This is a genomic window from Microbacterium sp. K27, from assembly GCF_004794435.1.
Taxonomy (GTDB): Bacteria; Actinomycetota; Actinomycetes; order Actinomycetales; family Microbacteriaceae; genus Microbacterium; species Microbacterium maritypicum_A.
The window spans coordinates 56878-112933 of record NZ_SSDK01000031.1 but is presented as its reverse complement, the minus strand read 5'-3'; the positions used below and the strand labels follow the sequence as shown (position 1 = coordinate 112933).

At 69.4% G+C, this 56056-nt stretch carries 56 protein-coding genes (1 of these 56 cut by a window edge); 35 read left to right on the top strand and 21 right to left on the bottom strand.

All coding sequences use genetic code 11. The features are described from left to right. Positions 1-3: 3 nt before the first annotated feature. Genes DW307_RS04110 through DW307_RS04095 form a run of 4 tightly spaced genes read right to left on the bottom strand, consistent with a single transcriptional unit; the run spans position 4 to position 2632 of the window. On the bottom strand, positions 4-360 hold the full coding sequence (locus DW307_RS04110) for a cupin domain-containing protein (protein ID WP_029267801.1): 357 nt from the start codon (positions 358-360) through the stop codon (positions 4-6). Positions 361-403: 43 nt separating this feature from the next. Further along, positions 404-1216 (bottom strand): GntR family transcriptional regulator, encoded by an 813-nt coding sequence (locus DW307_RS04105; RefSeq protein ID WP_029267799.1) that lies wholly within the window; start codon positions 1214-1216, stop codon positions 404-406. Further along, positions 1216-1620, bottom strand: coding sequence for a D-ribose pyranase (gene rbsD, locus DW307_RS04100; RefSeq protein WP_029267797.1), 405 nt, complete (start codon positions 1618-1620; stop codon positions 1216-1218). Before rbsD ends, DW307_RS04105 begins: the two co-directional genes overlap by 1 nt. Positions 1621-1657: 37 nt before the next feature. Next, positions 1658-2632 carry a ribokinase gene (locus DW307_RS04095; RefSeq protein ID WP_029267795.1) on the bottom strand — a complete coding sequence of 325 codons (975 nt, stop codon included), beginning with the start codon at positions 2630-2632 and terminating at the stop codon, positions 1658-1660. 118 nt (positions 2633-2750) lie between these two features. Between DW307_RS04095 and DW307_RS04090 the strand changes: the two genes are divergently transcribed. Next, complete coding sequence (locus tag DW307_RS04090) at positions 2751-3413, top strand: transaldolase family protein (protein ID WP_136024053.1); 663 nt, start codon at positions 2751-2753, stop codon at positions 3411-3413. A gap of 29 nt (positions 3414-3442) precedes the next feature. Here DW307_RS04090 and DW307_RS04085 read toward each other — a convergent pair whose 3' ends face one another. Then, the gene (locus DW307_RS04085; RefSeq protein WP_021198316.1) at positions 3443-4120 is read right to left on the bottom strand and encodes a FadR/GntR family transcriptional regulator; all 678 of its coding nucleotides are present in this window, start codon (positions 4118-4120) and stop codon (positions 3443-3445) included. Between the two features lie 46 nt (positions 4121-4166). Here DW307_RS04085 and DW307_RS04080 point away from each other — a divergent pair, with 46 nt between their 5' ends. Then, positions 4167-5141, top strand: a complete 975-nt coding sequence (locus DW307_RS04080) for an amidohydrolase family protein (RefSeq protein WP_136024052.1) — start codon at positions 4167-4169, stop codon at positions 5139-5141. Between the two features lie 167 nt (positions 5142-5308). Here DW307_RS04080 and DW307_RS04075 read toward each other — a convergent pair whose 3' ends face one another. Continuing rightward, positions 5309-6073, bottom strand: coding sequence for an SDR family NAD(P)-dependent oxidoreductase (locus DW307_RS04075; RefSeq protein ID WP_136024050.1), 765 nt, complete (start codon positions 6071-6073; stop codon positions 5309-5311). Further along, complete coding sequence (locus DW307_RS04070) at positions 6055-6915, bottom strand: fumarylacetoacetate hydrolase family protein (protein WP_136024048.1); 861 nt, start codon at positions 6913-6915, stop codon at positions 6055-6057. Before DW307_RS04070 ends, DW307_RS04075 begins: the two co-directional genes overlap by 19 nt. 124 nt (positions 6916-7039) lie before the next feature. Here DW307_RS04070 and DW307_RS04065 point away from each other — a divergent pair, with 124 nt between their 5' ends. From DW307_RS04065 to DW307_RS04055, 3 genes are read left to right on the top strand one after another with little or no spacing between them, the layout of a single operon-like run. After that, positions 7040-8335, top strand: a complete 1296-nt coding sequence (locus tag DW307_RS04065) for an L-fuconate dehydratase (RefSeq protein ID WP_029258499.1) — start codon at positions 7040-7042, stop codon at positions 8333-8335. Further along, entirely contained in the window at positions 8322-9308 is a 987-nt protein-coding gene (locus DW307_RS04060) for an aldo/keto reductase (protein WP_136024046.1), read from the top strand. The genes DW307_RS04065 and DW307_RS04060 overlap by 14 nt, the downstream gene beginning before the upstream one ends. A gap of 47 nt (positions 9309-9355) precedes the next feature. Then, positions 9356-9775: an RbsD/FucU family protein gene (locus tag DW307_RS04055; protein WP_021198322.1), complete on the top strand. Its 420-nt coding sequence runs from the start codon at positions 9356-9358 to the stop codon at positions 9773-9775. Between the two features lie 112 nt (positions 9776-9887). Here DW307_RS04055 and DW307_RS04050 read toward each other — a convergent pair whose 3' ends face one another. Further along, entirely contained in the window at positions 9888-10889 is a 1002-nt protein-coding gene (locus tag DW307_RS04050; RefSeq protein WP_136024044.1) for a LacI family DNA-binding transcriptional regulator, read from the bottom strand. A 211-nt stretch (positions 10890-11100) separates the two neighbouring features. On the opposite strand from DW307_RS04050, the gene DW307_RS04045 reads away from it, so the two are divergent. From DW307_RS04045 to DW307_RS04025, 5 genes are all read left to right on the top strand, one after another. After that, a complete protein-coding gene (locus DW307_RS04045; RefSeq protein ID WP_136024042.1) occupies positions 11101-11970 on the top strand; it encodes a sugar phosphate isomerase/epimerase family protein in 870 nt (289 codons plus the stop codon). Between the two features lie 189 nt (positions 11971-12159). Continuing rightward, the gene (locus DW307_RS04040; protein WP_021198325.1) at positions 12160-13662 is read left to right on the top strand and encodes a sugar ABC transporter ATP-binding protein; all 1503 of its coding nucleotides are present in this window, start codon (positions 12160-12162) and stop codon (positions 13660-13662) included. Further along, on the top strand, positions 13662-14696 hold the full coding sequence (locus DW307_RS04035) for an ABC transporter permease (RefSeq protein WP_029258495.1): 1035 nt from the start codon (positions 13662-13664) through the stop codon (positions 14694-14696). The genes DW307_RS04040 and DW307_RS04035 overlap by 1 nt, the downstream gene beginning before the upstream one ends. A 155-nt stretch (positions 14697-14851) precedes the next feature. Continuing rightward, positions 14852-15853 (top strand): ABC transporter substrate-binding protein, encoded by a 1002-nt coding sequence (locus DW307_RS04030; protein WP_021198327.1) that lies wholly within the window; start codon positions 14852-14854, stop codon positions 15851-15853. A 142-nt stretch (positions 15854-15995) separates the two neighbouring features. Further along, complete coding sequence (locus DW307_RS04025) at positions 15996-16577, top strand: VOC family protein (RefSeq protein ID WP_029267782.1); 582 nt, start codon at positions 15996-15998, stop codon at positions 16575-16577. A gap of 15 nt (positions 16578-16592) precedes the next feature. Here the strand turns inward: DW307_RS04025 and DW307_RS04020 are convergent, their stop codons facing one another. The 7 genes from DW307_RS04020 to DW307_RS03990 form a co-directional block, all read right to left on the bottom strand. Further along, a complete protein-coding gene (locus DW307_RS04020) occupies positions 16593-16889 on the bottom strand; it encodes a putative quinol monooxygenase (RefSeq protein WP_240750478.1) in 297 nt (98 codons plus the stop codon). 82 nt (positions 16890-16971) lie between these two features. Further along, positions 16972-17943, bottom strand: a complete 972-nt coding sequence (locus tag DW307_RS04015; protein WP_136024038.1) for a phosphotriesterase family protein — start codon at positions 17941-17943, stop codon at positions 16972-16974. Next, positions 17943-18902 (bottom strand): shikimate dehydrogenase family protein, encoded by a 960-nt coding sequence (locus DW307_RS04010; protein ID WP_136024036.1) that lies wholly within the window; start codon positions 18900-18902, stop codon positions 17943-17945. Before DW307_RS04010 ends, DW307_RS04015 begins: the two co-directional genes overlap by 1 nt. Further along, positions 18899-19906 carry a phosphoglycerate dehydrogenase gene (locus tag DW307_RS04005; protein WP_136024034.1) on the bottom strand — a complete coding sequence of 336 codons (1008 nt, stop codon included), beginning with the start codon at positions 19904-19906 and terminating at the stop codon, positions 18899-18901. The genes DW307_RS04010 and DW307_RS04005 overlap by 4 nt, the downstream gene beginning before the upstream one ends. Continuing rightward, positions 19882-21372 carry a xylulokinase gene (gene xylB / locus DW307_RS04000; RefSeq protein ID WP_136024032.1) on the bottom strand — a complete coding sequence of 497 codons (1491 nt, stop codon included), beginning with the start codon at positions 21370-21372 and terminating at the stop codon, positions 19882-19884. The genes DW307_RS04005 and xylB overlap by 25 nt, the downstream gene beginning before the upstream one ends. 9 nt (positions 21373-21381) lie before the next feature. Continuing rightward, a complete protein-coding gene (locus DW307_RS03995; RefSeq protein ID WP_021200322.1) occupies positions 21382-21957 on the bottom strand; it encodes a glucose-6-phosphate isomerase family protein in 576 nt (191 codons plus the stop codon). Between the two features lie 355 nt (positions 21958-22312). Then, the gene (locus DW307_RS03990) at positions 22313-22849 is read right to left on the bottom strand and encodes a CGNR zinc finger domain-containing protein (protein ID WP_021200323.1); all 537 of its coding nucleotides are present in this window, start codon (positions 22847-22849) and stop codon (positions 22313-22315) included. 39 nt (positions 22850-22888) lie between these two features. Here DW307_RS03990 and DW307_RS03985 point away from each other — a divergent pair, with 39 nt between their 5' ends. The 6 genes from DW307_RS03985 (at position 22889) to DW307_RS03960 (ending at position 29888) form a co-directional block, all read left to right on the top strand. Further along, a complete protein-coding gene (locus tag DW307_RS03985) occupies positions 22889-23926 on the top strand; it encodes an EamA family transporter (protein ID WP_136024030.1) in 1038 nt (345 codons plus the stop codon). A gap of 34 nt (positions 23927-23960) precedes the next feature. Next, positions 23961-24668, top strand: coding sequence for a GntR family transcriptional regulator (locus DW307_RS03980; RefSeq protein ID WP_240750476.1), 708 nt, complete (start codon positions 23961-23963; stop codon positions 24666-24668). Next, a complete protein-coding gene (locus DW307_RS03975) occupies positions 24665-26191 on the top strand; it encodes an MmgE/PrpD family protein (protein ID WP_136024029.1) in 1527 nt (508 codons plus the stop codon). The genes DW307_RS03980 and DW307_RS03975 overlap by 4 nt, the downstream gene beginning before the upstream one ends. Then, a complete protein-coding gene (gene prpB / locus DW307_RS03970; RefSeq protein ID WP_136024027.1) occupies positions 26191-27093 on the top strand; it encodes a methylisocitrate lyase in 903 nt (300 codons plus the stop codon). Before DW307_RS03975 ends, prpB begins: the two co-directional genes overlap by 1 nt. Before the next feature lie 2 nt (positions 27094-27095). After that, entirely contained in the window at positions 27096-28229 is a 1134-nt protein-coding gene (locus tag DW307_RS03965) for a bifunctional 2-methylcitrate synthase/citrate synthase (protein ID WP_029267762.1), read from the top strand. A 225-nt stretch (positions 28230-28454) separates the two neighbouring features. Next, on the top strand, positions 28455-29888 hold the full coding sequence (locus DW307_RS03960; RefSeq protein WP_136024025.1) for an MFS transporter: 1434 nt from the start codon (positions 28455-28457) through the stop codon (positions 29886-29888). 40 nt (positions 29889-29928) lie between these two features. Here DW307_RS03960 and DW307_RS03955 read toward each other — a convergent pair whose 3' ends face one another. Then, positions 29929-30594: a type 1 glutamine amidotransferase domain-containing protein gene (locus tag DW307_RS03955; RefSeq protein WP_136024023.1), complete on the bottom strand. Its 666-nt coding sequence runs from the start codon at positions 30592-30594 to the stop codon at positions 29929-29931. A 95-nt stretch (positions 30595-30689) separates the two neighbouring features. Here DW307_RS03955 and DW307_RS03950 point away from each other — a divergent pair, with 95 nt between their 5' ends. Beyond that, positions 30690-31583 carry a LysR family transcriptional regulator gene (locus DW307_RS03950; RefSeq protein WP_029267758.1) on the top strand — a complete coding sequence of 298 codons (894 nt, stop codon included), beginning with the start codon at positions 30690-30692 and terminating at the stop codon, positions 31581-31583. A gap of 24 nt (positions 31584-31607) precedes the next feature. Here the strand turns inward: DW307_RS03950 and DW307_RS03945 are convergent, their stop codons facing one another. Next, entirely contained in the window at positions 31608-32192 is a 585-nt protein-coding gene (locus tag DW307_RS03945) for an antibiotic biosynthesis monooxygenase (RefSeq protein WP_031207567.1), read from the bottom strand. A 417-nt stretch (positions 32193-32609) separates the two neighbouring features. On the opposite strand from DW307_RS03945, the gene DW307_RS03940 reads away from it, so the two are divergent. The 4 genes from DW307_RS03940 to DW307_RS03925 are packed head-to-tail and all read left to right on the top strand — an operon-like array spanning position 32610 to position 37053. After that, positions 32610-34112 carry a CoA-acylating methylmalonate-semialdehyde dehydrogenase gene (locus DW307_RS03940; RefSeq protein ID WP_029259510.1) on the top strand — a complete coding sequence of 501 codons (1503 nt, stop codon included), beginning with the start codon at positions 32610-32612 and terminating at the stop codon, positions 34110-34112. Positions 34113-34140: 28 nt separating this feature from the next. Beyond that, positions 34141-35346, top strand: a complete 1206-nt coding sequence (locus DW307_RS03935; protein ID WP_029259511.1) for an acyl-CoA dehydrogenase family protein — start codon at positions 34141-34143, stop codon at positions 35344-35346. After that, a complete protein-coding gene (gene mmsB, locus DW307_RS03930; RefSeq protein ID WP_029259512.1) occupies positions 35343-36248 on the top strand; it encodes a 3-hydroxyisobutyrate dehydrogenase in 906 nt (301 codons plus the stop codon). Before DW307_RS03935 ends, mmsB begins: the two co-directional genes overlap by 4 nt. Before the next feature lie 28 nt (positions 36249-36276). Beyond that, positions 36277-37053, top strand: a complete 777-nt coding sequence (locus tag DW307_RS03925; RefSeq protein ID WP_029267752.1) for an enoyl-CoA hydratase-related protein — start codon at positions 36277-36279, stop codon at positions 37051-37053. An 84-nt stretch (positions 37054-37137) separates the two neighbouring features. On the opposite strand, the gene DW307_RS03920 is transcribed toward DW307_RS03925, so the two are convergent. Genes DW307_RS03920 through DW307_RS03910 form a run of 3 tightly spaced genes read right to left on the bottom strand, consistent with a single transcriptional unit; the run spans position 37138 to position 38586 of the window. Continuing rightward, on the bottom strand, positions 37138-37581 hold the full coding sequence (locus DW307_RS03920; RefSeq protein WP_021200337.1) for a YdeI/OmpD-associated family protein: 444 nt from the start codon (positions 37579-37581) through the stop codon (positions 37138-37140). After that, positions 37578-38048, bottom strand: coding sequence for an SRPBCC family protein (locus tag DW307_RS03915; protein ID WP_029259515.1), 471 nt, complete (start codon positions 38046-38048; stop codon positions 37578-37580). Before DW307_RS03915 ends, DW307_RS03920 begins: the two co-directional genes overlap by 4 nt. A gap of 1 nt (position 38049) precedes the next feature. After that, positions 38050-38586, bottom strand: a complete 537-nt coding sequence (locus DW307_RS03910; protein ID WP_136024021.1) for a MarR family winged helix-turn-helix transcriptional regulator — start codon at positions 38584-38586, stop codon at positions 38050-38052. A gap of 140 nt (positions 38587-38726) precedes the next feature. Between DW307_RS03910 and DW307_RS03905 the strand changes: the two genes are divergently transcribed. The 4 genes from DW307_RS03905 to DW307_RS03890 are packed head-to-tail and all read left to right on the top strand — an operon-like array spanning position 38727 to position 43370. Beyond that, positions 38727-39503 (top strand): electron transfer flavoprotein subunit beta/FixA family protein, encoded by a 777-nt coding sequence (locus DW307_RS03905; RefSeq protein WP_021200340.1) that lies wholly within the window; start codon positions 38727-38729, stop codon positions 39501-39503. Position 39504: 1 nt separating this feature from the next. Next, entirely contained in the window at positions 39505-40476 is a 972-nt protein-coding gene (locus tag DW307_RS03900; RefSeq protein WP_029259517.1) for an electron transfer flavoprotein subunit alpha/FixB family protein, read from the top strand. Between the two features lie 2 nt (positions 40477-40478). Continuing rightward, a complete protein-coding gene (locus tag DW307_RS03895) occupies positions 40479-42185 on the top strand; it encodes a cytochrome b/b6 domain-containing protein (RefSeq protein ID WP_205810355.1) in 1707 nt (568 codons plus the stop codon). A 33-nt stretch (positions 42186-42218) separates the two neighbouring features. After that, positions 42219-43370, top strand: coding sequence for an acetyl-CoA C-acetyltransferase (locus DW307_RS03890; protein ID WP_136024019.1), 1152 nt, complete (start codon positions 42219-42221; stop codon positions 43368-43370). Between the two features lie 82 nt (positions 43371-43452). On the opposite strand, the gene DW307_RS03885 is transcribed toward DW307_RS03890, so the two are convergent. Further along, positions 43453-43962 carry a GNAT family N-acetyltransferase gene (locus DW307_RS03885; RefSeq protein ID WP_029267742.1) on the bottom strand — a complete coding sequence of 170 codons (510 nt, stop codon included), beginning with the start codon at positions 43960-43962 and terminating at the stop codon, positions 43453-43455. Between the two features lie 131 nt (positions 43963-44093). Between DW307_RS03885 and DW307_RS03880 the strand changes: the two genes are divergently transcribed. From DW307_RS03880 to rocD, 10 genes are all read left to right on the top strand, one after another. Continuing rightward, positions 44094-44654 carry an acyl-CoA thioesterase gene (locus DW307_RS03880; protein WP_136024015.1) on the top strand — a complete coding sequence of 187 codons (561 nt, stop codon included), beginning with the start codon at positions 44094-44096 and terminating at the stop codon, positions 44652-44654. Between the two features lie 130 nt (positions 44655-44784). Continuing rightward, positions 44785-45165 carry a hypothetical protein gene (locus DW307_RS03875; RefSeq protein ID WP_136024013.1) on the top strand — a complete coding sequence of 127 codons (381 nt, stop codon included), beginning with the start codon at positions 44785-44787 and terminating at the stop codon, positions 45163-45165. 198 nt (positions 45166-45363) lie between these two features. After that, entirely contained in the window at positions 45364-46917 is a 1554-nt protein-coding gene (locus tag DW307_RS03870) for a Re/Si-specific NAD(P)(+) transhydrogenase subunit alpha (protein WP_136024011.1), read from the top strand. Beyond that, a complete protein-coding gene (gene pntB, locus DW307_RS03865) occupies positions 46914-48311 on the top strand; it encodes a Re/Si-specific NAD(P)(+) transhydrogenase subunit beta (protein ID WP_021200348.1) in 1398 nt (465 codons plus the stop codon). Before DW307_RS03870 ends, pntB begins: the two co-directional genes overlap by 4 nt. Before the next feature lie 103 nt (positions 48312-48414). After that, on the top strand, positions 48415-52065 hold the full coding sequence (locus tag DW307_RS03860) for a proline dehydrogenase family protein (protein ID WP_136024010.1): 3651 nt from the start codon (positions 48415-48417) through the stop codon (positions 52063-52065). 81 nt (positions 52066-52146) lie between these two features. Further along, positions 52147-52581: a hypothetical protein gene (locus tag DW307_RS03855; RefSeq protein WP_029259524.1), complete on the top strand. Its 435-nt coding sequence runs from the start codon at positions 52147-52149 to the stop codon at positions 52579-52581. Next, positions 52581-52811, top strand: coding sequence for a helix-turn-helix transcriptional regulator (locus DW307_RS03850; RefSeq protein WP_136024008.1), 231 nt, complete (start codon positions 52581-52583; stop codon positions 52809-52811). Before DW307_RS03855 ends, DW307_RS03850 begins: the two co-directional genes overlap by 1 nt. Further along, on the top strand, positions 52808-53821 hold the full coding sequence (locus DW307_RS03845; protein WP_136024006.1) for an NAD(P)-dependent alcohol dehydrogenase: 1014 nt from the start codon (positions 52808-52810) through the stop codon (positions 53819-53821). Before DW307_RS03850 ends, DW307_RS03845 begins: the two co-directional genes overlap by 4 nt. Positions 53822-53992: 171 nt before the next feature. After that, a complete protein-coding gene (ddaH, locus tag DW307_RS03840; RefSeq protein WP_021200304.1) occupies positions 53993-54871 on the top strand; it encodes a dimethylargininase in 879 nt (292 codons plus the stop codon). Continuing rightward, positions 54868-56056, top strand: the 5' portion of a protein-coding gene (gene rocD, locus DW307_RS03835; RefSeq protein WP_021200303.1) for an ornithine--oxo-acid transaminase. The gene runs 53 nt beyond the window's last position; the window shows 1189 of its 1242 coding nt (coding positions 1-1189); it begins with the start codon at positions 54868-54870; its stop codon lies beyond the right edge, outside the window. Before ddaH ends, rocD begins: the two co-directional genes overlap by 4 nt.

Sequence of the window (56056 nt, the reverse complement as noted above, 5' to 3'; positions counted from 1 at the left end):
CGATCACGCGGCGGCGGGACGCTCGGGGCCGAGGTGGGTGGAGGTCGGCTCGCCTGCCGCATCGCCCTTGAGCTCGATGAGGATGGTGTGCGTCGGCGTCGTTCCGGTGTTCTCGCCGGAATGACGCTGCGCGGGCAACCACACGGCCTGTCCCGCGGCGAGGACGGTGTCGAAGGAGCGGTCGCCCAGGCTGAGGCGGCGGGAGAAGCCGCTGAGGGTGACCAGAACGCTGTTCGGATGATCGTGCGGCGTCGTCTTGTCGCCGGGCTCATCGGTGTAGTCGAGCACGCGGACGTGCTCGTTCTCCCAGAGCGTGCGGTAGTGGTCGGGGTCGGTGAGGGTGGGATCGTCGGTGATCATGCGGTGACGGTACACCCGGCGCGGTACCGCCGACAGGGTCTCCTCAGCCGACCGTTCCGGCCGGGGAGGCCCCGCCGTCGCCGTCGACGTGCAGGAGCGATGCCTGAGACTGCTCCTGCTGCAACTGGAACTCGAAACGCGAACGGTCGCCGCGGTGATACGCGATGAAGTACTCGATGGGCGTGCCGTCGGCGCTGCGGCTGACGCTGCGTAGACGCAGCAGTGCCGAACCGGCGCTCACGCCCAGGTGCTGAGCCTGCTCGTGCGTGGCCACGGTCGCCTCCGCCGAGCGCACACCGTGCGTCGCGACGATGTCGTTGTCGGCGAGCAGTCGATAGAGCGATCCCTCGGAGAGGTCGGCGCCGAGGGTGACGGATCCGACGGCCTCCGGCATCCAGGTCGTCGAGAGCGACCACGGTTCGCCGTCGACGTGGCGCAGACGCTCGAGCACGACGACCGGGGATCCGACCGGCACCTCCAGGGCGAGTGCGACCTCCTCGTCAGCCGTCGTCTGCTCGTGCCGCAGTACGTCGCTGTGCACATGTCCGCCGCGGCGCTCGACGTCGTCGTACAGACCGACGAGCGTGTGCACCAGGCTCTCGCTGGTGCGGGGGCGGGAGACGAACGTGCCCTTGCCCTTCACCCGTTCGACGAGCCCCTCGTGCTCCAGCTGGGCGAGCGCCTGGCGCACGACGGTGCGCGAGATGCCGTAGCGCTCGCACAGGCGGTGCTCGCCGGGCAGCGGGTCGCCCGGCTGCAGGCCGTCGCGGGCGATGCCGTCGATGATCAGCTGGCGCAGCTGGTCGTACATGGGCGCGGCGGAGTGCCGGTCGATCGCGTCGTCGACGATGGCCATCAGTACGCCACCCCCGCGTGCAGGATCACGTTCGCGTAGGGGGTGAACTCGCCGGACCGCACGAACGCCCGTGCGCCGTGACTGAGCTTCTTGAACTCCACATGCGGCACGAGGTCGATCTCGAACCCCATGCCGGCGAACCGCTCGCGCAGTGCGGCCAGCACCTCCGGGCTCTTCTCGGCGACCTCGGCCGAGACCGTCGCCCCCTCGACCACCAGCTCGGCGAGCACGGTGTCGAGCACGTCGAGGAAGGCCGGAGCCCCCGGGCGATACGCCAGGTCGATGCGCTCGGATCCCAGGGGGATGGGCAGGCCTGCGTCGGTGACGACGATCAGATCGGTGTGCCCGGTCTCGCTGATCACGCGGGACAGCGCGGGATTGATCGTGGTGGCCGTCTTGCGCATGTGTCTCCTCGGTTCTCCGGATGCTCGGTTCGCAGGTTCAGCTCGCGACGGGTGCGGGGGCGTGCGCTGAGCTGCGCTCCGCCAGGAACGCGTCGACATCGGCGCGGTGGGGGAGGCTCGGTGATGCCCCCTGCTTCGTGACGGTCAGTGCGCCCGCGGCGGTCGCCAGGCGCACCGCATCCGCCAGGGTGCTGCCATTCGCCAGGGCCGCGCCGAGATAGCCGGCGTAGGCGTCGCCCGCCGCGGTCGTGTCGACCGCCTCCACCGGGAACGGCGGGATCACGGATGCGCCCTCGGCCGTCACGACGCACGAGCCCTGGCCCGCGAGGGTGATCACGGCGGCGCCGACCCCCTGGGCGAGGAACCAGCGTCCGGCCTGCTCGGCCGACGCGGCATCCGTCACCTCGATACCGCTGATCAGCGTCGCCTCGGTCTCGTTGGGGGTGACGATGTCGATGCTCCGCCAGATCTCGGCGTCGAGCTCGGCGGCCGGGGCGGGATCGAGGATCACGGTCATGCCGTGCTCGCGACCGCGCGCGGTGATGTGGGCGGTGAGCGCGGAGGGCGTCTCGAGCTGGGTGAGCAGCACCGAGGTCGTGGGGGCGAGGGCTGCGAGCGCCTCGTCGATCTGCGCGGCGCTGAGGGCGGCATTGGCGAGCGGAACCATGACGATGTCGTTCTGCGCCGACGAGTCGACGCGGATGTGCGCCACGCCTGTCGGGCCGGGGACCGTGCGCAGGTGCGCGAGGTCGACGCCGGCCGCGGTCAGCCCGTCGACGACCAGGTCGTGGAACAGGTCGTCTCCGACGCAGCCGACGAAGCTCGTGCGCGCACCGGAGCGCCCGGCGGCGACAGCCTGGTTCGCGCCCTTGCCGCCCAGCATGAGCGTGAACTCGTCCCCGAGAATCGTCTCGCCCCTGGCGGGCAGACGCCCGGAGAAGGTGGTCACATCGGCCGTGACGCTGCCGACGATGACGACGCCGGTACGGTCCTCGGGGTGTGCGGGGGTCATCTCGCTCCTGATCTTCCTCGACGGCAGGCGTAGCCGACGCTTTGACAGACCGCGGTGGCTGTCATTACATTAGCCGAAACCGCACCTGTAACGACAGGTTGTCCGCGAGGAGTCCCTGATGAACCCGATCGCGCCACGCCTGTACGTCGACAGCGCCGACGTCGACCGTGTCTCCCGACTGCTCGCCGCCGGCGTGGTGCACGGTGTCACCACCAACCCGACCATCCTCGAACGGGGAGGCCGCACCGCCGCCGAGATCCCCGAGCTCTACGCCCGGTGGGAGTCGGAGGGGGCGCGCGAGATCTTCTTCCAGACCTGGGGCGGCGACGCCGCGTCCTTCCTCCGCAATGCCGAGGGCATCCGCGCACTGGGCGACCGCGTGGCCGTGAAGGTCCCGGCCACGGCGGCGGGCTTCGCCGCCGCATCCGCTCTCGTGCGCGACGGCGCCACCGTGCTGGTCACCGCCGTGTACTCGGTCGCGCAGGCCCTCGCGTGCGCCTCGATCGGTGCGCAGTACATCGCTCCATACCTCGGACGGATGCGCGACGCGGGCCTCGACGGCGACGCGACGATCGCCCGCATGCAGGAGGTGTGCGCGGGGAGCGACTCGAACGTGCTCGCCGCATCGCTGCGCTCGCCGGACGACATCACCGGTCTGCGCCTTGCAGGAGTGCCGTACTTCACCGCTGCGCCGGACGTGCTCGATCGGGTGCTCTTCCATGAGGTGAGCGACAGCTCGGCCGCCGAGTTCGACGCCGCGATGGTGCGCCTGGGCGCGTGAGCGCGGTCTGCTGAAGTCCGCAGGCGGGGTCAGCTCGCCGCGGCCTGGCGCAGCCAGCGCTCCACGCCCGCGATATGCGCGGTGGCGAGCGAGGTCGCGAGGGCGGAGTCGTGCTGGGCGATCGCGTCAGCGATGGCCCGGTGCTCGGACAGGGTGCGCTCGACCGCGCCGCCCTCGGTGAGGCCGCGCCACACGCGGGCGCGCACGGTCTGGCTGCTCAGATGCTCGATCAGACTCGCGAGGTACGCGTTGCCGGACATCGCGACGATCTCGCGATGGAACCGGATGTCGTGGTCGACCAGAGACTCGATGGTCACGGCCGCGTCGACCGAATCGACCTCGTCCTGCAGCTCGGCGATCTGCTCCTCCGTGCCGAGGGTGGCCGCCAGCCCTGTCGCCTGCGACTCCAGCATGCGGCGCACCGCGAAGATCTCGAGCATCGAGTCGTCGTCGTGCATGTCGACGACGAACGCGATCGCCTCCAGCAGCAGATGCGGTTCGAGGCTCGTCACGTAGGTGCCGTCGCCGCGTCGCACGTCGAGGACCCGGATGACCTCCAGCGCCTTGACCGCCTCGCGCATCGAGCTCCGGGAGAGGCCGAGCCGCTCGGACAGCTCCTTCTCGGGGGGAAGGCGATCGCCGGGGGCGAGCTCGCCCGCCACGATCATCGCCTTGATCTTCTCGATCGCCTCGTCGGTGACTGCCATGGCGTCATCCTAGCGATTGATCGGATGTCTCCGGCAGGATGGAGCCATGCGCGTTCTCGATTCACACCTGCACCTCTGGGATCCGGGGGTGCTGACCTACACCTGGCTCGAGGGGCCGCTGGCGTACCGGTTCGCCGACCGGGAGCTGGAGCTCGCCCGCCTGTCCGCCGCGCACCCGGAGAAGTCGGTGTTCGTGCAGGCGGAGACCATCGAAGACGACTTCCTCGACGAGGTGCAGTGGGTCGCGGGGCTGGCGCCTGCGCTCGGCATCGTCGGGATCGTCGCCGGCATCCGTCTCGACCGGGGAACCGACACGGTCGCGCACCTGGAGGGGCTCATGGCCGAGCCCCTCGTCGTCGGAGTGCGGCATAACCTGCAGGGCGAGCCGGACGGACTGGCCGTCTCGGCCGCGTTCGTGACCGGCGCGCGTGAGGTCGCCGCGCGCGATCTGACCTTCGACGCGTGCGTGCGCGCCGATCAGCTCCCGGAGATCGCCCGTTTCGCCGGTGCGATCCCGGAGCTGCGGATCGTGCTCGACCATCTCGGCAAGCCCGCCGTCGGCACGGCGGCCTCGCCGCTCCCGCCGTCGGCGGAGTGGGCTCGCGACCTCGCCGAACTCGCCCGTCATCCGCACACCTTCTGCAAGCTCTCCGGCCTGCCGGGAGAGGCAGGCGGAGACTGGAACGCCGAGCAGCTGGAGCCGTTCCTCGACGTGGCGGCGGATGCCTTCGGGATCGAGCGCCTGATGTGGGGGAGTGACTGGCCGGTCTCGGCCATCGGCCCCGCCGAGCCCGGCGACCCGCACGCGCCGGAGGACGGCTCCGCGACGTACCAGCCCACCGCGCGGTCGCGCTGGGCCGACACCGTCGTGGCGTGGGCGGAGTCGCGGGGCCACGACCTCGACGCCCTCCTGTGGGGGAACGCCGAGCAGTTCTATCGCACCGCTCAGCCGCGGCAGATCCCGTCTGATGCTGCTCCGCGCTCCGGCCTCCGGGGCTGGATCCGCGGTCACCGCGGCTAGCCCGGCTTTCCTGCGGCTCCGGTCTCGGTTGCTGCCGTGGGGTCGGTCTCGGTGGTTCCGGTCGCAGTTGCCGTCGTCCGGCGTCGTTCTCTGCGCTTCCGGTCGCAATTGTTGCCGCCCTCGCGCGATGGAGGCGGCGTCAACTGCGACCGGAACGCAGGCGGATGCTACTCCGCGCGCAGGCGCAGCTGGGCCATACCGCCGTCGACCTCGATGAAGGTGCCGGTGGTCGATCCCGCTGCGGGGCTCACGAGGTAGGCGACCGCAGCGGCGACCTCGTCGGGGCTGACCAGGCGTCCGTGCGGCTGGCGTGCTTCGAGGGCGGCGCGCTCGGCGGCGGGGTCGGCTGCCGAATCGAGCAGTCGGCCCACCCACGGGGTGTCGGCCGTGCCGGGGTTGACCGCGTTCACACGGATGCCCTCGCGCAGGTGGTCGGCTGCCATCGCGCGGGTGAGGGCTGCGACGGCTCCCTTCGACGCGCTGTAGAGCGCCCGTTGCGGCAACCCTGTCGTCGAGGCGATGGATGCCGTGTTGCAGACCGCGGCGGACGGAGACTTCCGCAGCCAGGGGAGGGCTGCCGAGGTGACGCGGGCGATGCCTGTGACGTTGACCGAGAGCACGCGCGCCCACTCGTCGTCGTCGTTCGCGGTGATGTCGCCCTGGGCGCCGATGCCGGCGTTGTTGACGACGATGTCGATGCGTCCGAACTTCTCGCCCACGGCGGCCACCGCCGCGTCGACGCTCGCGCGGTCGGAGACGTCGGCCGTGAAGGCGGCGAAGGCGGGGTCGGCTGCGGCGGTGTCCCGGTCGAGGACCGCGATGCGCGCTCCGTCGGCGTGCAGACGCTGGGCGATCGCCGCGCCGATCCCTGATGCTCCACCGGTGACGATCGCCACCAGTCCGTTCAATGCGCTCACTTCCGGGCCTCCCATGCCACGAACTCCTGCCGTTGACGGCCGAGGCCGTCGATCTCGATCTCGACCACGTCGCCCGCGGCGAGATAGGGGTACTTGCCCGACAGGGCGACGCCCTGCGGCGTGCCGGTGAGGATGAGGTCACCGGGCTCCAGCGTCACGTACTGCGAGAGGTGGTGCACGATGTGCTCGACGGTGAAGATCATGTCGCTCGTGTTCGAGTCCTGCCGCGGCTCGCCGTTCACGAAGCTGCGAAGACCGAGCGCGTGGTGATCCACCTCGTCGGGGGTGACGAGCCAGGGCCCGGTGGGGTTGAAGCCGGCCGCGATCTTGCCTTTCGACCACTGCCCGCCCGAGACGGCCATCTGGAAGTCGCGCTCGGAGACGTCGTTCGCGGCGACGAAGCCGGCCACGTGCGCCATCGACTCGTCGGGGGAGTCGAGGTAGGCGGTGCGGGTGCCGATCACGATGCCGAGCTCGACCTCCCAGTCGGTCTTCTCGCTGCCGCGCGGGATCGTGACCGCATCGTTCGGGCCCACGACCGTGTTCGGCGTCTTGAGGAAGAGGATCGGGATGGTGGGCGGCTCCGACCCCGACTCGGCGGCGTGAGCGGCGTAGTTCATGCCGATGCAGATCACGGCACTCGGGCGGGCGATCGGGGCGCCGACGCGCAGCGATGCGGCGTCCGCGAGTTCGGGGAGGTCTCCGGCATCGCGGGCGGCAACGACGCGGGCGACGAAGTCGCCCTCGAGGAAATCGCCGTTCACATCGGATGTTACGGGGCGGAGGTCGAGGTATCGGTCGCCCTCCACGAGGACGGGGATCTCATTCCCTTGGGTGCCGAGCCGCGCGAACTTCATGTTTCTCCTGATCGGTCGGGAGGCCGCGATGAGGCGGCCGGTCTCGTTGACAGTATAGACATCCGATGTTTACACTCCAAGAGATCCGCGCGGAAGAAATCAGCCGCGCATCGAGAGGAATCCCGTGAGCCGTATCGTCGCCCTCGACACCACCGACATCCGCTTCCCCACGTCCCTGAGCCTGGACGGGTCGGACGCGATGAACCCCGACCCCGACTACTCGGCCGCGTACGTCATCGTGCGCACCGACGCCGACGACGACATCGAGGGCCACGCGTTCGTCTTCACGATCGGCCGCGGCAACGACGTGCAGGTCGCGGCCATCGACGCGCTGGCAGGTCACCTGGTGGGTCGCGAGATCGAGCCCCTCCTCGACGACATGGGCGGCACGTTCCGCGACATCATCGGCGATTCGCAGCTGCGCTGGCTCGGGCCGGAGAAGGGCGTCATGCACATGGCCATCGGTGCGGTCATCAACGCGCTGTGGGACATCAAGGCCAAGCGCGCCGGCCTTCCGCTCTGGCAGCTGCTCGCCCGTATGACGCCGGAGGAGCTCGTCGACCTCGTCGACTTCCGGTACCTCACCAACGCCCTCACCCGCGACGACGCCCTCGAGATCCTGCGCGCCGCCGAGCCCGGTCGGGCCGAGAGGGAACAGCAACTGCTCGCCTCCGGATACCCCGGCTACACCACGAGCCCCGGATGGCTCGGCTACTCCGACGAGAAGCTCGAGCGCCTCGCCCGCGAAGCGATGGCCGACGGCTTCACCCAGATCAAGCTCAAGGTCGGCGCCGACCTCGACGACGACATCCGCCGCTTCCGCAAGGCACGTGAGGTGTGCGGGCCCGACTTCCCGATCGCGATCGACGCGAACCAGCGCTGGGAGGTGTCGGAGGCTATCGAGTGGGTCAACGCGCTCGCCGAGTTCCACCCCGCCTGGATCGAGGAGCCCACCAGCCCCGACGACGTGCTCGGCCACGCCGAGATCGCCCGCGGCGTCGCACCGATCCGCGTCGCGACGGGCGAGCACGCCCAGAACCGCGTCATCTTCAAGCAGCTGCTGCAGGCCGAGGCGATCTCCGTCATGCAGATCGACGCCGTGCGCGTCGCCGGCGTGAACGAGAACATCGCCAACCTGCTGCTCGCCGCGAAGTTCGACGTGCCGGTCTGCCCGCACGCCGGCGGTGTGGGCCTGTGCGAGGCTGTGCAGCACCTGTCCATGTTCGACTTCGTCGCCGTCACCGGCACGCGCGAGGGCCGCATGATCGAGTTCGTCGACCACCTGCACGAGCACTTCGTCGTGCCCACCGACATCCAGGGCGGTTCGTACATGGCACCCACCGCGCCGGGAACGGGCATGGAGATGAAGGCCGACAGCATCGCGACCTACACCTGGAAGGGTGCACATGTCGGTGCCTGATCGCGCGGGAGTGCCTGACCGCCTGACCGTCCCGACGCTCGGCTACGGTGCCGCGAACGTGGGCAACCTGTTTCGGCCGCTGACCGATGACGAGGCCTGGGCCGTGCTGGATGCCGCGTGGGAGAGCGGCATCCGCTTCTACGACACGGCGCCGCATTACGGGCTCGGACTCTCCGAGCGTCGGCTCGGGGCCTTCCTGCAGACCAAGCCGCGTGACGAGTACGTGCTCTCGACCAAGGCCGGGCGCCTGCTGCGGCCGAACCCCGACCACGTCGGCGGCGGTCTCGACACCGCGAACGACTTCCACGTTCCCGATGACCTGCAGCGCGTGTGGGACTTCTCGGAAGCGGGTATCCGCACGAGCGTCGACGAGTCGCGCGAGCGCCTCGGCATCGAGCGCATCGACCTTCTCTACCTGCATGACCCTGAGCGGCACGACCTCGACCTCGCGCTCGCCGAGGCTCTGCCCGCGATGGAGGGGTTGCGCGCCGATGGCGAGGTGACCGCGATCGGCATCGGGTCGATGGTGTCGGATGCGCTCGCGGCGGCCGTGCGCTCGGCCGACCTCGACCTCGTCATGGTGGCCGGTCGCTACACGCTCCTCGAACAGCCGGCTGCGGTCGATGTGCTGCCCGCATGCCGCGAGACCGGGACCGGGATCGTGGCGGCATCCGTCTTCAACTCGGGTCTGCTCGCGTCGAGCGAGCCGCGTCGCGACGGACGCTACGAGTACGGGCAGCTGCCGGACGAGCTGTGGGACCGGCTCGTGCGCATCGCCGCCGTGTGCGCCGACCACGACGTGCCGCTGCCCGCGGCGGCGATCCAGTTCCCGCTGCAGTCCGACGTCGTGCGATCGGTCGTGGTGGGCGGCAGCCGCCCGGCGCAGCTGCGGCAGAATGCGGAGTACGCAGCGATTGAGATCCCGACGGCCCTGTGGGAGAACCTGGCGGCGGAAGGGTTCATCCCCGCCTGATCGACCTGTCCCCGGAATCACCCGACGTCTCACCGAGAGGAGCACTCGTGCTCGAAGGAATCCATCCCCTGCTCACCGGAGAGCTGCTGCTGCACCTCGATCGCATGGGACACTCCGATGCCGTGGTCGTCGCCGACGCGCATTTCCCGGCATGGGGTCTGGGCGCACGGGTGATCGACCTCCCCGGCACGACGACGCCCGAGGTCGTGGCGGCCATCCGCACGGTGCTCCCTCTGGATGATGCGCCCGGGATCGACCTGATGACCTCGGCTGACGGCGAGGTGCTCGACGTGCAGAACGAGCTGATGGCCGCGGCGGGGACGGCCGTGGATACGACGGCTTTCGTCGAGCGGTTCGCCTACTACGAGGTCGCGAAGGCCGCGTACCTGCTCGTGCGCACGGGCGAGACCCGCAAGTACGGCAACGCGCTGCTGCGCAAGGGTGTCGTCGGGCACGCGTCGGCGTGACGCCGTTCACAACCCGGGAACGGCGTCGGCGGAGGCGGCCGGATCGGCCGTTTCGACTCTGAGCTGCTCTCTTCTCCGGAGTTGTGAACACCGGGAGTTGTGAACGCCGAGTTCAGCGACCGACGGTCGATTCCCGCACGATGAGCTCGGCAGGGAACGGCGTCGTCGCAGGCGGGGGAGCCGAGGGATCGGCGAGCTGCTGCAGCAGGGCGGCCCCGGCGGCGCGGCCGATCTCGTAGCCGGGCTGCCGCACGCTCGTGAGCGGTACGACGCTCTGATGGGCCTGCGCCACGTCGTCGAAGCCGACCAGCGCGATCTCCTCGGGCACGCGGATGCCGTGGCGCAGCAGCGTGGTGAGCACACCGAGCGCCACCATGTCGTTCGCCGCGAACACGGCGTCGGGTCGTTCGGAGGCGGGCATCGCGATGATCTGCGCGCCGGCCTGCAGGCCGTCCTCTGTCGCCAGGTGCGGTACCTCGCTCGTGGATACCGTCACGTCGGTGCCGGCCACCGCTTCGCGTAGCCCGGCCAGGCGGTCGTTCGACTGACTCACGGCCGGATTGCCGAGGAACAGGATGTGCTCTCGCCCGAGTCCGACGAGATGCTCGCCGGCGAGCCACCCCCCGGCGCGGTCGTCGAACAGCACGGAGGCGACCTTCGACGAGTCGGGGATCGGGCCCACGACGACCGAACGGATGCCGCGATCGGCGAGCCCCTCCAGGCGCGGCACCACGTCGCCGAGCGGATAGATGACGATGCCCTGCACCCGGTGCGCCTCGAACATGTCGAGGTTGCGCCGCTCCTGCGCGTCGTCGCGATTGCTGTTGCTGAAGAACAGCGACCAGCCGCCCTCTCGCGCCACGTCCTCGACCCCACGCGAGAGGTCGTGGAAGTAGGGCAGCCAGGCGTCGAGAAGGATGAGCGCGAGAGCCTTGCTCGATCCTGCACGCAGCTGCCGGGCGGATTCGTTCGGCACGAAGCCGAGTTGTTCCACCGCCGCGCGCACCCGCTCCCGCGTCGCGGCTCCGAGCACGTGCGGATGGTTGAGGTAGTTGGAGACGGTGGAGGAGGAGACTCCGGCGAGGGCGGCGACGTCTTTGACGCTCGCGGGCATGGGGCTCCTTCGTCATCTTTGTCTTCATCGTCGCCGCGTCGGTCGGGGCTCCTGACCACGTCGGCGGCCTCAGGATATCGGAGGAGTTGCAACGTGCCAAGAAAGTTCTTGACAGGGCTCGCCCGCCCGACGTAGCGTGACTCGCACACCGGGGTTGGCACGTGCCAACCGCGGACGGCGACGGTGCCGCACACCCGCTGGGAGAGGTCTCATGAACATCGGCTGCCACGGGCTCGTCTGGACGGGGAACTTCGATGCCGAGGGCATCCGTCTGGCGGTGCGCAAGACCAAGGAGGCGGGTTTCGACCTCATCGAGTTCCCGCTGATGGACCCGTTCTCGTTCGACGTCTCCGTCGCGAAGGACGCGTTGGAGGAGTACGACCTCGCCGTCAGCGCCTCGCTCGGACTCTCCGAGGCGACCGACGTCACCAGCTCCGACCCCGTGATCGTCGCGGCCGGCGAAGCCCTGCTCCTGAAAGCCGTCGACGTGCTCGCGGATCTGGGGGGTCAGCATTTCTGCGGGGTGATCTACAGCGCCATGAAGAAGTACATGGAGCCGGTGACGGCCGAAGGGCTCGCGAGCAGCAAGGCCGCGATCGCGCGGGTCGCCGACCATGCCGCCGAGCGTGGGGTCTCCGTCGCGCTCGAGGTCGTGAACCGCTACGAGACCAACGTGCTGAACACGGCGAGGCAGGCTCTGGAGTATGTCGCCGAGGTCGATCGGCCGAACCTCGGGATCCACATCGACACGTACCACATGAACATCGAGGAGTCGGATATGTTCGCGCCGGTCCTCGATGCCGCCCCCGCCCTGCGCTACGTGCACATCGGCGAGAGCCACCGTGGCTATCTCGGGACCGGGACGGTCGACTTCGACACGTTCTTCAAGGCGCTCGGCCGCATCGGCTACGACGGTCCGATCGTCTTCGAGTCGTTCTCGTCGGCGGTCGTCGCCCCCGACCTCAGCCGCATGCTCGGCATCTGGCGCAACCTCTGGAACGACAACGTCGAACTCGGCGCCCACGCGAACGCGTACATCCGCGACAAGCTCGTGGCGGTCGAGTCGATCCGCCTCCACTGAGTCGGAATCCCGCCGGGGGAGCATCGGAAGATCAAGATGTCATTACAGGTCTTCCCCATCCGGCCGTCATTAGATACATTTAGATACAACTTGCGCTGCCCGTAGCGTAGGACGCAGAATTGATCCGATGTTTGCGACGGAATGATCCGTCGACGTCGAAGCAGAACCTTCAAGGAAGCAGGTGAGCGCATGAGTGGACCCATCCTCCGGGTCGAGGGGATCAGCAAAGGATTCCCCGGCGTGCAGGCGCTGAAAGACGTGCACCTCGAGGTGCACGCCGGCGAGGTGCTCGTGCTCGTGGGCGAGAACGGCGCGGGAAAGTCGACCCTGATGAAGATCCTCTCCGGGATCTACACCAAGGACGAGGGCACGATCACGTTCGAGGGTCAGGAGGTCGAGCTCACGAGCCCCCTCCAGGCGCAGGAGCTCGGCATCACGATCATCCATCAGGAACTCAATCTGATGCCCGATCTGACCGTGGCGCAGAACATCTACGTGGGGCGAGAGCCCACCACGGGGCCGTTCCTGTCGGAGCGCAAGCTGAACGCGCAGACCGCCGACCTGCTGCAGCGCCTCGACATCCACCTGAACCCCCGTCAGCTCGTCGGCGAGCTCACGGTGGCCGAGCAGCAGATGGTCGAGATCGCCAAGGCGCTGTCCTTCAACGCCAAGGTCCTCATCATGGACGAGCCCACCTCGGCCCTCACCGACACCGAGGTCGAGACGCTCTTCGTGCTGATCGAGCAGCTCAAGGCGCGCGGCACCGGGATCGTCTACATCTCGCACCGCATGGACGAGCTGCGCCGTCTGGCCGACCGCGTGACCGTCCTGCGTGACGGCACATACATCGGATCACTCGACAAGTCCGAGATCACCATCCCGACGATCATCGAGATGATGGTCGGGCGTGTGATCGACGAGGGGACCCGCCCCCAGGCCCGCGAGCACGCGAACGACCCCGTGGTCCTCGAAGTGCAGGGTCTGTCGACCAAGAGCCTCTTGAAAGACGTCTCGTTCCAGTTGCACAAGGGCGAGATCCTCGGCTTCGCCGGGCTCATGGGCGCCGGTCGCACCGAGACCGCCCGTGCGGTCATCGGTGCCGACCACCGCGACAGCGGCACGATCGCCATCGACGGTCGCGCGGTGCGCATCGCCCAGCCGGCGGATGCCGTGCACCACGGTGTCGGATACCTCTCGGAGGACCGCAAGCTCCTCGGACTCATGCTCGAGCAGGACGTGACGTTCAACACCGTGCTCGCCTCGCTCGGCTCCTACGCCAATGCGATCGGCTGGATGGGCGACAGCAAGGCGAAGAACCGTACCAAGGAGTACGTGCAGCAGCTGCGCGTGAAGACGCCATCGGTCAACCAGGTCGTCAAGCTCCTCTCCGGAGGGAACCAGCAGAAGGTCGTCATCGCCCGGTGGCTGATGCGCGACTGCGACATCCTCATCTTCGACGAGCCGACCCGAGGGATCGACGTCGGCGCGAAGGAGGAGATCTACCGCCTCATGCAGCAGCTCGCTGACGCAGGCAAATCCATCATCGTCATCTCATCCGAGCTCCCGGAGATCCTCCGTGTGGCGAACCGCATCGCGGTCTTCGCCAACGGTCGCATCACCGGGACGCTCCGCAACGAGGAAGCAAGCCAGGAGAAGATCATGCAACTCGCAGCCCACGGGGAGGAAGACTGATGAGCGCTCCGCAGCAGCCCGGATCGTCGACGACGACGATCATCCAGACCGCCGTGAACGAGAACACGGACAAGAGGGACGTCGGGGCGTTCCTGAAGCGTCAGTTCCAGCAGTCGCTGGCGTTCGGCACGCTCATCGTGCTGATCATCTTCTTCTCGATCGCCAGCCCCAACTTCTTCACCTTCAGCAACATCGCGACCGTGCTGCTGTCGACGGCCGTCATCGGCATCCTCGCCCTCGGCACCACCTTCGTCATCATCACCGGCGGCATCGACCTGTCGATCGGCACCGGGATGGCGCTCTGCGCCGTGATGACGGGTGTGTTCGTGACGAACATGGGGCTCCCGGTGTGGGTCGGCGTCATCGGCGGCATCCTGACCGGTGTGCTGATGGGACTCGTCAACGGCGTGAACATCACGTTCCTCCGGCTTCCTCCGTTCATCGCCACCCTCGCGATGATGATGATCGCCGGCGGCCTCGCCCTCGTGATCTCGGGGGTCGCACCGATCTACTTCTCCACCTCGGCCCCCGACTTCAAGAAGATCGCCCTCGGCGTGATCATCCCCGGCATCCCGAACGCCGTGCTCGTCACCGCCGTGCTCGCGATCATCGCATACCTCGTGCTGTCGAAGACGCTGCTCGGCCGCTACACGTTCGCGATCGGATCGAACGAAGAGGCCACGCGCCTCTCGGGCGTCAACACGCGTCGCTGGACGATCCTGATCTACATGTTCGCCGGGGCGTTCACCGGCGTCGCGGGCATCGTCATCGCCTCCCGCCTCGACTCGGCCCAGCCGCAGATCGGCACCGGATACGAACTGCAGGCGATCGCCGCGGTCATCATCGGCGGCACCTCGCTGCTGGGCGGACGCGGATCGATCCTCGGCACCGTGATCGGCGCGCTCATCATGAGCGTGCTCGTGAACGGCCTGCGCATCATGTCGATCCAGCCCGAGTGGCAGAACATCGTCGTCGGCGTGGTCGTGCTGCTCGCGGTGTTCCTCGACTCGCTCCGCAACAGACAGCGCACCTGAGACCTGGACGGCGGCGAAACCCGTGCCCGTCGTCGTCCTCCGGCTCCGGCCGGCTCCGCGGAGACATCCGCACAGGCACCTGGAATGTCCACAGCGCCGGCCCGTCCGGCATCCACACAGAACAAACCGAGCCGTACCCAAACAATGGAGTTTTCATGAAATTCGGGAAGAAGACCGCACTCGTGGCCCTCGTGGCCGCATCCGCACTGGTGTTCGCCGGCTGTGCCGGCGGTGGCGGCGACGTGATCGAGGAAGGCTCGAGCAGCGGCGGCAGCAACGACGGCGAGATGTACATCGCCATGGTCTCGAAGGGCTTCCAGCACCAGTTCTGGCAGGCCGTGAAGAAGGGCGCAGAGGACAAGGCGAAGGAGCTCGGCGTGAAGATCACGTTCGAGGGCCCCGCAGCCGAGACCGAGATCGCCGGCCAGCTCGAGATGCTGACCGCTGCGATCGACAAGAACCCGGACGCCATCGCCTACGCCGCCCTCGACCCCGAGGCGTGCGTCGCTCCGCTCGAGCAGGCCAAGGCGAAGGACATCCCCGTCGTCTACTTCGACGCCCCCTGCAACGGTGACGTCGGGCTCAGCCTGTCGGCCACCGACAGCAAGGTCGCCGGTGCGCTCGCTGCCGAGCACATGGCCGACCTGATCGGCGGCGAAGGACAGGTCGCGATCGTCGGCCACTCGCAGATCAACTCGACCGGTGTCGAGCGTCGCGACGGCTTCGTCGACAAGATCAAGGCGGACTACCCCGACATCGAGATCGTCGACATCCAGTACGGCGACGGCGACCACCTCAAGTCGGCTGACATCGCCAAGACCCTGATCGCGGCACACCCCGACCTCAAGGGCATCTACGGCACCAACGAGGGCTCGGCCATCGGCGTCGTGAACGCCGTGAACGAGCTGGGCCTCGAGAAGGGCAAGATCACCATCGTCGGCTTCGACTCCGGTGCCGCACAGATCAACGCCATCAAGGACGGCACCATGGCCGGTGCCATCACGCAGGACCCGATCGGCATCGGTGCCCAGGTCGTGCAGGCCGCGTACGACGCCGCCAACGGCAAGGACGTCGAGAAGTTCTACGACACCGGTTCGTACTGGTACGACAAGAGCAACATCGACGACCCGAAGATCGCGGCTGTGCTCTACGAGTGACACCGCATCCATGAAGAAGCCCCTCACCTTCTGGTGGGGGGCTTCTTCGCGTTCGGGGCCGGCATGGGGCGGCGTTCGACGATCGAGGACAGAATCTGTCCGGGGTGGCTGTCAGAGTGATCGCGACGAAAGGACACACACCATGAGCAGCACTCCCGCCCTCCCGGCAGGATCGAACACCATCAACCCCTTCCTCATGACCGACGACGCGGCCCGCATCATCGACTTCGTGATCGAGGTCTTCGGGGCGACCGACGTTCCCGAGGCCCGCACCGTCGACACCGACGGACTGATCCTGCACTCAGAGTTGCGCATCGGCGATTCCGTCATCACTGTCGCCGACCGCAAGCCCGACTGGCCCTTCACTCCCGGATTCCTCCAGGTGTACGTCGACGACGTCGAGGGAACGCTCGCACGAGCCGTCGAACTCGGCGCCCGTATCGTGACCCGGCCGACCGACTTCTTCGGAGATACGTTCTCGCGCTTCGCCGACCCCTCGGAGAATCTCTGGTGGGTCTACGCCCATGTTCCGCAGGATCAGACGGGGGATGCCGACGGAGCGGACGTTGCCACGTGGAACGGATCTACGGACGGTGGAGAGGCCGAAGGGCACGATGCCGCCGAAGACGACTGGTCGAGTTTCACCTCGCCAGAGCTCGAGTACATCCACGAGAGCCTTGTGGAGGCGATGGCAGCCCTGCGGGATCCCCGGCTCGATCGCTGAACGGCGTCGCAGCCGTCAGAGGCGGCGGAGGAAGGTGAGCTGCGACGTCGGCTCGACGATGAGCTCCTGCAACGCCGCGTTGAAGGGGACTCCGGCGGGGGCGGCGATGTGCGCCTGGAAGGCCGCCTCGTCGCGGTAGACCTCGTAGACGAAGAAGCGGTCGGGGTCGTCGACGAGCCGGGTCGCATCGAAGACGACGTTGCCCTCCTCCGCGCGCACGACCTCCGCGAAGTCACGCACCAGGGCGGCCACGCGATCGCCGGCTCCGGGCTGGGCGGTGAACGTGGCGTGCAGGATGGTCGGCTCGGACACGGTGTCTCCTCGGGGGTGTCGGGGGTGGAAGCGGATGCTCATGGCCATGCTCGTGCTCAGGGCGCGGATCAGGGCGAGGGGATCAGGGCGAGAGGGTCAGCAACCGCGCCGGGGTGGACACGAGCATCCGTTGCACGGCCTCGTCTCCCACGGCCGCGCGGAGGCGCGGGAGGTAGCGGTCGCCGAGGTAGGCGAGTCCGGGCATGCCGCCGTACGCGATGTACCTCGTGCGCCGGGCGACGTCGCCGCCGAGCACGATCCGGTCGCCGGCGCCACGCTCGACCACCGCGACGGTCAGGGCGAGCAGCTCGGCGTCGGAGCGGGTGCGCGGACGCGCGAAGCCGTCGTACCCGAGGTGGGCACCGCGTTCGGCGAGCGACGCGTGCAGCCCGGGGTCGGGGTCGCGGTCGGCGTGCGCCAGCACGACACGGTCGGCGGACACGCCCTCGGCCCCGAGCAGGTCGAGCACCTCGTGGGCTGCCGTGCCGAACTCCAGATGCACCATGACCGGGGCGCCCGTCGCGCGGTGCGCCTCGGCCACGGCGATCAGGGTGGTGCGCTCGAACGGGCTGATGCGCCAGTAGTCGGCGCCGCCCTTGAGGAGACCTGCGCGCACGGGGCTGCCATCGGGTGCCGCGGCGAGGGGCGCCTCGGGTGTCTCGAAGATCTCCCCGTCGTCGGCGGGCATGCCGCGCATGATGTCGGCGATGAAGAGGGCGGCCAGACGGTCGGCGGTCCACACCTGCATCGGATGGTCCGCGCCGTAGTGGGCCTCCCGGTGTCGTCCGGTCGTCGCGACGATGTGCAGTCCGGTCGAGACGCTGATCCGGGCGAGGGCTGCGGGGTCGCGCGCGAGACCGAACGGCGTGGCATCCACCATCGTCTCGAACCCGCTCGCCTGCAGCAGGGCGGCTTCTTCGCCCGAGGCCTTCTCGTCGTCGAGTTCGTCGCCCGGCAGCAGCGGAGTCACCTGGAACAGGTGCTCGTGATAGTCCACCCGCCCGAGGAGCGCAGGGGCGATGTCGCCGAGCACGGTCCGGACGACGGCGGGCATCAGCGCACCGACTCCGCGGCCTCGGCGAGCCGTTCGACGACGTCGGGCGTGAGGTCGAGCTCGAACACGTCGGCCACCACCTGCGACCAGCCATGGATGAAGTAGCGCCACCCGTCGACCACGTGCAGCCCGCGGGCGGATGCCTGAGCCTCGGCCTGGTGCAGGAACTCGAGCGAGCCGCGGTAGTTGAACTCCCATGCGTACGCCCCCTCGGGGAACACCACGGCGTCGGTCAGGGGCGAGCCGGGGCGGTCCTTGCCGAGACCGGTCGCGTTCGCGATCACCGATCCTGCGGGGGCCGCAGCCACCAGGGCATCGGCGTCTGCGGGGGTCGCCGTCACGACGTACTCGATCAGGCCCTCGCGGGTGCCGTGCTGACGGTGCACCTCGCGCAGGTGGTCGAGCTTGTCCTGTGTGCGGGCGGTGACCGTGATCTTCGACGGGGCGTCGGCCCGCTCGGCCAGTGCCCAGCTCAGCGCGGTGCCCGATCCACCGGCCCCGAGGATCACGACCGCACCGCCCGTTCGAGCGAAGTGATCGGCGGGAAGGAAGTCGTTCAGGGCCAGGTCGACGGTGATCGGATCCTTCGCCCGCCCTGACAGGACCGTGCCGCGCTTCGCGATGCTGGAGATCTCGGAGCACGACACCGCGAACGGGTCGAGCTCGTCGAACAGGTCGGATGCCGCGGCGTACACGTTCATCTTGTGCGTGGTGACGAGCGCGCCGCGGTGATGGGGGTCGTCGCGGATCTGCTCGACCATGGCGCGGTACTGCTCGGGCTCGGCATCCATCGGCAGGTCGTGGCCGACCAGGGTGCGCGTCGGCAGGTCCAGGATGTCGGCCCACAGGGGGAAGACCTTCATGATCGACGACGACGCGGTGGTCACCCCGACGAAGCCCATGTAGTCGGCGGATGCTGGAGCGTGTGCGGTGGCGACGACGTCGGCGGTGGTGGTCATCGGGTCTCCTCGGGGACGGCGACGGGGACGGGGCTGGGGACGGGGTGGGCGGGCTCGGCGCCGGAGAGGACCGCGATCACGTCAGCGAGCGACAGGGACCCCATGTTGTCGACCGCCTGCGTGGTCTGTGCGCCCAGGTGCGGGGTGACGATCACGCGGTCGGCGAGTTCCGGCGCGAGCAGCGGGCTGTCGTGCGCCGCGGTATCGCCGTCGAGGGTGTCGGCCGCGTAGCCGGCGAGGATGCGGTCGTGCAGCGCCTGTGCCACGGCGGCTTCGTCGATCAGGTCGCCGCGGGCGGTGTTGACCAGCACGGTTCCCGGTCGCATGCCGGCGAGGCGCTCGGCGTCGACGAGCCGCTGCCCGCCCGGAGCGTGCAGGGTGATCACGTCGGCCGCGCGGAACAGGTCGCCGAGCGAGACGGGCTCCGCACCCCGCGCCCGCACGACATCGTCGGGAAGGAACGGATCGGCCGCCAGCACGCGCGGTCCGAAGCCGCTCAGCCGTGCGGCGACGCCCTGGCCGATGCGCCCGAAGCCGACGATGCCGACCGTGGCGGCGCCGAGCTCGCGACCACGCCGCACACCCCAGTCGCCCGCGCGCACGCGGCGGTCGCCGTCGGGCACGAAGCGGAGGGCGGCGAGCATCAGTCCGACCGCATGGTCGGCGACCGCGTCGGCGTTGGCACCGGGGGTGTTGGTCACCGGGATGCCGCGGTCGCGCGCAGCGTCGAGATCGACGGACTCGGTGCCGACACCATAGCGGGCGACGACCTTGAGCTTCGGGGCCGCGGCGAGATGCGCGTCGGTGACGGACCCGGTGCCGGCTATCCAGGCGTCGGCACCGTGCAGCAGCGACCGCAGCTCGTCGAGGTCGTGGTGGGCAGGCCCGTGCAGGATGCGGTGACCCGCCTGCGCCGCGCGCTCGACCAGGTCGAGGTCGCCGTCGGAGAACGAGCGGCTGGTGACGAGGATGACGCCCATCAGCGCGGCCGTCCGGCGAACCACGGCGCGAGAGTCGTGTAGGCGTCGGCGAAGCGGGCGTGCCGCTCGGCATAGACGGCGTGACGTGCCGCATCCGGAATGAACTCGGCCGTGACCTCGCTCAGGGCGCGGGCGGCCGAGAAGTCGGTGAGGCCGAGCCCGACCGCGGCGGTCACCGCGGCGCCGAGGCTGTTCGCCTCTTCGACGATCGTCCGGCGGCGCACGGGCACACCCCACACGTCGGCGAGCACCGAGAGGTACACGTCGCTCTGAGCTCCGCCGCCGACCGCGTCGATGCGGTCGATCACGGCGCCGGCTTCGCGGAACGCCTGGATGCAGCTGAGCAGGTTGAACGCGGTGCCCTCCAGCACGGCCCGCACGAGGTGCGCCCTGGCGTGGTGGCGGGCGAGGCCGACGAATGCGCCCCGCGCCTCCGGATCCCACATCGGAGAGCGCTCGCCGAGCAGATAAGGGAGGAAGTAGAGATCGTCGGTGTCGACGTCGGCGGAGGCCTCGGCCGTCAGTCGTCCGGTCTCGGGGTGCGCAGGATCGGGGGAGAGGGCCTCGGCGATCCACTGCACCGAGGCGCCGCCGGCCTGCATGGTGGCGGTCGGCACGAACGAGCCTGGCACGACGTTGTCGAATGTGAAGGTACGCATCGCAGGGTCGTGCAGCGGGGCGTCGGCCGCGAACGAGATCCACGACGATGTGCCCAGGCAGACGTAGGGGCCGTCCTCCGGCGCGACGACACCCGAGCCGACGGCGGCCATCGGGCCGTCGCCGCCGCCCATCACCACACGCACGCTCGCGGGGAGGCCGAGGGCGTCGGCTGCGGCATCCGTCAACGTGCCGGCGATCTGCGTGGATTCCAGGATCTCGGGGAACAACGCCGGGTCGAGGCGCGCAGCCTGCAGCACCTCGTCCGACCACGTGCCCGCGGCCTGGTCGTAGGCGTTCGTGCCCGACGCGTCGGAGCGATCGGTCGCGAGGCGCCCGGTCAGGCGTAGCACGATGAAGTCCTTCGCGACGCAGACGCGTCGCACGCGCGCCCAGGTGTCGGGCTCGTTGTCGCGCACCCACATGACCTTCTCGACGGAGTAGGTGGGGTTGAGGCGGTGGCCCAGGATGCCGTAGGCGCGTTCGGCGCCGATCGCGGCCTCGAGCTCGCGCTGCTGCGCGCCGGCCCTGGTGTCGGCCCAGATGATCGCCGGGCGTGCGGGCTCACCATGGGCGTCGAGCAGCACGGCACCCATCATCTGGCCGCTCACCACGAGTCCGGCGATGTCGGTCGGGGCCGTGCCGGTGCGGGCGATCAGATCGCGCGTGGCGGCGACGACCGCATCCCACCAGTCGGCGGGATCCTGCTCGGCGACCCCGCCCGCGGCGAAGTGCGCGGGGTAGGGGACGGTGACCGAGGCGACGAGACGGCCGTCATCGTGGTGCAGCGACGCCTTGTTCCCGGTGGTGCCCAGGTCATGCGCGATGATCATGGCCGGAGCCTATTCCGCGTAGGGACGCAGGTCGACGCCGGAGGCTCCGCGGTAGGCGCGCGAGCCCATGCCGTGCTCCAGCACCCAGCCGTAGTCGTGTCCTGCTCCTCCCGGGTACACCGCGAGGAAGGCGTAGGGCTCGTCGCCGGTGTTCACGGAACGGTGAGCCCAGCCCGGAGGGATGTAGCCGATCGTGCCAGGGAGCATGTCGAGCCACTCGGTGCGCTCGCCGTCGAACATCAGCAGTCCGCCCTGCCCCTTCAACGCCAGGTAGATCTCGCCCTGGTGGTCCGGGTGCTGGTGGCCCTTGGTCATCCAGAGCTCGCCGGAGGTGTCGCCGGGCATGATCGTGGTGATCGACTGCGGCAGCTCGCGGTCGATCTCGGGCACGGGGGAGCTGACGACCGTGTAGACCACGGGGTTCTCGCCGGCCGATGCCGCAGCCCAGGCATCTGCGTCGAGGAAGAGCCCCTCGAGGTCGGACATCCGCCGGGTGAGGGTCGGGCCCTCGGGGGAGAGCGTGAGCTTCTCGGCGTCGAAGGCGATCGCCATCGGAGAGATCGGCGGGGTATGGAACTCGGGCATCGGTGCTCCTCGTAACGGTGCTGCGGCGCTGCGCAACCTGTAATGACAGGTTCACTGTACCTGTTATGACAGGTGGCGTCCAGAGCGGATCGCTCCCGCGCGCGATCCGCGGCGCGCATCTGCGCGCGGTGCGGTGGTCGGCGGCGGTCCTCCGGTCGCGGTTGGTGCCGGCTGCTGGTCCTCCGGGCGCAGGTGGTGCCGGTTGCTGCTGCTCCGGGCGCAGATGGTGCCGCCTGATCGGGAAAAACCCGGCAGGAAGTGCGACCGGAACGCGGGGGCCACGCGCGACCGGAACGCGGGGTCAGCCGGGGCCGGAGCGCGCAGCCGGGGGGAAGGCGTCGGAGTCAGTGCCGGGTCACTCGGCCGCGAGCCTCGCTCGGTAGGCGGCGACGGCGTTGCGGTTCGCGCACGTGGTCGAGCAGTACCGCTTCGAGCGGTTGCGCGAGAGGTCGAGGGCGATCGATCGGCAGGTGTCGTCCTCGCACACGGTGAGACGCGACCCCTCGTCGGCGCGGATGACGTCGATCAGGGCCATCGCGGTCTCGATCAGGATGCGCTCGGCGAAGGGCTGCTCGTCGGCGACGGCGTGCAGGTGCCAGTCCACGCCGTCATGCCGGCGCAGAGCCGGGGTGAGGCGTGATTCCGCAAGGGCGTCGTTGACGTGGGCGGCCATCTCGTCGCGGGGTGCCAGCAGCATGGTGCGCAGGCGTGGACGCAGCTCGCGCAGCGACGCCACCTCGAGCTCGTCGCGGTCGAGGCGCCCGGTGTACGGGAACTCGCGGAGGAACGTGTCTTCATCGTCGAGGTCGGTCAGTGTGTCTGGCTGTTCGGCGGAGTTCACCAGCCAGACGGCGGACCGCAGCGCCTCCTCCGTGTCATCGGTGAAGATCATGTTGACATCTTACAGCGCGCGCGAGTAGCGTCATCGATCATGAGCACGGTGAGCAGTGACAGGGCTGTCGCTTCCGCCCGCGGGATGCGCCTCGGGCTGCCGCTGGCGATCGCCGCGGCTTTCGCCTTCGGAATGTCGGGTGGATGGGCGCGCGGGCTCATCGATGCGGGATGGACGCCCGGTGCCGCGGTCACCGCGCGCATCTGGGTCGCCGCGCTCGTACTGCTGATCCCCGCGATCCTGTCCCTGCGCGGACGGTGGGGGCTGCTGCGGCGCAACGCGGGCATGATCCTCGCCTATGGACTGCTGGCAGTCGCCGCGACCCAGCTCTTCTACTTCCAGGCCGTCGCGGTCATGGATGTCGGACTGGCGCTGCTCATCGAGTACACCGCTCCGATCGCGGTGCTGCTGTGGCTCTGGTTGCGGCGGGGGGAGCGTCCGACACGACGGAGCATCATCGGTGCGGCCATCGCCTTCGTCGGACTGGTGCTCATGCTCGACATCCTCACCGGCGCCGACGTCAACGTGGCCGGCATCCTGTGGGCGCTCGGGGCCATGGTGGGGGCGGCGACGTACTTCGTGCTCTCGGCCAAAGCCGACACGGGGCTGCCGCCGATCGCTCTCGCCGGCAGCGGTCTGCTGCTCGGCGCGCTCGGGCTCACCGTGGCCGGCGCGATCGGTGTGCTGCCGATCCGGTGGACGACCGACGACATCGCCTACCGGTTCGGCAGTGTGCCCTGGTTCGTGCCGGTGCTGGCGATGGGCGTCGTCGCGACCGCGCTCGCGTACCTGCTCGGCATCGCCTCGACGCGGATGCTGGGGTCGCGACTCGCCTCGTTCGTGGCGCTCGCCGAGGTGGTCGCCGCGCTCCTGTTCGGCTGGCTGCTGCTCGGACAGCTCCCCGACCTGCTGCAGGCTCTCGGTGGCGTGCTGGTGCTCGTGGGTGTGGTGGTCGTCAAGCTGGGCGAACCCGCGGCGCCGGAGTTCGTGGAGCCGGTGCCTGTGGGGCCGGTGCCTGTGGAGCCGATGTCCGCGGCCGATAATGTATACGGGAAGCGGGCTGAGGAAGAGTTCTGAGCCCGCAGCCTGGCTTTATGTATACACTGAGGGCATGACCATCGCCGTCGAACGCACCTCCGCGAGTGATCGTGCGTACGCGGCCCTGCTCGACGACATCCAGTCCGGCACGCTGGCAGCCGGCGTCGTGCTCGGCGAGGTCGAGCAGGCCGAGCGGCTGGGCGTCAGCCGCACGCCGATGCGCGAAGCGCTCCGGCGCCTCATCGCCGACGGGCTCGTCGTGCAGCAGTCGCCGCGGGTCACCGTGGTGGCGGGTCTCGATGCCGACGACATCCGTTCCCTCTTCGAGATCCGCCGCGCCCTCGAGGAGAGCTCCGCCCGTCTCGCCGCCGCCAGAGGAGACGCGCAGCTCTTCGCGGCACTCGCGGACGAGTTCGCACACGTCGATCTCGACGCCGTCGAGGGACGCGACGCGTACTACGCCCTGATCGCCCGCTTCGATGCCGCGCTCGATGCGGCCGTCGCCAACGACTACATCGCCTCGGCGCTGCGCACCGTGCGCACGCACCTCGTGCGCGTGCGTCGGATGGCCCGCGACAAGCCCGCCCGCCTCGCCGCCTCCGCCGCAGAGCACCGCACCATCGCCGAGGCGCTCGCCGCGCGCGACGGCGACCTCGCCGCCCACGCCACGCACGTGCACCTGCACAACGCGCTCGCCGGCATCCTCGATTCGCTCGACCCCCGCACCACCGTCGACCCCCGCACCACCGTCGACCCCGCACCAGTGAAGGATAAGAAATGACTGTCACCCACCACGTCCGCGTGCACCGCAGCGACGAGAACCTCGCCAGGGAAGACCAGCTCGCCTGGAAGATCGCCCAGGTCGCCGCCGATCAGGTCGAGGTCGAGCAGGACGTCGTCGACATGATCATCAACCGCATCATCGACAACGCCTCGGTGGCGGCGGCCTCCCTCACCCGCGGCCCGATCAACGCGGCCCGCGCGCAGGCGTTCAGCCATCCTGTCTCCACCGGCGGCGTCGGAGCGAACCTCTTCGGTGCCGCCCTCGACCACCGCACCAGCCCCGAGTGGGCGGCCTGGGCCAACGGTGTGGCCGTGCGCGAGCTCGACTATCACGACACCTTCCTCGCGGCGGAGTACTCGCACCCCGGCGACAACATTCCGCCGATCCTCGCCGTCGCACAGCACACCGGCAAGGACGGCCGGGCGCTCGTGCGCGGCATCGCCACCGGCTACGAGATCCAGATGGACCTGGTGCGCGCGATCTGCCTGCACAAGCACAAGATCGATCACGTCGCCCACCTCGGCCCGTCTGCCGCGGCCGGCATCGGCACCCTCCTCGGGCTCGACGTCGAGACCATCTACCAGGCCGTCGGCCAGGCGCTGCACACCACGACCGCGACGCGTCAGAGCCGCAAGGGCGAGATCTCGACCTGGAAGGCGCACGCTCCGGCCTTCGCCGGCAAGATGGCCGTCGAAGCCGTCGACCGGGCGATGCGCGGACAGACCAGTCCCGCCCCGATCTATGAGGGCGAAGACGGTGTGATCGCCTGGATGCTCGACGGCAAGGACGCGGCGTACGACGTGCCGTTGCCCGCCGCCGGCGAGCCCAAGCGCGCGATCCTCGACTCGTACACGAAGGAGCACTCGGCCGAGTACCAGGCGCAGGCGCTCATCGACCTCGCCCGCAAGCTCGGCATCGAGAACCCGGCGCTGCGCGACCCCGCGAACATCGATCAGATCGTGATCCACACCAGCCACCACACCCACAACGTGATCGGCTCCGGCGCGAACGACCCGCAGAAGTACGACCCGACCGCTTCGCGCGAGACACTCGACCACTCGGTGCCGTACATCTTCGCGGTGGCGCTGCAGGATGGCGGGTGGCACCACGTCGACTCCTACGCCCCCGAGCGCGCGGGCCGCGCCGACACCGTCGCGCTGTGGCACAAGATCACCACCGCCGAAGACGCCGAGTGGACCCGCCGCTACCACTCGGAGGACCCGGCAGAGAAGGCGTTCGGCGGTCGCGTCGAGATCCGCCTGACCGACGGCTCGACAGTGGTCGACGAGATCGCCGTGGCCGACGCGCACCCGCTGGGAGCACGCCCGTTCGCCCGCGAGAACTACATCGCGAAGTTCCGTCTGCTGGCAGAGCCCGTGCTCGAGCCGGCCGAGATCGAGCGGTTCCTCGCCCTCGTGCAGCGTCTGCCCGAGCTGACGGCTGCCGAGGTCGGTGAGCTGTCGATCGTCGCGAAGCCCGGCCTGCTCGAGGCCGCACCCACGCCGGCAGGACTGTTCTGATGCTGTATTCCACCGTCACCCCCGCCGAGAAGCGGCGGCTGTTCCGTGAGCGGCTCGCGAGCGGTGAACTGCTGCGCTTCCCCGGCGCGTTCAACCCCCTGAGCGCCCGTCTGATCGAGCAGAAGGGCTTCGACGGCGTCTACATCTCCGGCGCCGTGCTCTCCGCCGACCTGGGGCTGCCCGACATCGGCCTGACCACGCTGACCGAGGTCGCCGGACGCGCGAAGCAGATCGCCCGCATGACCGACCTCCCCGCGATCGTCGACGCCGACACCGGCTTCGGCGAGCCGATGAACGTCGCCCGCACGATCCAGGAGCTCGAGGACGCGGGCCTGGCCGGCACGCACATCGAGGACCAGATCAACCCGAAGCGCTGCGGCCACCTCGACGGCAAGGCCGTGGTCGACGAGAACACCGCGATCAAGCGCATCCGTGCCGCCGCCGACGCCCGTCGTGACGAGAACTTCCTCATCATGGCGCGCACCGACATCCGGGCGGTCGAGGGGCTGGACGCGGCGATCGACCGCGCGAAGGCCCTGGTGGATGCCGGTGCCGACGCGGTGTTCCCCGAGGCGATGCGCACGCTCGCCGAGTTCGAGGCCATGGCCGAGGCGCTCGACGTGCCGATCCTGGCGAACATGACCGAGTTCGGCAAGAGCGAGCTCTTCTCGGTCGACCAGCTGCGCGACGCGGGAGTGAACCTGGTCATCTGGCCGGTGTCGCTGCTGCGCATCTCGATGGGGGCTGCGGGCCGCGCACTGGATACTCTGAACGAGGAGGGGAATCTGACCTCGAAGCTCGGCGAGATGCAGCATCGCGCCGATCTCTACGATCTGATCGACTACGAGTCGTACAACCACTTCGACTCCGGCGTCTTCAACTTCACCATCACGAAGGAGTGACCATGACCGAGCCGGACATCAAGAAGGGCCTCGCGGGAGTCGTCGTCGACACGACCGCGATCTCGAAGGTCAACCCCGAGACGAACAGCCTGCTGTACCGCGGCTACCCGGTGCAGGAGCTGGCCGACACGCAGCCGTTCGAAGCCGTCGCGTACCTGTTGTGGAACGGTGAGCTGCCCACGCCCGAGGAGCTCGCGGCGTTCCGGTTGGAGGAGCGGAAGCACCGTGCGCTGGCCGACAACGTCAAGACCGCGATCGATCTGGTGCCGTTGGATGCGCACCCGATGGACGAAGTGCGCACCGCGGTCAGCCTGATCGGTGCCTCCGATCCCGGTGCCGGCGGCTCCGTGCTCGATGCAGGCGGCAGTCCGGAGCAGAACCTCGAGCGGAGCATCCGCCTGTTCGCCGCCCTCCCGGCGATCGTCGCCTACGGTCAGCGTCGCCGTCGTGGACAGGAGATCATCGCGCCGCGCGACGACCTCGACTACTCGGCGAACTTCCTCTGGATGACCTTCGGCGAAGAAGCGGACGACGTGGTGGTCGACGCGTTCAACCGCTCGATGATCCTGTACGCCGAGCACTCCTTCAACGCCTCGACGTTCACCGCGCGCGTGATCACCTCGACCCTGAGCGACATCTACTCGGCGGTGGTCGGTGCGATCGGCGCTCTCAAGGGCCCGCTGCATGGTGGCGCCAACGAAGCCGTGCTGCACATCTTCGATGACATCGGCACAGCCGACAACGTGGTGCCGTGGCTCGACAAGGCGCTCGCCGAAAAGCGCAAGATCATGGGCTTCGGGCACCGCGTCTACAAGAAGGGCGACTCTCGGGTGCCGACCATGAAGGCCGCGCTCGACACCCTCGTGGAGCACTACGACCGCCCCGAGGTCGCCGCTCTCTACGATGCGCTCGAGTCGGAGTTCGTCGCGCGCAAGGGCATCTACCCGAACCTCGACTACCCCTCAGGGCCCGCGTACAACCTGATCGGCTTCGACACCCTGACCTTCACGCCGCTGTTCGTCGCGGCGCGGGTGACGGGGTGGACCGCGCACGTGATCGAGCAGGCCGGGGCGAACGCGTTGATCCGTCCGCTGTCCTTCTACGACGGCCCGGACGAGCGGCACGTCTCCGCCTGAGCTCCGCGTTCCCATCGCCTGAATGGCTCCATCTCCGCCCGGGATGGAGCCATTCGCGCGATTCGGGGCTGTAGCGTGCCGGCAGCCCGGGGTCAAGCGGATGCGCCGGGGAGCGCGACGGGAGTAAGACCGTATCCGGGACGAACGCGCGTCCCGGACGAAGGAGGGTCCAGGTCCGCATCCGACACCACCGTCAAGGAGGTCCGCTCGCTCGTTCCCGCACGCATGGACCGGCTGCCCTGGTCTCGATTCCACTGGCTGATCGTCGTGGGACTCGGATTCTCGTGGATCCTCGACGGCCTCGAAGTGCAGATCGTCGCCGCCAACGGCTACGCCGCCACCCTCGGGATGGGACCGGCCGAGGTGGGACTCGCCGGTACGTGCTACCTGCTCGGGCAGGTGTTCGGAGCGCTCTTCTTCGGACGCCTCACCGATCGCCTCGGACGCAAGAAGCTGTTCCTCGTCTCGCTCGCGGTGTACCTCGTCGGATCCGCCGTCGCCGGACTCGCCTTCGCGCCCTGGTTCTTCTACATCTGGCGGTTCGTCGCGGGTGCCGGCATCGGCGGCGAGTATGCGGCGATCAACTCGGCGATCGACGAGATCATCCCGGCGAAGTACCGGGGCCGCGTCGACATCGCGATCAACGGCACCTATTGGGGCGGCGCGGCGCTCGGCGCCGTGGCGAACGTGTTCTTCCTGAACACCGACATCCTCCCTGAGGACATCGGCTGGCGACTCAGCTTCTTCCTCGGTCCGGTTCTCGGGATTCTGCTCATCTGGATGCGCCGACACATCCCGGAGAGCCCGAGATGGCAGATGACCCACGGGCGCGAGGAAGCGGCGGAGCGCAATGTCGACGAGATCGAGGAGCGCATCCGCAAGGAGGGGAAGACGATCCCGCCGGTCGACGAGAGCAAGGCGATCACGGTCAAGGAGTACGGCCGTGTCCCGTTCCTCGTCATCGCGAAGGTGCTGTTCCGCAAATACCCGCGGCGCACCCTGGTGGGCATCACGATGATGGTGACGCAGTCGTTCCTGTACAACGCGATCTTCTTCACGTATGCGCTGGTGCTCGAGAACTTCTACGACACCCCGCCGGCGTCGGCATCGCAGTACTTCATCGTGTTCGCGGTCGGAAACCTCGCCGGTGCGCTCATCCTCGGGCACTTCTTCGACACCTGGGGCCGCCGACGGATGCTGTTCGGCACGTACATGCTGGCCGGCCTCATCCTTCTCGTGAGCGCCTTCCTGTTCAACGCCGGAGTGCTCAACGCCGCGACGCACACGGCATTCTGGTGCGCCTCGTTCTTCTTCGCCTCGGCCGGCGCCTCCGCGGCCTACCTGACGGTCAGCGAGATCTTCCCGCTGGAGCTCCGGAGCCAGGTCATCTCGTACATCTTCTCGATCGGGCAGCTGGTCGGAGCGATCGCGCCGGTGCTCTACGGCGCCCTGATCGGTCAGAGCGCCGAGAGCGGGGACCGGGGCCCGCTGTTCTGGGGCTACGTGCTCGGCGCGGCGATCATGATGTTCGGCGGCATCGTCTGCGGGATCTTCGGGGTCAGCGCCGCGGGGAAGTCGCTGGAAGACATCGCGGATCCGCTCTCGCTGGTGGAGTCCGGAGGGAAGGCGAAGACGAGCGGCAGGGAATCGGGGGCCTGAGCAGAACCGGCGCCGCGATGAGCGCGGCGCCGGCGACGGCTCAGGAGAGCGCCGCGATGAGCGCGCGGGCGGCGGATGCCGATGACTGCGGGTTCTGACCGGTGATGAGCAGGCCGTCGATCACGGTGTTGTCGCTCCACGGGGCGGCGATGTCGAGCTCGCCGCCCCGTGCCCGCAGTTCGCTCTCGAGCAGGAAGGGTGCGCGGTCGGCGAGGCCGCCGATGCGCTCCTCCTCATCGGTGAACCCGGTGATGCGGCGTCCGGCCACGACCGATTCTCCGGCTGCGGTGCGGGCAGGAAGCAGGGCGGCCAGTCCGTGGCAGACGGCCGCGAGCGGGCGGCCGGCGGCGAGCGTCGCCGTGATCAGCGCGGCCGAGTCCTCGTCGACCGCGAGGTCCTGCATCGGACCGTGCCCGCCGGGGTAGTAGACGGCGTCGTAGTCCGCGGGGTCGACGTCGGCCAGGATCAGCGGGGCGGTGAGCTGATGGATCGCGGCGATCGCTTCGGCGTCGCCCTCGGAGAGGCTGGACGCATCGGCGACGGGGGCGACGCCGCCCGGCGTCGCGAACGACACCGAGTGACCCGCGTCGCGCAGCGCGCGATAGGGAGTGAGCAGCTCCTCGGCCCAGTAACCGGTCGGGTGCGCGGTGCCGTCGGTGAGGGTCCAGGTGCGGGCGGCGGTGACGACGAAGAGAACAGAGGACATGCGTGCTCCAGAGGGGTCGGACGGCAGACGCCGTGCAGGATGCGATATCGAGGACAACGGACAGCTCTCGCCTCCGATTCCGATAGATTTCCGATATGAGTGATCGGAATGGCGATGGGTTGCGTGACCTCGCGCTGTGGCGCACCTTCCTCGCCGCGCACCGCTCCGGGTCGGTGTCGGCGGCGGCGCGCACGCTGGGAGTCGCCCAGTCCTCGGTGACGACGCAGCTGCAGGCTCTGGAGCGGAGCATCGGGGAGCCTCTCTTCGTCCGTCACGCGCGGGGGATCCTCCCGACCCCTCGCGCCGATGACCTGGCTGCGCGCCTGTCCGGTCCGCTCGACGCGCTCGCCCTCGCCCTCGGAAGCCCGTCGCCGACCGAGGCGCCCCCGATGCGAATCGGCGGCGCAGCGGAGTTCGTCGAGCGGGTGCTGATGCCCGCGCTGGCGTCGATGATCGCGGAGGGACAACGGATCACGGTCGCCGCGGGGCTCGCGGAAGACCTGCTCGATCAGCTCCGTGCCGGAAGCCTCGACCTCGTGATCTCCGCCGTCCGACCGAAGGGCCGCGCCCTTCCTTCTGCGGCCCTCGTCGATGAGGACTTCGTGCTCGTCGCGGCCCCTTCCCTCGGTCTCGCTCCTTCGTCCGCGCTCGCACCGGGCGACCTCGACACCGTCCCCCTTCTCGCCTACGCCCACGACGTACCGATCCTGCGGCGGTACTGGCGGCATGCGTTCGGCATTCGACTCGAGCGCGAGCCCGCGCTGATCGTGTCCGACCTCCGGGCGCTCGCCGCCGCAGCCGTCGCCGGAGCGGGAATCACGGTGCTGCCGACCTATCTGATCGCCGAGGAGCTCGCCGACGGTCGGCTGGTCGTGCTGCGCGAGACCGACGATCCGCCGATCAACACCCTCTACCTGGTGCGCCGGCCAGGTCCGCTCACGGCTGCGGTGGCCGAGATCGATCGGGCGCTGCGGGCATCCGTCGCGTGACGGATGCGGAAGAGGTGCGGCGCCTCAGCGGGTGAGCCAGCTCCGCAGCGAACGGGTCACGAACGGCAGCACCCAGTAGGCCATGATCGGCGTGAGCACGAGAGTGGTGACGAGCACGCGCAGCCAGATCGGCAGCTCGTTCCAGCCCGGCACAGGGCTCATCGCGTAGGTGAAGGCCAGGTTCACGGGGAAGAAACCGAGCCAGATCGAGGTGGCCTGCTTCCAGCGCGGCGGAGCGGGCGCGACCGTGACGGTCTCGGTGCTGCCGTCGGACGCGGGGAGCGTGATCGTCCCGGTCGTCGGCTCGTCGAACCACCCCTCGATTCCGGTGCGACGCTTGGAGCGCTCGCTGCGCACGAAGCCCTCGCCCATCGACAACCACCATGCCCGCTCGGCCGACTGCTCCCAGGCGGTGAGCGAATCCTCGCTCGCGAAGCGGTAGAGCATGTGCCAGACCTGCGAGTCCTCGCCGGCGCGCACCCAGCCCGAGCCGAGGAAGCCCGGATACTTCGTCGCGAGGTTCACCCCCGTCTGCACCCAGGCGGTCGCCTCGACGATGCGCTCGGGGTCGACTTCGCGGCGGATGGACACGGTGAGGGGTTCGGACATGGTGCGGTCCTCGGGGGAACGGGCGTCCGGGGTGAGAACGCCGAAGCGGATGCGCCAGGGGTGGCAGCGCACCGTCGATTCTAATTCGGATGCGGCGTGGCCCAGGCCGTCGCCGCCTGAACGAGGAGGACCCCCGCCGACCCGATTCGGCGGGGGTCTCGCGGCGTGGGAGCCGCGACGGGAGCGAGAGCGCTCACCGTGCGCGCGGTAGACGTGACACCCGATCCGGTCTGAGTCTCTGTCCGCGCACCTGCAGTTGTACCCGGGCGAGATGACGCGGTGGTGAACGAGACGCGAACAACCTCGATCACGAGTCGAGCGGCGGGCGCGGGGCGATACAAGGATGTCCTAGTAAATGTCCGGTACTCCGAGTAAACTCCCCAATGTGCCAACGACGGCACGGAGGGATGTCACACAATGACTCGTACTATCCCGCACTTCGTGGGCGGATCGCTTCTCACTCCCGACTCGGGTCGCTTCGCCGACGTGTTCGATCCGAGCACCGGAGCGGTGCAGGCCCGTGTGCCCCTGGCCTCGGCCGACGAGGTGCGTCGCGTTATCGCGAACGCCGAAGAGGCGCAGGTCGCATGGGCGGCGACCAATCCGCAGAAGCGCGCTCGTGTGCTGTTGCGGTTCCTCGACCTGGTGCAGCAGGAGATGACGTCGCTGGCCGAGCTGCTCGCGAGCGAGCACGGCAAGACGGTCGACGACGCGAAGGGCGACATCCAGCGGGGTCTCGAGGTCATCGAATTCTCCGCCGGCGCTCCGCACCTGCTCAAGGGCGAGTACTCCACCGGCGCCGGAACCGGCATCGACGTCTATTCGATGCGCCAGCCGCTCGGGGTCGTCGCCGCGATCACCCCCTTCAACTTCCCCGCGATGATCCCGCTGTGGAAGGCGGGGCCCGCTCTCGCCGCCGGCAATGCGGTGGTGCTCAAGCCCAGCGAGCGCGATCCCTCGGTGCCGGTGCGCATCGCCGAGCTGTTCCTCGAGGCGGGCCTCCCTGCCGGCGTCCTCAACGTGGTCCACGGCGACAAGGAGGCCGTCGACACCCTGCTCACGGACGACCGCATCCGCGCGGTCGGCTTCGTCGGTTCGACCCCGATCGCCGAGTACATCTACGCGACGGCCGCGGCCCACGGCAAGCGGGCGCAGTGCTTCGGCGGAGCGAAGAACCACATGATCGTGATGCCCGATGCCGATCTCGACCAGGCCGTCGACGCACTGATCGGCTCCGGCTACGGCTCGGCGGGTGAGCGCTGCATGGCCATCTCGGTCGCGGTGCCGGTGGGGCAGGAGACGGCGGACGCCCTCGCGGCCAAGCTCACCGAACGTGTCGCCCAGCTCCGGGTCGGCCCCTCTCTCGCACCCGACGTCGACTACGGGCCCCTGGTCACGCGAGCCGCCGTCGAACGGGTCGAAGGCTACATCCAGCAGGGGGTCGACGAGGGGGCGACGCTCCTCGCCGACGGCCGGGGCTTCACGGTCGACGGGCACGAGGAGGGCTTCTACCTCGGCCCGACCCTGTTCGACCACGTCACCACCGACATGGCGATCTACCGCGAGGAGATCTTCGGCCCTGTCCTGGTGATCGCCCGCGCCGCCGACTACGAGGAGGCGCTGCGGATGGCCTCGGAGCACGAGTACGGCAACGGCGTCGCGATCTTCACGCGCGACGGTGACGCCGCCCGCGACTTCGCGGCCCGTGTCGAGGTCGGGATGGTCGGCGTGAACGTGCCGATCCCGGTCCCGATCGCGTACTACACGTTCGGCGGCTGGAAGCGCAGCGGATTCGGCGACCTCAACCAGCACGGAACCGACGCCTTCCGGTTCTACACGAAGACCAAGACGGTGACGAGCCGGTGGCCCGCGGCAGGCATCCGCGATGGAGCCAGCTTCGTCATCCCGACCATGCACTAGCCCCGGACACCTCCCACAAGGAATCACGATGACCATGACCACCGTCACCACCACCGCCGAGGAGCGCGAGGCGATCATCGGCGCCGTCCGCGAGTTCGCCGAGACCGAGCTCGCCCCCTATGCCGCCGAGCGCGATGAGAAGCACCTGTTCCCGAGGGAGTCGCTGAACCGTGCCGGCGAGCTCGGCCTCGGCGGCATCTACGTCGACGAGGAGTTCGGTGGCAGCGGCCTCAGCCGCCTCGACACCGTGGCGATCTTCGAGGAGCTCGCGAAGGGCGACCCCGCCGTCGCGGCCTACATCTCCATCCACAACATGGTGGTCTGGATGATCGACACCTACGGCGACGACACACAGCGCGGCGAATGGCTGCCGAAGCTCACCGCCATGTCCGAGTTCGGCGGCTACTGCCTCACCGAGCCGGGCGCGGGGTCGGATGCCGCGAACATCGCGACCAGCGCGGTGCGCGACGGCGACCATTTCGTGCTCACCGGGGTGAAGCAGTTCATCTCCGGAGCCGGGGAGGCCGCCGTCTACGTCGTGATGGCGCGCACGGGGGAGCCGGGAGCACGCGGCATCAGCGCGTTCCTCGTCCCGGGCGATTCCGAAGCGCTGAGCTTCGGCGCACCGGAGAAGAAGATGGGCTGGCACGCTCAGCCCACCCGTCAGGTGATCCTCGACGGTGTCCGGGTTCCGGCATCCGCCATGCTCGGTGATGAGGGCCGCGGCTTCGCGATCGCGATGTCGGCGCTCAACGGCGGACGGCTCAACATCGCCGCCTGCTCGCTGGGCGGCGCGCAGTGGGCGCTCGACAAGGCCGTGCAGTACGTGCACGAGCGGATGGCGTTCGGAGAGCCGCTGGCCGAGAAGCAGTCGATCCTGTTCGCGATCGCCGACATGCGCACCGACCTGCACGCCGCACGCCTCATGGTGCGTGACGGCGCGCAGGCGGTCGACGAGCACGCTCCCGATGCGACGATGCGCTGCGCCATGGCCAAGCGCTTCGCGACCGATGCCGGGTTCGACGTCGCCAACCGCGCCCTCCAGCTGCACGGCGGCTACGGCTACCTGCAGGACTACGGGATCGAGAAGGTGGTCCGCGATCTGCGCGTGCACCAGATCCTGGAAGGGACGAACGAGATCATGCGACTGATCGTCGGACGCGAGATGCTGCGACCTGCGGGTTCCGCGTCGGTCCAGCGCAGCGGCGGGGATCAGACGCGGAGCGCATCATGAACGCCTCCTCGTCGAAGGCGGTCGTCGCGTTCCTCGGGCTGGGCCACATGGGGCTGCCGATGGCGAAGAACCTCGTCGAAGCCGGTCACGAGGTGCACGGCTTCGACCTCGTCCCCGCCGCCGTCGAGGCGGCGCGGGTGGCCGGCATCCGCGTGGCCCCGAGCGGCGCGGACGCGGTGTCCGAGGCCGACGTCGTCATCACGATGTTCCCCGCCGGAAAGCACGTCATCGAGGCCTATCGCACGGAACTGCTGGCGGCGGCCCGACCCGGCACCCTCTTCATCGAATCCTCCACGATCGCCGTCGACGAAGCGCGCGCTGCACACGCTCTCGCGCTCGCCGCCGGTCACCGCAACGTCGATGCTCCGGTGTCGGGCGGCGTGGTCGGTGCGGAGAACGGCACGCTCGCGTTCATGGTCGGCGGCTCGGACGAGGACTTCGCCGCGGCGTTGCCGCTGCTCGAGATCATGGGAAAGCGCATCGTGCACTGCGGCGGTCCCGGACTCGGACAGGCGGCCAAGGTCTGCAACAACATGGTGCTCGCGGTCTCGCAGATCGCGGTCGCCGAAGCGTTCGTGCTGGGGGAGCGGCTCGGACTCGAGCATCAGGCGCTCTTCGACGTCGTCTCGCAGGCCTCGGGCCAGTGCTGGTCGATCACCACGAACTGCCCCGTGCCGGGTCCGGTGCCCACGAGCCCGGCCAATCGCGACTACCAGCCGGGCTTCGCCGGCGCGCTGATGGCCAAGGATCTCGGGCTCGCGTTGCAGGCGATCGAGCAGACCTCGACCGATGCGCGCATGGGCCGGCTCGCCCAGGAGATCTACGCCGTCTTCGCGGCCGGCGACGGCGCGACGCGAGACTTCTCCGGCATCATCACCGACATCCGCGACGACCGCGTGTGATGATCGGTACTTCGACGGAGAGGGCGACATGACCGAGTACGAGACGATCCTGGTCGAGCAGCGCGGACGGGTGGGGTGGATCACCCTGAACCGCCCGGAAGCGCTGAACGCGTTGAACAGTCGGCTCGCGGAGGAGGTCACCGCAGCGGCGCTCGCCTTCGATGCGGACGAGGGCGTCGGTGCGATCGTCGTCACCGGCTCCGAGAAGGCCTTCGCCGCCGGTGCAGACATCAAGGAGATGGAGGGCATGTCCGCGGCGCAGATGCTGGAGACCGATCACTTCGGTGTCTGGCACGACTTCGCGGCCGTGCGCACACCCGTGATCGCCGCGGTCTCCGGCTTCGCCCTGGGCGGGGGATGCGAGCTGGCGATGATGTGCGACATCATCCTCGCGGCCGACAACGCCAAGTTCGGGCAGCCCGAGATCAACCTCGGAGTGATCCCCGGCATGGGCGGTACGCAGCGCCTGATCCGTGCGGTCGGATACTACAAGGCGGCCGAGTTGGTGCTGTCCGGGCGCTTCATGGGCGCAGAGGAGGCGGAGCGTTCCGGGCTCGTGTCGCGCGTGGTGCCGGCATCCGATCTCCTCGCCGAGGCGACGAAGCTCGCCGACACGATCGCTTCCAAGTCGTTGCCGTCGGTGTACGCCGCGAAGGCCGCGCTCGATACCGCGATGGAGACGACCCTCGCCGAGGGGCTGGCTCACGAGAAGCAGGCGTTCGCCGCGCTGTTCGACACCGCGGACCAGAAGGAGGGCATGTCGGCCTTCCGGGAGAAGCGGGCACCCGACTTCCAGAACCGCTGAGTGCGTGATGAGACGAGTGCCTGATGAGACGAGTGCCTGACGAGACGAGTGCCTGACGAGATGTCTGCCGGAATCGGGGAGCAGTCAGCCGCGGAGCGCGTCGACGATCTTCGTGATGCGACGTTCGCGAGTCGCCTCCTGCTTCGCTTCGGCCACGCTCCTCGCGTGCTCTTTGCGTGCGGTGTACGACAGGGCGTCGAAGGCGGTGCGCAGCGCGGGGTCGGCGTCCAGGGCCGCGGCGAGCTCGGCCGGAACGTCGACCGTGCGCTCGGCGGAGTCCACCCGGATCACGGCGTCGATCTCCTGGTCGATCTCGAGTCCGAGGTCGGCGCGCACGGCCTTGCTGAAACCGATCATGTTCTCGCTGCCCATCCGCGCCAGACGCAGGCGGGCGGTGCGTCCGCCGATCGTGACGGCGACCGGGAACGCCTTGCCGGCGCCGAGAGAGGCCACCTGCTCGTCGCTGAGGAGGATCGCCGCAGCGGGGCCGCGGCCGGTGAGGACGGTGTGCAGGCGCAGTTCGCTCATGCCGAAAGGGTACGCCCGGGCTCCTCGAATTCCGCGGCGAGAATCGCGTTGCGCTCCATGATGAGGCGGCGCATGTACCCGCCGAGGAACATCGCGTCGACGATTCGGCCGAGCGGGCCGAACGGCGAGCGGAAGGTCACGGTGTCGTGCATGAGCGTGCCGGCCGGATGCTCCTCGAAACGGTGCTCGTGCAGGAATGCCGCGAACGGACCGGAGATCTGCCGATCCGAGAACGCGTGGGGAGGATCGATGTCGAAGACGATCGAGCGCAGGCGGAAGGGGATGCCGAAGTGGCGTGCCCGCCAGGTCGCGGTGGTCCCCTCGGTGAACACGCCGCCTGCCGGCGCCTCGACCATGGTCTCACCGAACCGGGCCATGCTCTTCACGTGCAGTGCCGGGTCGAGCGATGCGGCGAACACCTCGGCAGGAGGCGCGCTGATGATCGTCTCGAGCGCGAACCGGGGCATGTCAGAGGGCTTCGGGCTGCGGGCGCGGATCGGCGAAGTCGCCGGCGTCCTTGCGCAGCCGGGCGACGATCGCGACGAGCTCGGCGGCGTCGTCGCGGCTCAGACCGGGCTCGGCGAACACGTCGGCGTTGAGAGCCTGTGTGGCGCGCTCGACCAGTTCCCGGCCGGACTCCGTCAGCACGAGCAGCGCAGCGCGTCCGTCATGGGGGTGCGGTTCACGCGCGACCAGACCGTCGCGCACCAGGCGCTCCGCCGTGCTCGTCACGGTGGTCGGGTGCACCTGGAGGCGGGCGACCACGCTCGACAGGGGCAGGCTGCCGGCGCGGCTGAAAGCCAGCAGACGCAGCACCTCGTAGCGGGCGAAGCTCAGAGCGAAGGGCTTCAGGGTCGCGTCGACACGGGCGAGCAGCAGCTGCTGGGCCCGCATGACCGAAGTGACCAGGGCCATGCCGTCCGCGGCATCCGTCCAGCCGTGCGCGAGCCACTGCCGCTTCGCCTCGGCGAGCGGATCGATGGGGAGCGGACGGGGTCGGGCCATTTCTCTACGGTAGTGGCGCGAGCGCGGGGGGCGGCGACGGCGCGCGACGCATCCGCTGTGGACATCCATGAGTCTCAGTCGCAGGTGAGCTGGAACTCAGTATCGCGGTCTAGAATTGCAGCAGTCGTGAGGAGCAATCGATGAAGATCTTCGTCCTGGTCAAAGAGGTGCCGGACACCTATGGCGATCGCAAGCTGAATCTCGAGACCGGCCTCGCCGATCGTGCGGCGGGTGACGTGGTCCTCGACGAGATCACGGAGCGGGCGCTCGAAGTGGCGCTCAGCTACGCCGACAAGAACGACGGCACCGAGGTGGTGGCGGTCTCGATGGCTCCTGAGGGCTCGACCGCGTCCGTGCGCCGGGCGCTCGCGATCGGTGCGGGCTCGGCCGTGCACATCGCCGACGAGCAGCTCGTCGGCGCCGACCTCGGTCTCACCGCCGAGGTCCTCGCCGCCGCGATCCGCCGCGGCGCCCCCGACCTCGTGATCACGGGCAACCTGTCGACCGACGGTTCCGGCGGCGTCATTCCCGCGATGTTGGCCGAACACCTTGGATTCGCGCAGGCCACCGCGCTCACGTCGGTCGAGATCACCGCCGACGGCGTCTCGGGCGTCCGTGGCTCGGATGCCGGCAGCCAGCCGGTCTCGGCGCCGCTGCCCGCCGTGATCTCGATCACCGAGGCGCTTCCCGACGCGCGGTTCCCCAACTTCAAGGGCATCATGGCGGCCAAGAAGAAGCCGCTCGAGGTGCTCGCGCTCGCAGACCTCGACGTTTCGGCGGATCCGTCCGTCGCTCCGCGCACCATCATGACCACTGTGTCGGAGAAGCCCCCGCGGGCGGCCGGCGTGAAGATCACCGATGAGGGTGACGCGGCCGACAAGCTCGTCGACTACCTCGTGCAGAACAGGCTGGTGTGAGATGACATCCTCCGAGAACCCGATCCTCGTCCTCGTCGACGTCGACCCCTCCGGCTACGTCGCGAGCAGCACGGCGGCGCTCATCGGCGCGGCTTCGACGATCGGCACGCCGGTCGCGCTGATCGTGGGCGGCAGTCCGGCCGCGGTGGATCAGGCCGCCGCGGCGGGTGCATCGGTGGTGCTGACCGCCGACGGTGAGCCGACGGCATTGACCGTGCCGATCGTGGACGCCCTGCAGGCGGCCGCCGCCCAGGTGCGCCCCGACGCCGTGCTGATCTCGAACTCGATCTCCGGACGCGACGTGGCCGGACGATTCGCGGTGCGCACGAAGAGCGCACTGTCGGTCGACGCGGTCGGAGTGTCGCGCGATGACGAGGGTGTCGTCGCCCACCACTCGGTCTACGGCGGGGCCTACCTCGTCGATTCGGCACCCACGTTCGGCACTCCGGTGATCACGGTGCGCCAGGGCGCGGTGGACGCGCGCGCCGAGGCCGTGCCGTCGCACTCGGTCGAGGTGCTCGACGTCACCCCGTCCGGTGCGGTCGCGGCGACGGCCGGTCCGGTCGAGGCGGTCGAGGTCGCCTCGTCCCGTCCCGACCTGCGCGGAGCCACGCGTGTGGTCTCCGGCGGTCGAGGTCTCGCCTCGAAGGAGAAGTTCGTGCTCGTCGAAGAGCTCGCCGATGCGCTCGGTGCCGCGGTGGGTGCCTCCAGGGCCGCCGTCGACGCGGGGTACATCCCGCAGTCGCATCAGGTCGGCCAGACCGGTGTCTCGGTGTCGCCGCAGCTGTATGTCGCCCTCGGCATATCCGGCGCCATCCAGCATCGTGCCGGCATGCAGACGTCGAAGAACATCGTCGCGATCAACAAGGACCCCGAGGCACCGATCTTCGACGTGGCGGACTTCGGGATCGTCGGCGACGTGTTCGCGGTGGTGCCGCAGGTGATCGCCGCCCTCGAGGCGCGGAAGAAGTAGCCATGGCGACGCGGATGCTGCGACGCGGTCTGCCGCGTGTACCGGGCGGGGAGCCCTGGCCCCCCGCCGATGCGGCGGCTGTGGAGGAGCCGGCGGTTGCCGTGGCAACCGAGGCTCCGACGTCGACAGAGGTCGAGCCTGCGGCGGCGTCGGATGCCGTCCCCGCCGACCGCGAGTCCGTCATAGCGGTGGATCAGGCAGCCGTGGCCACCGCAGCACCGACCGGGAGCCCCGCTCCCGCGGCGACCGCCGGAGCAGCGCGAATCCGTCGCGGCCTGCCACGCGTGCCGGGCGGAGAGCCCTGGCCGCCATCGGTCGCCGTCGCTCCCGCCGCCGCCGTGGCGACCCCCGCTCCGCAGACGACGCAGCCGGTATCGGCTGTCGCGACAGCAGTTCCCGCATCTTCGGCGACCGGGAGCGCACCTGCGACGGCTCGTGCCTCGACCGCTGCCACGACCGCACCCCCGACCGCACCCTCGCCCGCCGTCAGCGCACCCGAAGCGCCGATCGCTGCCGCAGGCGGTGTCCGCCGTGGCCTGCCCCGAGTGGTCGGCGGCGAGCCGTGGCCCGCCGCAGACACCGTCCCGCTCGCACCTGCTGTCGCGGCATCCGTCGAGCCCGTGGCTCCGGCGCCGGTCGCTCCTGAGAGCACCGGGCCGGAGAGCACCGGACCGGAGAGCACCCCGGTCGTCGCGGCGCCCGTGACCGCACCCGCCATCGCCGACGTCGCGACCCCGCTGCCGTGGACGCGCACGGTCTGGAACGGGCGCGCGCCACGTCGCATCGCCGAGGCACCCGCCGCTGCGACCGGTCGACGCCGTCCGACGTGGCCCCAGGCCATCGCCGTGCTGTTCGGCGCCGCCGCGCTCGGAGTCCTCGCGGGCGCCGCCATCGCGTTCGTGCGCGCACTCCTGAGCTTCCCGTTCATGCAGGACTTCCTCGCAGCCTTCCCGGGCGAGTACGAGCCGGGGATCGCGGTCGAACCCGGATTCTCGCCCTGGGTCGGCTGGCAGCACTTCTTCAACATGTTCCTGATGGTGCTGATCATCCGTTCCGGGCTCCAGGTGCGTACCGAGAAGCGGCCGACCGTCTTCTGGACGCCCCGCGGCAACGCCAAGGGCAAGATCAGCCTGAACCTCTGGTTCCACCAGTCGCTCGACATCCTGTGGCTGGTGAACGGCGTGATCTTCGTGGTGCTGCTGTTCGTGACCGGTCACTGGGTGCGCATCGTGCCGACGAGCTGGGAGGTCTTCCCGAACGCGCTGTCGGCGGCCCTCCAGTACGTCTCGTTCGACTGGCCGCACGAGAACGGCTGGAACAACTACAACAGCCTGCAGCAGCTCGCCTACTTCGCGACCGTGTTCATCGCCGCGCCGCTGGCGGCGATCACCGGATTCCGCATGTCGGGGCTCTGGCCGAAGAAGGCCGAGAAGCTGTCGAAGGCCTACCCGGTCGAGTGGGCGCGCGCGCTGCACTTCCCGATCATGCTCTACTTCGTGGCGTTCATCATCGCCCACGTCGCCCTCGTGATGCTCACCGGCTTCCTGCGCAACCTGAACCACATGTTCGCTTCGCAGGACGCGGTCACCTGGACCGGATTCTGGGTGTTCATCCTCTCGCTCGTGGTGATCGCGATCGGCTGGGTGGCCGCCCGGCCCCTCGTGCTCGCGCCCATCGCGAAGGCGTTCGGCAAGGTCTCGGGCCGCTGACGTCACCGCGTCTCCCGCGACGGAAGGAAGATCATGGTCGAGGCATACATCATCGACGCGGTCCGTTCCCCGGTGGGGCGGCGTGGGGGATCGCTCTCCGGCATCCATCCCGCTGATCTCGGGGCACACAGCCTGCGGGCGCTGGTCGACCGCGTCGGTGTCGATCCCGCCGCGATCGACGACGTCGTGCTCGGCACGATCGACGCGATCGGCGGGCAGTCGGGCAATGTCGCACGCACCGCCGCTCTGGTCGCCGGATTCCCCGAGCACGTGCCCGGCGTCACGATCGACCGTCAGTGCGGATCGAGCCAGCAGGCCGTGCACTTCGCGGCGCAGGCCGTGATGAGCGGTGTGAACGACCTCGTCATCGCGGGCGGTCTGCAGAACATGTCGCAGGTGCCTCTGACCGCGGCCGCGACCGTCGGGGAGCAGTACGGTTTCACGACCCCGTACGCGGAGTCTCCCGGGTGGCGCGAGCGCTACGGCGATCAGGAGATCTCGCAGTTCGCCGGTGCGGAGATGATCGCCGAGAAATGGGACATCTCCCGTGCGGAGATGGAGCAGTTCGCCCTGGAGAGCCACCGTCGTGCGGCCGTCGCTCAGGACGAGGGGCGTTTCGCGAACGAGATCGCGCCCCTGAACGGCCTCGCCAACGACGAGGGGGTGCGGCGGGACACGACCCTGGAGCGGATGGCCGGACTCGCACCGCTGCGGGAGGGGGGACGGATCACCGCTGCCGTGTCGTCGCAGATCAGCGACGCCTCCAGCGCCGTGCTCATCGCCAGCGAACGGGCGGTGCGCGAGCACGGGTTCACGCCCCGCGCGCGCATCCATCGGATGACCGTTCGCGGTGCCAGTCCGGTGCTCATGCTCACCGCGCCCATCCCGGCGACCCGGCACGCTCTGGAGAGCGCGGGACTCGGTGTCGCCGACATCGACCTGTTCGAGGTGAACGAGGCCTTCGCGCCCGTCGTGCTCGCCTGGATGCGCGAGCTCGACGCCCCGCACGAGAAGGTCAACGTCAACGGCGGGGCCATCGCCCTCGGGCACCCCATCGGTGCGACCGGCACCAGACTGCTCACGACCATGCTGAACGAACTCGAGCGCACCGGCGGCAGGTACGGCCTGCAGGCGATGTGCGAGGGTGGCGGCATCGCGAACGTGACCATCATCGAGCGCCTCTGAGCCGGAGCGACCGGAACCGACAGCGAGAACGGGCCGCCTCCGAGGGGAGACGGCCCGTTCTGCGTGCATGCGCGGCGGTGTGTCAGGGGCGGACGAAGCGCACTTCGGTCAGCGTCTCGCCGAGGAACGGCTCCGTGTGCGATGCTCCGTCGAGGTGGAATCCGTTGCGCGTGTAGAAGCGGTGCGCGCGGGGGTTGTCCTCGGCCACCCACAGGTACAGCGGCTCGTCCTTCTCGACGGCCGCGTCGAACAGCTTCTGACCGATGCCGGTCGAGTGCCACGCGTCGAGCAGGTAGATGAAGTACAGCTCGCGGAACGCGGGGGCATCCTTGTCGCGGGCAGGACCGGAGCCGACGAAGCCGACGATCTCGCCGTCGACGAGCGCGGCGTTCATCTTGAACTCGGGGCCCTGCGAGGCCCAGTGCGTCCACAGCTCGGCCATGCGGCGGGGCGAGACCTTCTCCAGTGCCGCCTTGCTGATCAGGTGGTCGTAGGTCTCGTGCCAGCACTGCGCATGCACGCGACCGAGGGCTTCCGCATCCACATCACGGACCGGACGGACGATGACTTCAGGCTGGGCTTCGGCGCTCATGTTCGTGACTCTACGCGCGGCGTCCACGAAGAGGAAATCGAGGGGATGTTCGATGACGCCCGATACGCGGGCATGGAGGGTTCGCACAATGATGTTCGCGAATCGTGCACGCCTGGCTACGATCATTCTTCGTGAACGTGATCTGGCGGACCCTCCTGGTGATCCTCGGCGCTCGCCGCCGCGTGCGACGGGGGAGGACTCTCGATGCGTCGTCGGTCAGCAGCATCCGCCTGACCACGCTGCCGACCGACATCGACATCCTGCGCCACATGAACAACGGGCGCTATCTGTCGCTCTTCGACCTCGGACGCTGGGATCTGCTGATACGCACCGGGCTGTTCGACGCGATGAAGGACCGCGGCTGGTACGCGGTCGTCTCCAGCGAGACGGTCACGTTCCGCAAGTCGCTCCAGCTCTGGCAGCGGTTCGAGGTGCAGTCGCGCTTCATCGGGCACGACGACAAGGCGGTGTTCCTCGAGCACAGGGCCGTCGTCGACGGAGAGATCTACGCGCGGGTGATCGTGCGCTCGCGCATGTTGCGCCGTACCGGCGGCACCGTCAGCAACGAAGAGCTGTTCGCCGCCGTCGGCAAGCCCGAGGGCGTGCCGGAGATCGATGCCTGGGTGCATGACTGGGCCGCGGCATCCGCGCTCCCGCCGGTTCGCGTGAAGGCGCCGAGCGTCTGGGGCTGAGCGGTTCTCGACACCCCGGGCGGGCGGACCTTAGGGTGGGTGTCGCGCGAGACGAGCACGGTTGAGCGCGATGACGTCGGGAGGATCCATGCCGCAGGAGCGCCCGCGAGCAGATCGGGAATGGATGCCCGTGACGATCGTCCTCCCGATGCTGCTCTCGGCGACTCTCGTCGCGGCGTGGATCGCGGCCGGGTTCATCCTGGTCTGGCTCTTCCGCGCCTTCCCCACGCCGGCGAACGGGACATCGTCGATTCTCTGGGGCGTCGTGGTGCTGCTCGGCCTTCTGATGAACATGACGATCCTCATCGGGCTCGCCCGACGCACCGCGTGGATGCGGTGGGTCGTCGTGGTGCAGGCGCTGGCGATGATGGCGCTGCTGATCGCGACGCCGTTCGGACTCTGGGCGGTGCTGGTCTGCGGCGGTCAATCGGTGCTGCTGTTCCTTCCGCCATCGCGGAGGTGGTTTCGCGGCCGACCGATTCCGCAGGCCGCGCTCGTCGAAACCTCCTGATCCGAACACGATCGCTTCGCCGCCGGGGGAGCGCCCCGAGATCTTCCTCCTCCGCTTTCCGTAAGAACCCCGCTTCTTTCCCTGTCACAGAGCCGAAGGACGGGCGCTTCCGGAGCGCTCCTCAGTACTCTGAGCGGGAAGTCAGGGGCGCAGACGCCCCGGTGATCCCGTCGACGCAGACGGGCGGAGGAGGAAGTAGTGGCAGTCATCGGCATCGTGCGGGAGCCTGCGGGCGAAGCGCGGGTCTCGGCCACCCCGGCGACGATCGCGTCGCTCGGGAAGCTGGGCCACACGGTCAGAGTCGAGCGGGGAGCGGGCGCTGCGGCCTCGTACCCCGACGCCGAGTACGCGGCGGCGGGTGCGGCGCTGGTGGATCGCGCAGAGGCCTGGGGGAGCGAGATCGTCCTCGCGATCACAGCTCCCGGGGCGGAGGAGATCGCCCTCCTCTCCGATGACGCCACCCTCATCGCCCTGCTCTCACCGGCACTGCGCCCCGATCTCGTCCAGTCGCTCGCGCAGCGCGGCATCACGGCGCTCGCGCTCGATGCGGTGCCGCGCATCTCGCGGGCGCAGTCGATGGACGTGCTCAGCTCGATGGCGAACATCGCCGGGTACCGGGCCGTCGTCGAGGCCGCGCACGAGTTCGGCCGCTTCTTCACGGGGCAGGTGACCGCCGCGGGCAAGGTGCCGCCGGCGAAGGTGCTGGTCGCGGGAGCCGGAGTCGCGGGGCTTGCGGCCATCGGCGCGGCATCGAGTCTCGGTGCGATCGTCCGCGCCACGGATCCGCGCCCCGAGGTCGCCGACCAGGTCACCTCGATCGGTGGCAGCTACCTCCCGGTCGACGTCGAGGTCGCGGCCTCCACCGACGGCTATGCCAAGGCGACCAGCGCGGACTATGACCGCAGGGCCGCCGAGATCTACACCGAGCAGGCCGCCGACGTGGACATCATCATCACCACTGCGCTGATCCCCGGACGCGCGGCGCCGCGCCTGATCACGGCATCCGATGTCGCACAGATGAAGCCGGGCAGCGTGATCGTCGACATGGCCGCGGGCCAGGGCGGCAACGTCGAGGGCTCGGTCGCGGGCGAGCGCGTCGTCACGGACAACGGTGTGATCATCCTGGGCTACACCGACCTGGCCTCGCGTCTGGCCGCACAGGCCTCCCAGCTCTACGGCACGAACCTCGCCAACCTCGTGGCGCTGCTGACGCCTGCGAAGGACGGGCGGCTGGTGATCGACTTCGACGATGTCGTGCAGCGCTCGGTCACGGTCGTGCGCGACGGCGAGGTCACCTGGCCCCCGCCTGCCGTGCAGGTCGCCGCCGCTCCCGCCCCGAAGGCCGCGGCGGCGCCGGTCGAGGTCGCACCGCCGAAGAAGATGTCCGCCGCCCGCAAAGTCACGCTGATCGTGGTGGGCGTCGCCGCGCTGTTCGCCGTGAACGCGTTCGCCCCGGCCCCGCTGCCGCAGCACTTCACGGTGCTCGTGCTGTCGGTGGTGATCGGCTTCTACGTGATCGGCAAGGTGCATCACGCGCTGCACACCCCGCTCATGTCGGTGACCAACGCCATCTCGGGAGTGATCGTGGTCGGCGCGATGCTGCAGATCACGTCGCCGCTGCCGGTGGTGCAGGTGCTCGCCGCGATCGCGGTGCTGCTGGCCTCCATCAACATCTTCGGAGGGTTCGCGGTGACCCGACGAATGCTCGCGATGTTCACACTCGGGACATCGGCGAAGGGCGGCCGGAAATGACCGTCGACGCGCTCGCCGGGGCGGCCTACATCGTCGCCGCCCTGCTGTTCATCCTCAGCCTCGCCGGCCTCAGTCGCCATGAATCCGCCCGCTCCGGTGTTGTCTACGGCATCGCGGGCATGGCGATCGCGCTGGTCGCGACGGTCGCCCTCACCATGGCCGACGCATGGAGCACCGGTGCCTTCCTCGGGCTGGGCCTGCTCGTGGCCGCGGTGCTGATCGGGGCGGCCATCGGGCTCTGGCGAGCGCGGGTCGTGGAGATGACCGGCATGCCCGAGCTCATCGCGCTCCTGCACAGCTTCGTCGGCCTCGCCGCGGTGCTCGTCGGCTGGAACGGCTACCTCGCGCACCCGGAGATCGCCCCCGAGCTCGTCGGCATCCACAACGCCGAGGTGTTCATCGGGATCTTCATCGGCGGCGTCACCTTCACCGGGTCGATCGTGGCGTACCTCAAGCTCTCGGCGAAGATGTCGTCGAAGCCGCTCATGCTCCCGGGCAAGAACGGGCTCAACATCGGGGCTCTCATCGCGTTCGTCGCCCTGACCGTGTGGTTCGTGAACGACCAGCAGCTGTGGCTCCTGATCGCGGTCACCGTGCTCGCCTTCGCCCTGGGCTGGCACCTGGTCGCCTCGATCGGCGGCGGAGACATGCCGGTCGTCGTCTCGATGCTCAACAGCTATTCGGGTTGGGCCGCCGCCGCGGCGGGGTTCCTCCTGAACAACGACCTGCTGATCGTCACGGGCGCGCTCGTCGGATCGTCGGGTGCGTACCTCTCGTACGTGATGTGCAAGGCCATGAACCGCTCGTTCCTCTCCGTCATCGCCGGGGGATTCGGGGTCGCGGCGCCGACCTCCGACGACACCGAATACGGCGAGCACCGCGAGATCACCGCCGAGGGCGCGGCGGAGATGCTCGTCGCCGCCGACAGCGTCGTCATCACCCCTGGCTACGGCATGGCCGTCGCACAGGCGCAGTACCCCGTCGCCGATCTGGTCCGGCGGCTCCGCGAGCGGGGCGTCGATGTGCGGTTCGGCATCCATCCGGTCGCGGGACGGCTGCCCGGTCACATGAACGTGCTGCTGGCCGAAGCCAAGGTGCCGTACGACATCGTCCTGAGCATGGACGAGATCAACGACGACCTCGCCTCCACCTCGGTGGTGCTGGTCATCGGCGCGAACGACACCGTGAACCCGGCCGCTGCCGAGGACCCGGGGAGCCCGATCGCCGGGATGCCGGTGCTGAAGGTGTGGGAGGCCGAGAGCGTCATCGTGTTCAAGCGCTCGATGGCCGCCGGGTACGCAGGGGTGCAGAACCCGCTGTTCTTCCGCGACAACGCGTCGATGCTGTTCGGAGATGCGAAACAGCGGGTGGAGGACATCATCGCGGCGCTCTGAATCCGTTTCGAATCGCGCAGATGACGGCATCCGAGCGGGAAAAGCGACCATTTGCGCGATTTGAACGGCGGGAGGATCCTGCTCCAGACCTAGGCTGAAATCCATGGCAGACCTCCCGCCGGATGCCGTGGCATCCGCACCCCTCGCAGACCGTGCCGTCGAGCTGGCTCGGCGGTGGGCGATCGAGGCCGCGGCGATCGAACCCGACCCCGCGGCCGCACGGCTCGCGGGCGTGCTGCAGGACACGAACGGGCTGCCGTTCACGCTCGGCTTCGTCGACGGCGTCATGCGCCCGGAGAGCCTGACCGCGGCCGCCTCGCAGCTGCATCGGATCGCACCGATCGTGCCGGAGTTCCTGCCCTGGTACCTGCGCTCGGCCGTGCGTCTCGGTGGTGGTGTCGCGCAGGTCCTGCCGTCACCCGTCGTGCCGATCGCCCGTCGGGTGCTCCGTGACATGGTCGGGCATCTCGTGGTGGATGCGCGACCTGCGAAGCTCGGGGCGGCGATCGAGCGGATCCGGGAGAGCGGCTCCCGTCTCAACCTGAACCTGCTCGGCGAGGCCGTGCTCGGCGAGACGGAGGCGCGGCGACGGCTCGACGGCATCCACGCGCTCATCCGGCGTCCCGATGTCGACTACGTCTCGGTGAAGGTCTCGGCGATCATCAGCCACCTCTCCATGTGGGCGTTCGACGAGGTCGTCGACGAGGTGGTCGAAAGACTGCTCCCGCTGTACCTGACGGCGGCGGCCGACGGCACCTTCCTGAACCTCGACATGGAGGAGTACCGCGACCTCGACCTCACGATCGCGGTCTTCACGCGCATCCTCGAGGACCCGCGCCTGGCCGGGCTCGAAGCGGGCATCGTGCTGCAGGCCTACCTGCCCGACGCCCTGCCCGCCCTGCAGGAGCTCACCGCCTGGTCGCGGGACCGTGTCGCGCACGGCGGCGCCCGCATCAAGGTGCGCCTCGTGAAGGGGGCGAACCTCGCGATGGAGAACGTCGAGGCCCGGATGCACGGCTGGACGCCCGCGACCTACGACACCAAGCTCGACACCGACGCGAACTACCTGCGCTGTCTGGATTGGGCTCTGCAGCCCGAGCACACCGCGGCCGTGAAGCTGGGCATCGCAGGGCACAACCTCTTCGGCATCGCGTATGCCTGGCTGCTCGCCGGAGAACGGGGGGTGCGCGAGGCCGTCGAGTTCGAGATGCTCCTGGGCATGGCCCAGGGGCAGGTGCAGGCCGTCTCGCGTGAGGTCGGCCCCGTGCTGCTGTACGTGCCGGTGGTCGAGCCCGCCGAGTTCGACGTGGCGATCAGCTACCTGGTGCGCCGGCTCGAGGAGAATGCTTCGCCGGAAAACTTCCTCTCCGCCGCGTTCCGGCTCGGCGAGGACGAGTCGCTGTTCGTGCGCGAGCAGGACCGCTTCCTCGATGCACTGGACAGGTCGGGCGACGCCACGCTGCGCATCGGACCGCGTCGCACGCAGGACCGCAGCGCGCCCGTGCACGAGTCCGTGCGGACGGCACCCGCAGCCCCGGTGCCCGAGACCGACCTCACCAAGGCGGTGCTCGGCATCTCGCGCGGATCCGACGACGGCGGGCGCGAGGCGTTCCTCGAGACCGCCGTGTACTCGGCGCGCGAGCTGGACCAGGATGCCGGTGGCGCTCCGGGCTTCTCGAACACGGTCGACACCGATCCTGCTCTCCCCGCGAACCGGGAGTGGGCACGCGAGGTGCGCGAGCGCATCGCCGCCTCCGATCTGGGAGACGCCACGATCGCGTCTGCACGGGTGTCCGATCCCGAGGATCTCGAGCGGATCGTGCAGGGCGTGCGCCGGGCCGCTCCATCCTGGGGTGGGCGGCCGGCTGCCGAGCGGGCCGAGGTGCTGCTGCGTGCGGCGGCCGCACTCGAGTCGCGGCGAGGGGACCTCATCGAGGTCGCGGCCTCCGAGACGGGCAAGGTGTTGGCGGAAGCCGACGTCGAGGTCAGCGAAGCCGTCGACTTCGCCCGCTACTACGCCGCCAAGGCGCGCGAGCTCGACGCGATCGCCGGCGCCGTGTTCGTTCCGGCATCCGTCACCGTCGTCACGCCGCCCTGGAACTTCCCCCTCGCGATCCCCGCGGGTGGGGTGCTCGCCGCGCTCGCCGCAGGTTCGGGTGTCGTCTTCAAGCCCGCTCCGCAGGCCCGCCGCTGCGCCGCCGTCATCGCCGAGACCCTGTGGCAGGCGGGGGTGCCGCGCGACCTGCTCGCGCTCGTCGACATCGAGGAGGGGGAGCTCGGCCGCGAGCTCATCACGCACGACGCCGTCGACCGGGTGATCCTCACCGGCGCGTGGGACACGGCGGCGCTGTTCCGCTCCTGGCGCTCCGATCTGCCGCTTCTCGCGGAGACCAGCGGCAAGAACGCGATCATCATCACCCCCTCGGCGGATCTCGATCTCGCGGTCGCCGACCTCGTCAAGAGCGCCTTCGGACACGCCGGGCAGAAGTGCTCGGCGGCCTCGCTCGCCATCCTCGTGGGACCGGTCGGACGCTCCGCCCGGTTCGCGCGTCAGCTGGCCGACGCCGTGCGGTCGCTGCACGTCGGGCAGCCCACCGATCCGCTGGCCGAGGTGGGCCCGGTGATCGACCAGCCGACCGGAAAGCTCGCGTGGGCGCTGAGCGAGCTGGAGGGCGACGAGCAATGGCTGATCGAACCGTCGCTCGCGGCGGGTGACGACGGCAGCCGACGTCTGTGGCGGCCCGGAGTGCGTGTCGGCGTCCAGCCGGGGTCGCGTTTCCACACCGAGGAGTTCTTCGGGCCGGTGCTCGGCGTGATGCATGCGCCGACGCTCGCGCGCGCCGTCGAGATGCAGAACGCCGTCGCCTACGGCCTCACTGCAGGACTCCACACCCAGGACCCGGAGGAGCTCGCGTTCTGGCTCGGCCGTGTGCAGGCGGGCAACCTCTACGTGAACCGCGGCATCACCGGAGCCATCGTGCAGCGCCAGCCGTTCGGAGGGTGGAAGCGCTCCTCCGTCGGCCCCGGTGCCAAGGCGGGCGGCCCGAACTACCTCATCGGTCTGGGGTCCTGGCGTTCCCTGCCGGGAGGGCCGGCCTCCAGCACGCTGCATCTGCGGGGACTCGACTCCCGCATCACCGCCCTCATCGAGGCGGCCCAGTCGTCGCTCGCCTACGAGTCGTTCGAGTGGTTGCGGCGCTCGGCCTTGTCGGATGCGCTGGCCTGGGACCGCGAGTTCGGGCAGGTCCGTGATGTCTCGCGTCTCGGCGTCGAGCGCAACCTGTTCCGCTATCGCCCGGTGCCGGTCGAGGTCCGCGCGACCGACGATGCGGCACTGCAGGATCTGCTGCGCGTCGTGATCGCAGGTGTGCGGTCAGGGGCGAAGTTCGTCATCTCGACCCCGGTCGGGGTGCCCGGCGAGGTGCGTCGCGCTCTCGGTGACCTGGATGCCCCGGTGTTCCTGGAGAGCGACGACGAGTGGCTGCAGCGGCTGCTGCGACAGGACGATGCACCCGAGGGCGTCGCGCTGCCGGTGAGCGATCGGGTGCGGCTGGTCGGCGGGCGGGACGGTGTCGCCGCCCTTCGCGCGAAGCTCGCCACGGCTTCCGCCGGCGACCCCGACCTGGCGGTGTACGACGGCGAGGTGACGGCCGCCGCCCGCATCGAGCTGCTGCCGTTCGTGCACGAGCAGTCGATCTCGATCACCGCCCACCGCTACGGCAACCTCGACCCGTGGAGCAGCGACGTGATCTGAGCCTGGTGTAAAGAATTCTTGACACCCCTCCCTGACGGACGTACGCTGAGCGTGTCAATAATCTTTTACATCGGAGTCGTCATGGTCTACGAAGAGCGCAATGCCTGGGCGGGACTCATCGTCAGCCCGATCGTGATGGTCGTCTACGTCGTGCTGGTGCTCCAGCAGGCCGGGGGAGGGCCGCTCACCGCTGTCGACTGGTTCCCGCTCATGCTGTGGGTGATCGGCGGCGGCATCGTCGCGACGATCATCCTCAGCGTCGGGTGGGGCATCATCGCGGGGCTGAGAGAGCCCGACGGTGTCGGCCGTTCCGACATCCGCGACCGCGACATCAGCCGCATGGGCGGCCGAGTGGAGCAGGCTTTCGTCGTGATCGCCGGTCTCGGGGTCATCGCGCTGTGCGCCGTCGGCGCCGATGTCTTCTGGATCGCGAACACCATGTTCGCGGGCTTCGCGGTGTCGGCGTTCATCGGCGGCATCGCCCGGGTGGTCGCCTACCGGCGGGGCCTCGTCTGATGGTCAAGCCCACCCGCGTCTCGAACACCATCCGCGCGCATCGCGAACACGCCGGACTCACCCAGGCCGAGCTCGCGCGCACGGTCGGCGTGACGCGCCAGACCCTCATCGCGATCGAGCAGCAGAAGTACTCGCCGACACTCGAACTCGCCTTCCAGATCGCCCGCGCGTTCGGCGTGGGGCTCGACGACATCTTCGAATACCCCGACACGTCAGGAGCATCATCATGAGCCGTTCGATGAAGGCGTGGCGTCGGGAGACGTACGGTCCGGCCGACGGCGTCGCCCTCGAGCGCATCCCGGTTCCGACGCCCGGCCGCGGCGAGGTGCTGCTGCGGGTGCGCGCCACGGCGTTGAACGCGGGCGATGTGCGCCTCCTGCTCGGCGATCCGCTGCTCGTGCGTCCGGTGTTCGGCATGACCCGCCCGAAGCACCCGGTGCGCGGGATGGAGGTCGCGGGCACCGTGGTCGCCGTCGGACCCGACGTCGTGGGCGCGGAGATCGGCGAAGACGTGGTGGGTGAGCTCGTCGGCGGCGGAGGTCTCGGCGAGTACGTGAGCGTTCCCGCCGCGCGGCTCGTTCCCGTCCCGATCGATATCGTCCCGGAGACCGCCGCGTGCCTCCCGGTGGCCGGGGGAACCGCCTGGCAGGCGCTCGACCTCGCGGGCGTCGGCCTCACGCAAGGTGCTCGCGCCGATGGCGCGCCGAGAGTGCTGATCATCGGTGCCTCCGGAGGGGTCGGCACGTTCGCGGTGCAGCTCGCAGCTCTCCGCGGCGCCGAGGTCTGGGCGACCTGTCGTGACCGCAATGCCCCCCTGATCGAGCAGCTGGGTGCCGTGCGCACCTTCGACCACCGGACGTCGCCCCTGAGCGCGCTGCCGGACGGCCGATTCGATGCGATCGTCGACATCGCCGGAGGGATGCCGTTGCGGGAGCTGAAGCGCCTCGTGGTGCCCGGCGGCACGGTCGTACTCGTCACGGGCGACGGGGGACACGTGCTCGGCCCGATCCCGCGGATGCTCCGCGCGGTGTTCCTGTCGATCGGCTCGCGGAGCATCCGACCACTCGCCGCGACGCCGCGTCCCGAGGTGCTGGCGAAGCTCCTCGAACTCGTCGCCGATGGCCGCGTCGTTCCCGTGATCGAGCGGGAGTACCCCTTCGCCGAGGCATCCGCCGCTCTCGCCCGTCTGGAAGCGGGCCACACCGTCGGCAAGCTGGTGGTCACCGGCTCCGCCCTCTGATCCGTTCCTGCCCGTCGGCGCTCTGGCGGCGTACAGGGGGCGGGTGACAGAATGGACCGCGGCGTGCCCGAGTCGCATCTTCCCCGACGCCCGCTCGATCGAGCGAAGGGTCGAAGGACCGCCGGGCCCCTGGACAGCGTCCGCCGCGCCCGTCCCACGAGGAGAGCACCCATGTCGACGCCTGAAGCCGCCGTCTCCACCGCCCCCGCCCGCACCGCGCACCACCGCCGCTATCTCATGTGCAAGCCGGAGCACTTCACGGTCAACTACTCCATCAACCCGTGGATGGAGCCGACCAAGCCCACCGACACCGCCAACGCGGTCGCGCAGTGGCAGAAGCTCCACGACCTGTACATCGAGCTGGGCCACGAGGTCGAGCTCATCGAGCCGCTTCCCGGCTACCCCGACATGGTCTACACGGCCAACGGCGGATTCCTCATCGACGGTCGCGCCTACGTGCCCGAGTTCCGTTTCGTCGAGCGTCAGGGCGAGTCGCCGGCCTTTGCCGACTGGTTCCGTGCCGCCGGCTACGACACGGTGATGCCGAAGGAGGTCAACGAGGGCGAGGGCGACTTCCTGCTCGTCGGCGACGTGATCCTGGCCGGTACCGGCTTCCGCTCCACGGGCGACAGCCACCGCGAGGTCGGCGAGGTCTTCGGGCGCGAGGTCGTGTCGCTCAACCTGGTCGACCCGCGTTTCTACCACCTCGACACCGCGATCGCCGTGCTCGATCCGGTGCAGGGTGTGGAGAACGGCGGCCCGGAGCGCGCGAACATCGCCTACCTCCCCGGCGCCTTCGACGACGCCAGCCGTGCGATCCTCGAGGAGCGCTTCCCCGACGCGATCCTGGTCTCTGACGAGGACGGTTCGGTGTTCGGCCTGAACTCGGCGAGCGACGGCTACAACGTGGTCATCTCGCCGCGGGCGAAGGGCTTCGAGAAGCAGCTGCGCGAGCGCGGCTACAACCCGATCATGGTGGACCTGTCCGAGCTGCTGCTCGGCGGCGGCGGCATCAAGTGCTGCACGCTCGAGCTGCGGGGTGCGAAGTGACCGCGGTCGACGAGACCACGGGAACAGCGACCCCGGGTACAGCGGCCACGGCGGGAGAGGCGGGCACCGAGCCGCACGTCGCCCACAACTACCACCCGCTGCCGGTGAACATCGCCCGCGCGGAGGGTGCGTGGGTGACCGACGTCGAGGGCAAGCGTTACCTCGACCTGCTCGCGGCGTACTCGGCCGTGAACTTCGGCCACCGGCATCCGGCCCTCGTCGCCGCGCTCACCGAGCAGCTCGGCCGGGTCACGCTCGTCAGCCGTGCGTTCCAGAGCGACCGGCTGGAGCCGTTCGCCGCGGCGCTCGCGGAGCTGGCGGGCAAGGATCTCGTGCTGCCGATGAACACCGGTGCCGAGGCCGTCGAGACCGGCATCAAGGTCGCCCGCGCCTGGGGCTATCGCGTCAAGGGCATCCCCGAGGGCAAGGCGCGCATCATCGTCGCGGCCGGCAACTTCCACGGCCGCACGACGACGATCGTCAGCTTCAGCGACGACGACACGGCGCGTGACGACTTCGGCCCCTACACACCGGGCTTCGATGTGGTGCCGTACGGAGATGCGGATGCGATCGCCGCGGCCATCACCGACGACACGGCGGCCGTGCTGGTCGAACCGATCCAGGGCGAGGCCGGTGTCGTGATCCCGCCGGAGGGCTACCTCCGCCGCATCCGCGAGATCTGCGACGAGAAGAACGTGCTGTTCATCGCCGACGAGATCCAGGCGGGGCTCGGCCGCGTGGGCGAGACCTTCGCGTGCGATCGTGAAGGCGTCGTGCCCGACCTGTACCTCCTGGGCAAGGCGCTCGGCGGCGGCATCCTCCCGGTATCCGCCGTGGTCGGCGACGCCGACGTGCTGGGCGTCATCCGACCGGGCGAGCACGGGTCGACGTTCGGCGGCAACCCGCTGGCCGCGGCCGTGGGCCTGCGCGTGGTCGAGATGCTGCAGACCGGTGAGTTCCAGGAGCGGGCGCGCGCACTCGGCGCCCACCTGGAGCAGGCGCTGCAGCCGCTGATCGGGCACGGCGTCACGGCCGTGCGCATCGCCGGGCTCTGGGCCGGCGTCGACATCGATCCCGCGAAGGGCACCGGGCGTCAGATCGCCGAGAAGCTGCTCGAACGCGGCGTGCTCGTCAAGGACACGCACGGACAGACGGTGCGCATCGCTCCGCCGCTCGTGATCCGCG

Coding starts and splice junctions, on each gene's coding strand:
- pntB (WP_021200348.1), top strand. CDS start 46,914: ATGACCGTCGACGCGCTCGCCGGGGCGGCCTACATCGTCGCCGCCCTG.
- DW307_RS04030 (WP_021198327.1), top strand. CDS start 14,852: ATGAAATTCGGGAAGAAGACCGCACTCGTGGCCCTCGTGGCCGCATCC.
- DW307_RS03965 (WP_029267762.1), top strand. CDS start 27,096: ATGACCGAGCCGGACATCAAGAAGGGCCTCGCGGGAGTCGTCGTCGAC.
- DW307_RS03950 (WP_029267758.1), top strand. CDS start 30,690: ATGAGTGATCGGAATGGCGATGGGTTGCGTGACCTCGCGCTGTGGCGC.
- DW307_RS04110 (WP_029267801.1), bottom strand. CDS start 360: ATGATCACCGACGATCCCACCCTCACCGACCCCGACCACTACCGCACG.
- DW307_RS04040 (WP_021198325.1), top strand. CDS start 12,160: ATGAGTGGACCCATCCTCCGGGTCGAGGGGATCAGCAAAGGATTCCCC.
- mmsB (WP_029259512.1), top strand. CDS start 35,343: ATGAACGCCTCCTCGTCGAAGGCGGTCGTCGCGTTCCTCGGGCTGGGC.
- DW307_RS03940 (WP_029259510.1), top strand. CDS start 32,610: ATGACTCGTACTATCCCGCACTTCGTGGGCGGATCGCTTCTCACTCCC.
- DW307_RS04025 (WP_029267782.1), top strand. CDS start 15,996: ATGAGCAGCACTCCCGCCCTCCCGGCAGGATCGAACACCATCAACCCC.
- DW307_RS03935 (WP_029259511.1), top strand. CDS start 34,141: ATGACCATGACCACCGTCACCACCACCGCCGAGGAGCGCGAGGCGATC.
- DW307_RS04070 (WP_136024048.1), bottom strand. CDS start 6,915: ATGAAGTTCGCGCGGCTCGGCACCCAAGGGAATGAGATCCCCGTCCTC.
- DW307_RS03925 (WP_029267752.1), top strand. CDS start 36,277: ATGACCGAGTACGAGACGATCCTGGTCGAGCAGCGCGGACGGGTGGGG.
- DW307_RS03980 (WP_240750476.1), top strand. CDS start 23,961: ATGACCATCGCCGTCGAACGCACCTCCGCGAGTGATCGTGCGTACGCG.
- DW307_RS03985 (WP_136024030.1), top strand. CDS start 22,889: ATGAGCACGGTGAGCAGTGACAGGGCTGTCGCTTCCGCCCGCGGGATG.
- DW307_RS04060 (WP_136024046.1), top strand. CDS start 8,322: ATGTCGGTGCCTGATCGCGCGGGAGTGCCTGACCGCCTGACCGTCCCG.
- DW307_RS04085 (WP_021198316.1), bottom strand. CDS start 4,120: ATGGCAGTCACCGACGAGGCGATCGAGAAGATCAAGGCGATGATCGTG.
- DW307_RS03850 (WP_136024008.1), top strand. CDS start 52,581: ATGGTCAAGCCCACCCGCGTCTCGAACACCATCCGCGCGCATCGCGAA.
- DW307_RS03860 (WP_136024010.1), top strand. CDS start 48,415: ATGGCAGACCTCCCGCCGGATGCCGTGGCATCCGCACCCCTCGCAGAC.
- DW307_RS03920 (WP_021200337.1), bottom strand. CDS start 37,581: ATGAGCGAACTGCGCCTGCACACCGTCCTCACCGGCCGCGGCCCCGCT.
- prpB (WP_136024027.1), top strand. CDS start 26,191: ATGCTGTATTCCACCGTCACCCCCGCCGAGAAGCGGCGGCTGTTCCGT.
- DW307_RS03900 (WP_029259517.1), top strand. CDS start 39,505: ATGACATCCTCCGAGAACCCGATCCTCGTCCTCGTCGACGTCGACCCC.
- DW307_RS04080 (WP_136024052.1), top strand. CDS start 4,167: ATGCGCGTTCTCGATTCACACCTGCACCTCTGGGATCCGGGGGTGCTG.
- DW307_RS03915 (WP_029259515.1), bottom strand. CDS start 38,048: ATGCCCCGGTTCGCGCTCGAGACGATCATCAGCGCGCCTCCTGCCGAG.
- DW307_RS04035 (WP_029258495.1), top strand. CDS start 13,662: ATGAGCGCTCCGCAGCAGCCCGGATCGTCGACGACGACGATCATCCAG.
- xylB (WP_136024032.1), bottom strand. CDS start 21,372: ATGATCATCGCGCATGACCTGGGCACCACCGGGAACAAGGCGTCGCTG.
- ddaH (WP_021200304.1), top strand. CDS start 53,993: ATGTCGACGCCTGAAGCCGCCGTCTCCACCGCCCCCGCCCGCACCGCG.
- DW307_RS03995 (WP_021200322.1), bottom strand. CDS start 21,957: ATGCCCGAGTTCCATACCCCGCCGATCTCTCCGATGGCGATCGCCTTC.
- DW307_RS04075 (WP_136024050.1), bottom strand. CDS start 6,073: ATGGGAGGCCCGGAAGTGAGCGCATTGAACGGACTGGTGGCGATCGTC.
- DW307_RS03955 (WP_136024023.1), bottom strand. CDS start 30,594: ATGTCCTCTGTTCTCTTCGTCGTCACCGCCGCCCGCACCTGGACCCTC.
- DW307_RS03845 (WP_136024006.1), top strand. CDS start 52,808: ATGAGCCGTTCGATGAAGGCGTGGCGTCGGGAGACGTACGGTCCGGCC.
- DW307_RS03890 (WP_136024019.1), top strand. CDS start 42,219: ATGGTCGAGGCATACATCATCGACGCGGTCCGTTCCCCGGTGGGGCGG.
- rbsD (WP_029267797.1), bottom strand. CDS start 1,620: ATGCGCAAGACGGCCACCACGATCAATCCCGCGCTGTCCCGCGTGATC.
- DW307_RS04010 (WP_136024036.1), bottom strand. CDS start 18,902: ATGACCACCACCGCCGACGTCGTCGCCACCGCACACGCTCCAGCATCC.
- DW307_RS03895 (WP_205810355.1), top strand. CDS start 40,479: ATGGCGACGCGGATGCTGCGACGCGGTCTGCCGCGTGTACCGGGCGGG.
- DW307_RS04015 (WP_136024038.1), bottom strand. CDS start 17,943: ATGCCCGCCGTCGTCCGGACCGTGCTCGGCGACATCGCCCCTGCGCTC.
- DW307_RS03905 (WP_021200340.1), top strand. CDS start 38,727: ATGAAGATCTTCGTCCTGGTCAAAGAGGTGCCGGACACCTATGGCGAT.
- DW307_RS04105 (WP_029267799.1), bottom strand. CDS start 1,216: ATGGCCATCGTCGACGACGCGATCGACCGGCACTCCGCCGCGCCCATG.
- DW307_RS03960 (WP_136024025.1), top strand. CDS start 28,455: ATGGACCGGCTGCCCTGGTCTCGATTCCACTGGCTGATCGTCGTGGGA.
- DW307_RS04050 (WP_136024044.1), bottom strand. CDS start 10,889: ATGCCCGCGAGCGTCAAAGACGTCGCCGCCCTCGCCGGAGTCTCCTCC.
- DW307_RS03945 (WP_031207567.1), bottom strand. CDS start 32,192: ATGTCCGAACCCCTCACCGTGTCCATCCGCCGCGAAGTCGACCCCGAG.
- DW307_RS03990 (WP_021200323.1), bottom strand. CDS start 22,849: ATGATCTTCACCGATGACACGGAGGAGGCGCTGCGGTCCGCCGTCTGG.
- DW307_RS03885 (WP_029267742.1), bottom strand. CDS start 43,962: ATGAGCGCCGAAGCCCAGCCTGAAGTCATCGTCCGTCCGGTCCGTGAT.
- DW307_RS04095 (WP_029267795.1), bottom strand. CDS start 2,632: ATGACCCCCGCACACCCCGAGGACCGTACCGGCGTCGTCATCGTCGGC.
- DW307_RS03975 (WP_136024029.1), top strand. CDS start 24,665: ATGACTGTCACCCACCACGTCCGCGTGCACCGCAGCGACGAGAACCTC.
- DW307_RS03910 (WP_136024021.1), bottom strand. CDS start 38,586: ATGGCCCGACCCCGTCCGCTCCCCATCGATCCGCTCGCCGAGGCGAAG.
- DW307_RS04090 (WP_136024053.1), top strand. CDS start 2,751: ATGAACCCGATCGCGCCACGCCTGTACGTCGACAGCGCCGACGTCGAC.
- DW307_RS03855 (WP_029259524.1), top strand. CDS start 52,147: ATGGTCTACGAAGAGCGCAATGCCTGGGCGGGACTCATCGTCAGCCCG.
- DW307_RS04045 (WP_136024042.1), top strand. CDS start 11,101: ATGAACATCGGCTGCCACGGGCTCGTCTGGACGGGGAACTTCGATGCC.